Annotated in this window: 57 protein-coding genes (1 of these 57 only partly in view); 42 read left to right on the forward strand and 15 right to left on the reverse strand. The window is 40.6% G+C overall.

What is annotated here, in order from left to right; translation table 11 throughout:
• From F3G76_RS05460 to F3G76_RS05470, 3 genes are all read left to right on the forward strand, one after another.
• A partial coding sequence (locus F3G76_RS05460) for a glycosyltransferase (RefSeq protein WP_188116568.1) occupies positions 1–777 on the forward strand: 777 nt, incomplete at its 5' end.
• A 1-nt stretch (position 778) separates the two neighbouring features.
• Positions 779–1,843, forward strand: a complete 1,065-nt coding sequence (gene wecB, locus F3G76_RS05465; RefSeq protein WP_103602986.1) for a non-hydrolyzing UDP-N-acetylglucosamine 2-epimerase — start codon at positions 779–781, stop codon at positions 1,841–1,843.
• The gene (locus F3G76_RS05470; protein ID WP_149706137.1) at positions 1,836–3,041 is read left to right on the forward strand and encodes a glycosyltransferase family 4 protein; all 1,206 of its coding nucleotides are present in this window, start codon (positions 1,836–1,838) and stop codon (positions 3,039–3,041) included. Before wecB ends, F3G76_RS05470 begins: the two co-directional genes overlap by 8 nt.
• On the opposite strand, the gene F3G76_RS05475 is transcribed toward F3G76_RS05470, so the two are convergent.
• Complete coding sequence (locus F3G76_RS05475; RefSeq protein ID WP_149706138.1) at positions 3,042–3,977, reverse strand: sugar transferase; 936 nt, start codon at positions 3,975–3,977, stop codon at positions 3,042–3,044. It lies immediately after the preceding gene.
• Positions 3,978–4,080: 103 nt separating this feature from the next.
• Here F3G76_RS05475 and F3G76_RS05480 point away from each other — a divergent pair, with 103 nt between their 5' ends.
• Complete coding sequence (locus F3G76_RS05480; RefSeq protein WP_149706139.1) at positions 4,081–5,064, forward strand: YeiH family protein; 984 nt, start codon at positions 4,081–4,083, stop codon at positions 5,062–5,064.
• Here the strand turns inward: F3G76_RS05480 and nadD are convergent.
• Entirely contained in the window at positions 5,048–5,929 is an 882-nt protein-coding gene (gene nadD / locus F3G76_RS05485) for a nicotinate (nicotinamide) nucleotide adenylyltransferase (protein WP_149706140.1), read from the reverse strand. The two genes, F3G76_RS05480 and nadD, sit on opposite strands and share 17 nt — an antisense overlap.
• Before the next feature lie 79 nt (positions 5,930–6,008).
• Here nadD and gap point away from each other — a divergent pair, with 79 nt between their 5' ends.
• From gap to F3G76_RS05510, 5 genes are all read left to right on the forward strand, one after another.
• On the forward strand, positions 6,009–7,007 hold the full coding sequence (gene gap, locus F3G76_RS05490; protein ID WP_149706141.1) for a type I glyceraldehyde-3-phosphate dehydrogenase: 999 nt from the start codon (positions 6,009–6,011) through the stop codon (positions 7,005–7,007).
• A gap of 16 nt (positions 7,008–7,023) precedes the next feature.
• Complete coding sequence (locus tag F3G76_RS05495) at positions 7,024–8,223, forward strand: phosphoglycerate kinase (RefSeq protein ID WP_149706142.1); 1,200 nt, start codon at positions 7,024–7,026, stop codon at positions 8,221–8,223.
• A 3-nt stretch (positions 8,224–8,226) separates the two neighbouring features.
• Positions 8,227–8,910, forward strand: coding sequence for a triose-phosphate isomerase (locus F3G76_RS05500; protein WP_149706143.1), 684 nt, complete (start codon positions 8,227–8,229; stop codon positions 8,908–8,910).
• 168 nt (positions 8,911–9,078) lie between these two features.
• The gene (fabI, locus tag F3G76_RS05505) at positions 9,079–9,897 is read left to right on the forward strand and encodes an enoyl-ACP reductase FabI (protein WP_009294739.1); all 819 of its coding nucleotides are present in this window, start codon (positions 9,079–9,081) and stop codon (positions 9,895–9,897) included.
• A gap of 78 nt (positions 9,898–9,975) precedes the next feature.
• Positions 9,976–10,644, forward strand: a complete 669-nt coding sequence (locus F3G76_RS05510; protein ID WP_149706144.1) for a DUF2625 family protein — start codon at positions 9,976–9,978, stop codon at positions 10,642–10,644.
• A 259-nt stretch (positions 10,645–10,903) separates the two neighbouring features.
• Here F3G76_RS05510 and F3G76_RS05515 read toward each other — a convergent pair whose 3' ends face one another.
• Positions 10,904–12,010 carry an FtsW/RodA/SpoVE family cell cycle protein gene (locus tag F3G76_RS05515; RefSeq protein WP_149706145.1) on the reverse strand — a complete coding sequence of 369 codons (1,107 nt, stop codon included), beginning with the start codon at positions 12,008–12,010 and terminating at the stop codon, positions 10,904–10,906.
• 52 nt (positions 12,011–12,062) lie between these two features.
• Here F3G76_RS05515 and F3G76_RS05520 point away from each other — a divergent pair, with 52 nt between their 5' ends.
• The 24 genes from F3G76_RS05520 to F3G76_RS05630 all read left to right on the forward strand — a co-directional run bounded on the left by F3G76_RS05520 (position 12,063) and on the right by F3G76_RS05630 (position 37,311).
• Positions 12,063–13,034: an RluA family pseudouridine synthase gene (locus F3G76_RS05520; protein ID WP_004317239.1), complete on the forward strand. Its 972-nt coding sequence runs from the start codon at positions 12,063–12,065 to the stop codon at positions 13,032–13,034.
• Entirely contained in the window at positions 12,967–13,641 is a 675-nt protein-coding gene (locus tag F3G76_RS05525; protein WP_180995389.1) for a fibronectin type III domain-containing protein, read from the forward strand. Before F3G76_RS05520 ends, F3G76_RS05525 begins: the two co-directional genes overlap by 68 nt.
• 202 nt (positions 13,642–13,843) lie before the next feature.
• Positions 13,844–14,173, forward strand: coding sequence for a hypothetical protein (locus F3G76_RS05530; RefSeq protein ID WP_223227429.1), 330 nt, complete (start codon positions 13,844–13,846; stop codon positions 14,171–14,173).
• Positions 14,173–15,360 (forward strand): tRNA (guanosine(46)-N7)-methyltransferase TrmB, encoded by a 1,188-nt coding sequence (gene trmB / locus F3G76_RS05535; protein ID WP_149706146.1) that lies wholly within the window; start codon positions 14,173–14,175, stop codon positions 15,358–15,360. Before F3G76_RS05530 ends, trmB begins: the two co-directional genes overlap by 1 nt.
• Positions 15,344–16,015: a cell division ATP-binding protein FtsE gene (locus F3G76_RS05540; protein ID WP_004317228.1), complete on the forward strand. Its 672-nt coding sequence runs from the start codon at positions 15,344–15,346 to the stop codon at positions 16,013–16,015. The genes trmB and F3G76_RS05540 overlap by 17 nt, the downstream gene beginning before the upstream one ends.
• Complete coding sequence (locus F3G76_RS05545) at positions 16,002–16,817, forward strand: cell division protein FtsX (protein ID WP_149706147.1); 816 nt, start codon at positions 16,002–16,004, stop codon at positions 16,815–16,817. The genes F3G76_RS05540 and F3G76_RS05545 overlap by 14 nt, the downstream gene beginning before the upstream one ends.
• Positions 16,814–18,031, forward strand: coding sequence for a murein hydrolase activator EnvC family protein (locus F3G76_RS05550; protein ID WP_149706148.1), 1,218 nt, complete (start codon positions 16,814–16,816; stop codon positions 18,029–18,031). The genes F3G76_RS05545 and F3G76_RS05550 overlap by 4 nt, the downstream gene beginning before the upstream one ends.
• Before the next feature lie 73 nt (positions 18,032–18,104).
• Positions 18,105–18,821, forward strand: a complete 717-nt coding sequence (pyrH, locus tag F3G76_RS05555; RefSeq protein WP_004317255.1) for a UMP kinase — start codon at positions 18,105–18,107, stop codon at positions 18,819–18,821.
• Between the two features lie 18 nt (positions 18,822–18,839).
• A complete protein-coding gene (locus F3G76_RS05560) occupies positions 18,840–19,055 on the forward strand; it encodes a DNA-directed RNA polymerase subunit omega (RefSeq protein ID WP_004317259.1) in 216 nt (71 codons plus the stop codon).
• The gene (locus tag F3G76_RS05565) at positions 19,042–21,231 is read left to right on the forward strand and encodes a RelA/SpoT family protein (protein WP_148818781.1); all 2,190 of its coding nucleotides are present in this window, start codon (positions 19,042–19,044) and stop codon (positions 21,229–21,231) included. Before F3G76_RS05560 ends, F3G76_RS05565 begins: the two co-directional genes overlap by 14 nt.
• Before the next feature lie 9 nt (positions 21,232–21,240).
• Positions 21,241–22,449 carry a tyrosine--tRNA ligase gene (gene tyrS / locus F3G76_RS05570; RefSeq protein ID WP_103637173.1) on the forward strand — a complete coding sequence of 403 codons (1,209 nt, stop codon included), beginning with the start codon at positions 21,241–21,243 and terminating at the stop codon, positions 22,447–22,449.
• A complete protein-coding gene (locus F3G76_RS05575) occupies positions 22,450–23,541 on the forward strand; it encodes a nitronate monooxygenase (protein ID WP_021092139.1) in 1,092 nt (363 codons plus the stop codon).
• Positions 23,538–24,983 (forward strand): N-acetylmuramoyl-L-alanine amidase family protein, encoded by a 1,446-nt coding sequence (locus F3G76_RS05580; protein ID WP_149706149.1) that lies wholly within the window; start codon positions 23,538–23,540, stop codon positions 24,981–24,983. The genes F3G76_RS05575 and F3G76_RS05580 overlap by 4 nt, the downstream gene beginning before the upstream one ends.
• Positions 24,980–26,845, forward strand: coding sequence for a bifunctional tRNA (5-methylaminomethyl-2-thiouridine)(34)-methyltransferase MnmC2/FAD-dependent 5-carboxymethylaminomethyl-2-thiouridine(34) oxidoreductase MnmC1 (mnmC, locus tag F3G76_RS05585; protein ID WP_149706150.1), 1,866 nt, complete (start codon positions 24,980–24,982; stop codon positions 26,843–26,845). The genes F3G76_RS05580 and mnmC overlap by 4 nt, the downstream gene beginning before the upstream one ends.
• 73 nt (positions 26,846–26,918) lie before the next feature.
• On the forward strand, positions 26,919–27,563 hold the full coding sequence (locus F3G76_RS05590; RefSeq protein ID WP_012140225.1) for a cupin domain-containing protein: 645 nt from the start codon (positions 26,919–26,921) through the stop codon (positions 27,561–27,563).
• Positions 27,564–27,672: 109 nt separating this feature from the next.
• Positions 27,673–28,650 carry a Bcr/CflA family efflux MFS transporter gene (locus tag F3G76_RS05595; RefSeq protein ID WP_223227430.1) on the forward strand — a complete coding sequence of 326 codons (978 nt, stop codon included), beginning with the start codon at positions 27,673–27,675 and terminating at the stop codon, positions 28,648–28,650.
• The gene (locus F3G76_RS10765) at positions 28,623–28,832 is read left to right on the forward strand and encodes a hypothetical protein (RefSeq protein ID WP_223227431.1); all 210 of its coding nucleotides are present in this window, start codon (positions 28,623–28,625) and stop codon (positions 28,830–28,832) included. Before F3G76_RS05595 ends, F3G76_RS10765 begins: the two co-directional genes overlap by 28 nt.
• A complete protein-coding gene (locus F3G76_RS05600; RefSeq protein ID WP_149706151.1) occupies positions 28,825–29,463 on the forward strand; it encodes a uroporphyrinogen-III synthase in 639 nt (212 codons plus the stop codon). Before F3G76_RS10765 ends, F3G76_RS05600 begins: the two co-directional genes overlap by 8 nt.
• Positions 29,464–29,695: 232 nt before the next feature.
• Positions 29,696–30,940, forward strand: coding sequence for a phosphoribosylamine--glycine ligase (purD, locus tag F3G76_RS05605; RefSeq protein ID WP_103599109.1), 1,245 nt, complete (start codon positions 29,696–29,698; stop codon positions 30,938–30,940).
• Positions 30,937–31,386: an RDD family protein gene (locus F3G76_RS05610; RefSeq protein WP_002941696.1), complete on the forward strand. Its 450-nt coding sequence runs from the start codon at positions 30,937–30,939 to the stop codon at positions 31,384–31,386. Before purD ends, F3G76_RS05610 begins: the two co-directional genes overlap by 4 nt.
• Positions 31,379–33,541: an LPS-assembly protein LptD gene (locus F3G76_RS05615; RefSeq protein ID WP_149706152.1), complete on the forward strand. Its 2,163-nt coding sequence runs from the start codon at positions 31,379–31,381 to the stop codon at positions 33,539–33,541. Before F3G76_RS05610 ends, F3G76_RS05615 begins: the two co-directional genes overlap by 8 nt.
• Positions 33,542–33,554: 13 nt before the next feature.
• Positions 33,555–34,253 carry a sodium:proton antiporter gene (locus F3G76_RS05620; RefSeq protein ID WP_002941705.1) on the forward strand — a complete coding sequence of 233 codons (699 nt, stop codon included), beginning with the start codon at positions 33,555–33,557 and terminating at the stop codon, positions 34,251–34,253.
• Entirely contained in the window at positions 34,243–36,441 is a 2,199-nt protein-coding gene (locus tag F3G76_RS05625; protein ID WP_021086102.1) for a polyribonucleotide nucleotidyltransferase, read from the forward strand. Before F3G76_RS05620 ends, F3G76_RS05625 begins: the two co-directional genes overlap by 11 nt.
• 18 nt (positions 36,442–36,459) lie before the next feature.
• Positions 36,460–37,311, forward strand: coding sequence for a universal stress protein (locus F3G76_RS05630; RefSeq protein WP_087582804.1), 852 nt, complete (start codon positions 36,460–36,462; stop codon positions 37,309–37,311).
• Positions 37,312–37,856: 545 nt separating this feature from the next.
• On the opposite strand, the gene F3G76_RS10920 is transcribed toward F3G76_RS05630, so the two are convergent.
• On the reverse strand, positions 37,857–37,979 hold the full coding sequence (locus F3G76_RS10920) for a hypothetical protein (protein ID WP_002939925.1): 123 nt from the start codon (positions 37,977–37,979) through the stop codon (positions 37,857–37,859).
• A gap of 82 nt (positions 37,980–38,061) precedes the next feature.
• On the opposite strand from F3G76_RS10920, the gene dnaE reads away from it, so the two are divergent.
• Together dnaE and F3G76_RS05645 are read left to right on the forward strand one after the other, a co-directional pair.
• On the forward strand, positions 38,062–41,673 hold the full coding sequence (dnaE, locus tag F3G76_RS05640) for a DNA polymerase III subunit alpha (RefSeq protein ID WP_149706153.1): 3,612 nt from the start codon (positions 38,062–38,064) through the stop codon (positions 41,671–41,673).
• 15 nt (positions 41,674–41,688) lie between these two features.
• Positions 41,689–42,396 (forward strand): DUF6882 domain-containing protein, encoded by a 708-nt coding sequence (locus tag F3G76_RS05645; RefSeq protein WP_149706154.1) that lies wholly within the window; start codon positions 41,689–41,691, stop codon positions 42,394–42,396.
• Here the strand turns inward: F3G76_RS05645 and F3G76_RS05650 are convergent.
• The 3 genes from F3G76_RS05650 to F3G76_RS05660 form a co-directional block, all read right to left on the reverse strand.
• Positions 42,382–43,275: a glutamate--tRNA ligase family protein gene (locus F3G76_RS05650; protein WP_149705084.1), complete on the reverse strand. Its 894-nt coding sequence runs from the start codon at positions 43,273–43,275 to the stop codon at positions 42,382–42,384. The two genes, F3G76_RS05645 and F3G76_RS05650, sit on opposite strands and share 15 nt — an antisense overlap.
• On the reverse strand, positions 43,253–43,498 hold the full coding sequence (gene rbp / locus F3G76_RS05655) for an RNA-binding regulator (RefSeq protein ID WP_009294719.1): 246 nt from the start codon (positions 43,496–43,498) through the stop codon (positions 43,253–43,255). The genes F3G76_RS05650 and rbp overlap by 23 nt, the downstream gene beginning before the upstream one ends.
• A 224-nt stretch (positions 43,499–43,722) precedes the next feature.
• The gene (locus F3G76_RS05660) at positions 43,723–44,274 is read right to left on the reverse strand and encodes a DJ-1 family glyoxalase III (RefSeq protein ID WP_149706155.1); all 552 of its coding nucleotides are present in this window, start codon (positions 44,272–44,274) and stop codon (positions 43,723–43,725) included.
• Between the two features lie 81 nt (positions 44,275–44,355).
• On the opposite strand from F3G76_RS05660, the gene F3G76_RS05665 reads away from it, so the two are divergent.
• Positions 44,356–44,613 carry a SelT/SelW/SelH family (seleno)protein gene (locus F3G76_RS05665; protein ID WP_257639680.1) on the forward strand — a complete coding sequence of 86 codons (258 nt, stop codon included), beginning with the start codon at positions 44,356–44,358 and terminating at the stop codon, positions 44,611–44,613.
• A 43-nt stretch (positions 44,614–44,656) separates the two neighbouring features.
• Here the strand turns inward: F3G76_RS05665 and waaF are convergent, their stop codons facing one another.
• Entirely contained in the window at positions 44,657–45,610 is a 954-nt protein-coding gene (gene waaF / locus F3G76_RS05670) for a lipopolysaccharide heptosyltransferase II (protein ID WP_149706156.1), read from the reverse strand.
• The gene (locus tag F3G76_RS05675) at positions 45,607–46,638 is read right to left on the reverse strand and encodes a glycosyltransferase family 4 protein (RefSeq protein WP_149706157.1); all 1,032 of its coding nucleotides are present in this window, start codon (positions 46,636–46,638) and stop codon (positions 45,607–45,609) included. Before F3G76_RS05675 ends, waaF begins: the two co-directional genes overlap by 4 nt.
• A gap of 189 nt (positions 46,639–46,827) precedes the next feature.
• On the opposite strand from F3G76_RS05675, the gene F3G76_RS05680 reads away from it, so the two are divergent.
• Both F3G76_RS05680 and F3G76_RS05685 read left to right on the forward strand, forming a co-directional pair.
• The gene (locus F3G76_RS05680) at positions 46,828–47,877 is read left to right on the forward strand and encodes a glycosyltransferase (protein WP_149706158.1); all 1,050 of its coding nucleotides are present in this window, start codon (positions 46,828–46,830) and stop codon (positions 47,875–47,877) included.
• Positions 47,874–48,644, forward strand: coding sequence for a polysaccharide deacetylase family protein (locus F3G76_RS05685; protein WP_149706159.1), 771 nt, complete (start codon positions 47,874–47,876; stop codon positions 48,642–48,644). The genes F3G76_RS05680 and F3G76_RS05685 overlap by 4 nt, the downstream gene beginning before the upstream one ends.
• 9 nt (positions 48,645–48,653) lie before the next feature.
• Here the strand turns inward: F3G76_RS05685 and F3G76_RS05690 are convergent, their stop codons facing one another.
• From F3G76_RS05690 to waaC, 6 genes are read right to left on the reverse strand one after another with little or no spacing between them, the layout of a single operon-like run.
• Positions 48,654–49,451 carry a polysaccharide deacetylase family protein gene (locus F3G76_RS05690; RefSeq protein WP_149706160.1) on the reverse strand — a complete coding sequence of 266 codons (798 nt, stop codon included), beginning with the start codon at positions 49,449–49,451 and terminating at the stop codon, positions 48,654–48,656.
• Positions 49,448–50,521, reverse strand: a complete 1,074-nt coding sequence (locus tag F3G76_RS05695; RefSeq protein WP_149706161.1) for a glycosyltransferase family 4 protein — start codon at positions 50,519–50,521, stop codon at positions 49,448–49,450. The genes F3G76_RS05690 and F3G76_RS05695 overlap by 4 nt, the downstream gene beginning before the upstream one ends.
• Positions 50,518–51,588, reverse strand: a complete 1,071-nt coding sequence (rfaQ, locus tag F3G76_RS05700) for a putative lipopolysaccharide heptosyltransferase III (protein ID WP_149706162.1) — start codon at positions 51,586–51,588, stop codon at positions 50,518–50,520. Before rfaQ ends, F3G76_RS05695 begins: the two co-directional genes overlap by 4 nt.
• The gene (locus F3G76_RS05705) at positions 51,585–52,289 is read right to left on the reverse strand and encodes a glycosyltransferase family 2 protein (RefSeq protein WP_149706163.1); all 705 of its coding nucleotides are present in this window, start codon (positions 52,287–52,289) and stop codon (positions 51,585–51,587) included. The genes rfaQ and F3G76_RS05705 overlap by 4 nt, the downstream gene beginning before the upstream one ends.
• On the reverse strand, positions 52,283–53,176 hold the full coding sequence (locus tag F3G76_RS05710) for a lipid A biosynthesis lauroyl acyltransferase (RefSeq protein ID WP_149706164.1): 894 nt from the start codon (positions 53,174–53,176) through the stop codon (positions 52,283–52,285). The genes F3G76_RS05705 and F3G76_RS05710 overlap by 7 nt, the downstream gene beginning before the upstream one ends.
• The gene (gene waaC, locus F3G76_RS05715) at positions 53,169–54,143 is read right to left on the reverse strand and encodes a lipopolysaccharide heptosyltransferase I (protein WP_149706165.1); all 975 of its coding nucleotides are present in this window, start codon (positions 54,141–54,143) and stop codon (positions 53,169–53,171) included. Before waaC ends, F3G76_RS05710 begins: the two co-directional genes overlap by 8 nt.
• 63 nt (positions 54,144–54,206) lie before the next feature.
• On the opposite strand from waaC, the gene F3G76_RS05720 reads away from it, so the two are divergent.
• The 4 genes in view from F3G76_RS05720 to F3G76_RS05735 are tightly spaced (at most 20 nt apart) and all read left to right on the forward strand, a layout consistent with a single transcriptional unit that may run on beyond the window.
• Complete coding sequence (locus tag F3G76_RS05720; RefSeq protein WP_149706166.1) at positions 54,207–55,217, forward strand: 3'-5' exonuclease; 1,011 nt, start codon at positions 54,207–54,209, stop codon at positions 55,215–55,217.
• A 20-nt stretch (positions 55,218–55,237) separates the two neighbouring features.
• Positions 55,238–56,296, forward strand: coding sequence for an NAD-dependent epimerase (locus tag F3G76_RS05725; protein WP_149706167.1), 1,059 nt, complete (start codon positions 55,238–55,240; stop codon positions 56,294–56,296).
• Positions 56,297–56,875: a DNA-3-methyladenine glycosylase I gene (locus F3G76_RS05730; RefSeq protein WP_149706168.1), complete on the forward strand. Its 579-nt coding sequence runs from the start codon at positions 56,297–56,299 to the stop codon at positions 56,873–56,875.
• A protein-coding gene (locus F3G76_RS05735; protein WP_149706248.1) for a DNA ligase crosses the window boundary here: on the forward strand, positions 56,875–57,671 show its 5' portion. It continues 52 nt past the right edge of the window; 797 of the gene's 849 nt are visible here — the first part of the coding sequence; it begins with the start codon at positions 56,875–56,877; its stop codon lies off the right edge, out of view. The genes F3G76_RS05730 and F3G76_RS05735 overlap by 1 nt, the downstream gene beginning before the upstream one ends.

Below are 57,671 nucleotides of genomic sequence, written 5' to 3' on the forward strand. Positions count from 1 at the left end.
AGTATGGGTCTTGTTTCTTTTTTGGCTAAAAAAATTTCAAGGATAAAAGCATTATTTAGTATTGTTTGCCATGGTGATGATATTTTAAATGAAAACATTTTTTTAAAAAATATTAATAAAACTATTTTGAAGAGAACGGACGCTATTTTTGCTGTATCAGACCAAATAAGGGATAAAATTTTATCTTTTGGCATAGATGCTAGTAGAGTATTTGTTGGTCAATATGGTATCGAAAAAGTATCTTTAAAATATAGCGAAAAAAGTATAGATATACTGTCAAATAGGGCATTTGTTCCAAATTCTAGAATAGAGGAAATGCTTGAATATTTAAAATATTTCAAAAATAGAAATTTAAAAATAGTTTTTGTCTTGCCCTATATAAGCGAAAATGATCTATTAAAATTAAAGCAAAATTATAGCTTTATTGATTTTTACAAGAATATGGATCATGGCGATTTATTAAAAAAGATGGATAAGACAAAAATATATATAAGCAATACAAAATCAGATGGTACTTCTTTATCTCTAATGGAAGCCATGGCGTGTGGTGCTATTCCAGTTGTATCCAATATTTTGTCGAATAGAAGTTGGATACTTGACGGAGTTAATGGTTTTTTGTTTAATGACGGTAATCAATTTATAGACTCTATAGAAAAAATTCTAGGCAACAACACTAATGACATGGTGCTTATAAACCAAAATATTATCAAACAGAGAGGACTATATATGGAGCAGATGAAAAAGATAGAAAAATTTATTAATAAATGGTTGATATAAAATGAAGCTTCTAACAATTTTAGGCGCAAGACCACAGTTTATAAAAGCAGGATCGGTGAGCCGTGAGATATCCAAATTTGATAGCATCAAAGAGATTATAGTTCATACTGGCCAGCACTATGATGCAAATATGAGCGATATATTTTTTGATGAGATGCAAATACCAAAGCCAAACTATTTTTTGGGCATCGGAGGTAAAACTCATGGTGCTATGACCGGACAGATGATGGAGAAAATAGAAGAGATAGCTTTCAGTGTAAAGCCAGATATGATAATGGTATATGGCGATACAAATTCTACATTAGCTGGTGCATTAGTTGCTTCAAAGCTGCACATAAAGCTCGCACATGTTGAAGCTGGGCTAAGAAGTTTTAATACAAAAATGCCCGAGGAGATCAATAGAATTTTGACAGATCGTGTGAGTCAAATTTTATTTTGTCCTACTGATACCGCAGTGCAGAATTTGAAAAACGAAGGTTTTGAAAAATTTGACTGCAAAGTAATAAAAAGTGGCGATGTAATGCAAGATGGGTCAATATTTTATAAAAAGTTTGCAAAAAAGCCAAATCTGAATGTTGATAAAAAATTTATACTTTGTACTATACATAGGGCCGAAAATACAGATAATGAGGTTAGACTTAAGGCTATTTTTGAAGCTTTAAATGATATAGCTAAAAATATCCAAGTTATCTTACCGCTTCATCCAAGAACCAAAAAGATATTGCAAAATTTAAACATAAACACTATAAATCTTACCATTATAGAGCCGGTTGGTTATTTGGAAATGACATGGCTTATTGATAATTGCTTTTTTGTAATGACCGATAGCGGAGGACTTCAGAAAGAGGCATTTTTCTTTAAAAAACAGTGTATTACATTACGTGATGAAACGGAGTGGGTGGAGCTTGTAAAATGCAAGGCAAATATTTTAGTGGGTGCAAATAAAGATAAAATTTTAGCTGCCTTTTCAACTATAAAAACTTTTGATGAAAATAATTTGGAATTAAATTTATATGGCAATGGTAAGGCAAGCGAGATAATAGTTAAAGAGATATTAAATGCCTAAAAGTGTTGTATTTATTGGACATTATAATGGCGGTAAGGATGATTTCGATACTAGACATTTTTTCTTTGCTAAAGAATTGGTGGGGCTTGGCTATAAAACAACAATAATTAATGCTGCATTTTCTCATCGCATCCATGATGCAAAACTTATAAATGGGCAGTATATTTCGCACATTGATAGCGGAGTTAGATTTTTTAGCATAAAAACACCATTCTATAAAGGTAATGGACTTAGACGCATAGTAAATATGTTTGCATTTGTGTTAAATTTAATAAAATGCACAAAAAAACTATTAGTTGAAATAGGAAATATTGATGTTATTATAATGTCCTCTCCGCATCCGTTTGCTATTTTTGCCGCAAAATTTATGGCAAATAAAGCAAAAGCCAAACTAATAATTGATATTAAAGATATATGGCCATTATCTATTACAGAATTGACGAGTGCAAAAAAATATCATCCATTTGTAATGCTCACAAAGCTGACGGAACTTTTTGCTTATAGGGTTCAAGATAAGATTATATCTCCTCTTAATAATATAAATGAATATTTTTATGATTCTGGTCTTAATATTCAAGCTAAGCATATTCCTACTGGACTTGACTTGGATTTTTATGAAAATATAAATCATGAAAATTTACAAATAAATATACCAAGTGATAAATTTATAGTTGGTTATATAGGAGGTATTACAAAATCGAATGCTATAGAATTTTTACTAGAGAGTGCCAACTATTTTTTACAAAATTATAAAGATATTTTGTTTTTAGTTGTGGGAGATGGGTCTAATAAAAATAATCTAGTAAAAAAATATAATTCAAGTAATATTTTATATATAGATGCAGTTAAAAAAGAGGAAGCTTTTATGATAATGTCTAAATGTGATGTCTTGTACCGTGCAATGTTGCCATTAAAAATTTATAGTTACGGGATATCTCCACTTAAAATGAATGAGTACATGTTTGCTGGTGTGCCAATAGTTCATTCTTTTGACTATAAGGAGCATGATATTATAATGAAAGCAGGATGTGGTATTAGCGTTAAATCTGGTAGTATGCTTGAAATACAAAACGCTATCTTGAAAATTTACAATATGCCAAAAGAGGAAAGAGAAAAAATGGGGCAAAATGGTAAAGAATATGTTAAAAATAATTTATCATATAAAGCATTAGTTAAAAAAATGATAGAAGTTTTATGACTAAACGCCTTTTTTAGTAAAAATAATCGCAATAGTTTTTGCTATGATCTTTATCTCCAGCCAAAGTGACCAGTGCTTTATGTAGTAAAGATCATACATTAGCTTTTGTTTGGCATCGTGCGTGTTTGCGCCATAAGGGTAGTTTACCTGTGCCCAGCCAGTGATTCCTGGGCGGACGATGTGGCGTTCATTGTAGTAAGGTATCTCTTTTTCAAAGAAATTTATCCAATATCTTCGCTCTGGTCTTGGGCCTATTAGATGCATCTGCCCTCGAAGCACATTTATGCACTGTGGCACCTCGTCGATGCGAGTTTTACGCATAAATTCGCCAAATTCAAAGACTCTATCATCGTTTTTGCTAGCAAATTTAGCCCCGTCTTTTTCAGCATCAACCACCATCGAGCGAAATTTGATACATTCAAATTCTCTGTTGCCAAGCCCAACCCTATTTTGCAAAAAGTAAAGGCTGCCAGGCGACTGCTCATCTATCTTTTTCTTTACATAAAATTTAAGCACAAAAAGCATCACAAGAAGCATCGAGCAGCTTACATAGTCGATCACGCGTTTTAAGGCGTATTCAAGGGCATTGTAAGGCTTGATATCGTTTAGAAAGTTTAAATTTTCGCCATTTTCTGGGATGTAGCATTTTTGCAGATAAATTTCTAAAAAGCTCTCCACGTTTAGAAATTTGATCTTTTTATACTTAGTCTTAAACTGCAAAAGTGTGAGAAATCTCACCAGTTTGCTATCAACAGGCTTTTGGGTATTTAGCACTATGAGCCTTTGATCGCCTGATTTTATGAGATTTTCCAGTGCGCTTCGCAAAGCTTTTGCGTCGCTATTTTCAGGGGATAAAAAATTCACCTGGCCAAATTTCTTCCTAAGCTTCTCTAGCTCGAGTTTGGTGAAAGCATATTTTTCGCCAAGGATGATCATAGGCCTATCCCTTTATCTTTATTTTAAATTTGCATTATAAAATTCGTCTAATTATACCCAAACGTGCTAATTGCATTTTTAAAAAAAGAGTTAAGGTTAAAATATGTCTCATAAATTTCTTGCTGTGCTTGTTTTAGCGCTGATTTGCGCTATTTCTTTTGCGCTCTCAAACACACTTTTGGCTAAATTTCACACTAGCCCGCTCATCATCTCTATTATTTTAGGCGCCATTTTTGCAAATCTTTTTACAAAACAAACTCAAATTTTTAAAAGTAGTGGCGTCGTGGCGATCGCTGGGAAGCAAATTTTAAGGCTAGGCATCATACTTTTTGGCTTTAACATAAGCCTTAGCGAGATCGCAAGTGTCGGCACTCTAGGCGTGATATATGCAGCATTTATGGTCTTTGCGACCTTTTGCTTTGCGCTTTTTGTAGCCAAAGCCTTGGGACTTAACAGGGATAGTGCCGTGCTCATTGGCTCAGGGGCAAGTATATGCGGTGCAGCTGCTGTTATGGCTACACAAAATGAGATAAAAGCAGACGCAAACAAGCTTGCTATCGCCATTTGCACGGTGGTGCTCTTTGGGACGATTGGTATGTTTATCTATCCATTTATCGCTAAATTTCTAGCTCTCACACCGCACCAAACTGGCTTTTTTATCGGTGGCTCACTTCACGAGGTAGCCCACGTGGTGGCAGCCTCAGCAGCATTTGATAGCGCAGCAAGTAGCACCGCCGTCATCATAAAAATGCTTCGCGTCATCATGCTAGTACCTTTTTTGTTTTTGCTAAATTTCTTAAATTTAAGCCAAAATAGCGGTGGTTCAAAGCTAAAGAGCATACCTTGGTTTGCGCTATTTTTCTTAGTGGCGATCTGCGTTAGATCTTTGCCGTTTTTCCCTGAAAATTTAGTGCAAATTTTAAAGTTAGCCGCCAGTATCTGCCTTTGCGTCGCGATGTGTGCTTTGGGATTTGGGATAGATAGGAGTATATTTAAAGCGACGGGCAAAAAGCCATTTTTGCTAGCATTTTTTATATTTTTATGGCTTATTTGCTCTTCGCTTGTTTTTGTTAAGGCTCTTTGCTAGTTTTTAGCTTTTGCAAAAACTCTTCGATGTTGTATTTTGCTCTGTAAGCTGGGCTTAAAAGGTGTATCAAGATGTCGCCAAGGTCCATCACGATCCAATCAGGCGAGCTCTCAGTGCCTATAAATTTCTCCCCAAGAGGCTTAAGCTCCTCTTTTAGATCCTCAGCCAGCGAGTAAGCGTGCCTCTCACCAAGCGTAGTAGCGATAACTACGGCCTTTACGAAATAATCATCCCCGCTCATATCAAACACTTGTATCTCTTCAGCCTTTTTTGCGTCTAAAACCTTAACTATACTTTCGGTGCGCTCTTGCATCGATCTCTCTTGCATTTTTAATCCTTGGTAAAAATTTATAATCTCATCTTTTATCTCGCTAGGCAGCTCATCAAGCCCCTTTTGGTGCCTGATCTGCGACGAGCTAACATCCACGTGCACGTCCATTTTTTGTAAATTTCGCGGAATTTCTATGTGATTGCGCTTGGCGATCACAAACTGCACTAATTTTTTTAGCTCCTCATATCCATGCCACTTATCAAGCGTGGCTAGGTGGTCCGCGCCTATTATGAGATAAAATTTCTCTATCTTGAATTTCTCATACAAATACTTAACCGTCTCTATGGTAGGCACTGGGCGAGCTAAATTTATCTCATAGTCTGATATCTCGACCTTCTCTAGGCCGCCCCAAATTTCTCTTATCCACTTTAGGCGAAGCTCTGGCGGAGCTGAAAATTCGCTCTTAAAGGGACTTATAAAAGTTGGCATGATGATGAGCTTATCGATATCAAGGCCACTTACTGCCATTTTCACAATGCTATCGTGTCCTAAATGAACCGGATCAAAGCTCCCGCCAAAAAGTGCTAACTTCATCTATTAAAGTGCCTTGTTTATATTTGTTTTAAAATTCTTTTTTGTAGAATTAGGCGTAATTATATCAAAAGGAGCTAAGATGTCAGTTAAAGTAGCAATAAACGGCTTTGGGCGTATCGGTAGGTGTGCCGCTCGTATTATTTTAGAGCGAGACGATGTTGAGCTTGTCGCTATTAACGACACCGCAACAAGGGATATGACGAGGTATTTGCTCAAATACGACAGCGTGCATGGCGAATTTAAGCAAGACGTTAAGGTGATAAGCGACGAATTTATAGAAGTAAATGGCAAAAAGATAAGAGTTTTTTCTACAAGAGATCTAAACGAGCTTAGCTACGCAGACTACGGTACAGACGTGGTTTTAGAGTGCACTGGCAAGTTTTTAACCACTGAAAAATGTGAGCCATATCTTGCTCGCGGCGTCAAAAAAGTCGTCATGAGCGCTCCAGCAAAAGACGACACTGTAACATTTGTAGTTGGCGTAAATGACGATAAATACGCAGGCGAGGCGATCGTCTCAAACGCAAGCTGCACCACAAACGGCCTAGCTCCAGTGGCAAAGGTGCTAAACGATAAATTTGGCATCGTAAAGGGGCTAATGACTACGATCCACGCATATACAAATGGTCAGAGCCTAGTTGATGTAAAGGCTAAAGATTTCCGCCGCTCACGCGCTGCAGCGCTAAATATCGGACCTACGACCACCGGAGCTGCAAAAGCGATCGCTAAAGTGCTCCCCGAGCTAAGCGGTAAGTTGCACGGTCAAGCGGTCCGCGTGCCAGTGGCAAACGTCTCAATGGTCGATCTAACGGCGGTTTTAAAAAGACCAGCTAGCAAAGAGGAGATAAACGAAGCATTTAGAGCGGCTGCAGAGTCAAATTTAAAGGGAATTTTATTCGTCGATGACGACTACAGAGTTAGCAGCGACTTTTGCACAAGCACCTTTAGCAGCATCGTAGCGAGTGACACCACGCAGGTTATCGCTGATGATATGGTGAAGGTCTTTGCGTGGTACGACAACGAGTGGGGCTACTCAACAAGGCTTGTAGATCTTGCTAAGATCGTGGCTACAAAGTAAATTTAAAGGGTGAAAAATGAGTGAAATTTTATCGATCAACGACCTTGAGCTAAACGGCGCAAAAGTCTTTATAAGGTGCGATTTTAACGTGCCTATGGACGAGTTTTTAAACATCACTGATGATCGCAGGATCCGCTCAGCGATACCAACTATCCGCTACTGCTTGGATAATGGCTGCAGCGTAGTTTTGGCCAGTCACTTGGGACGCCCAAAAAATGGCTATGAAGAAAAATTTTCACTTCAAGGCGTGGCTAAGAGGCTATCAAGACTGCTTGATAGAGAGGTGATATTTGCTGAAGATGTGATCGGAAATGACGCTAAAACAAAGGCTGCAGCTTTAAAAGCTGGTGAAATTTTGATGATAGAAAATTTACGCTTCGAAAAGGGCGAGACCAAAAATGACGAGGCTTTGGCAAAAGAGCTTTCAGGATTTGGCGAATTTTACATAAATGACGCATTTGGCGTTTGCCACAGGGCTCACGCATCTGTCGAAGCGATCACTAAATTTTATGATGAGAAGCACAAGGCGGCGGGATTTTTACTACAAAAAGAGATAAATTTCGCTCAAAATTTGATAAAACATCCATCTCGTCCATTTGTCGCAGTCGTGGGCGGTTCAAAGGTGAGTGGCAAGCTTCAAGCATTGCATAACCTTCTGCCGCGCGTCGATAAGCTCATAATTGGCGGCGGTATGGCATTTACATTTTTAAAATCACTTGGCGAAAACATCGGAAATTCGCTCCTTGAAGAAGAACTCATCGAAGATGCAAGGCAAATTTTACAAAAAGGCAAAGAGCTGGGAGTGAAAATTTACCTACCAGTAGATGTCGTCGCTGCTCAGACATTTTCAGCTGAAAGTGCCGTAAAATATGTCCCTGCGCAAGAGATCCCAAACGGCTGGATGGGGCTTGATATTGGACCTGCCTCTATTAGGCTATTTAAAGAGGTCATCGCAGATGCGCAAACCATCTGGTGGAACGGACCTATGGGCGTTTTTGAGATGGATAAATTTAGCAAAGGTAGCATCAAAATGAGCCACGCCATCATCGACACTCACGCAACAACCGTCGTTGGCGGTGGCGATACGGCTGACGTGGTCGAGCGCGCAGGAGACGCTGATGAGATGACATTTATCTCAACTGGCGGTGGTGCGAGCTTGGAGCTAATAGAAGGCAAAGAGCTGCCTGGCATAAAGCCGCTTAGAAAAGAGGAGTAGGTCTTGAAATTTCTAGCGAATTTAAAGTGCAACCACACAAGAGCAAGCTTTAGAGAGTACGCGAAAATTTTAGACGAAAATTTAAGCGCAAACGACGACGTGAGCGTATTTGCTCCTGCTAGTACCTTTAATGAAAAAAGGCATATTTTTAGGCTTGGGGCGCAGAATTTCTACCCATGCGAGAGTGGGGCATTTACTGGCGAGATCGGCAAGGCGATGCTTGATGAATTTGACATCAAAGACGTGCTGATCGGCCACTCTGAGAGGCGTGAAATTTTAAATGAAAGCGAGGAGTTTTTGCGAGCAAAATTCGACTTTGCTGCAAAAAATGGATGGAATGTGATCTACTGCATCGGTGAAAATTTAAGCACAAATGAAAACGGAGCGACCAAAGAATTTCTAAGCCGCCAGCTTGAAAATATAGACCTTGGCTATAAAAATTTAGTCATCGCCTATGAGCCGATCTGGGCGATAGGAACCGGCAGGAGCGCTAGCATAGAGCAGATAGATGAGGTGCTAAGCTTTTTAAAGACAAAGGCAAATGTGCCGCTACTTTACGGTGGAAGCGTCAATGCAGCAAATATCGCTGATATCGCAGGTATCAAAAGCTGCGATGGGGTTTTGGTAGGCACAGCCAGCTGGGATGCGAATAATTTTCTAGGGCTTATTAGCGCGGTATCTCGCTGATAAATTTAAACGATCTTGCAAATTTCACCCTGCGACAGGCTATTTGCCTAGTCTTGGGATGAAATTTACTGCGAAACATTTAAATTTACCTAGCGATATATCCGCTTGTTGGTTTGTGTTTAAAATTTAAATATCGCTTAAAAGTCAAACAAAATAAAAGGAGAAATGATGATACTAAAAGGTAAAAAAGGTCTGATCGTAGGCGTTGCCAACGCTAAATCAATAGCTTACGGTATCGCAAAAGCTTGTCACGATCAAGGTGCGCAGATGGCATTTACATACCTAAATGACGCTCTTAAAAAGCGTGTAGAGCCGATCGCTGAGGAGTTTGGTAGCAAATTTGTCTACGAGCTTGACGTAAATAACCAAGCTCACCTAGACGGGCTTGCAAATCAAATCAAAAAAGACCTTGGCGAGATCGATTTTGTCGTGCACGCTGTGGCTTATGCGCCAAAAGAAGCGCTTGAGGGCGAGTTTGTAAACACCACAAAAGAGGCATTTGATATAGCGATGGGCACTAGCGTCTACTCGCTGCTAAGTCTTACTCGCGCGGTTTTGCCAGTGCTAAAAGAGGGCGGCTCGGTGCTAACTCTTACATACCTTGGCGGACCAAAATTTGTGCCACACTACAACGTCATGGGCGTTGCCAAAGCGGCACTTGAGAGCTCGGTTCGTTACCTAGCACACGACCTTGGCGCTAAAAACATCCGTGTAAATGCGATCAGCGCAGGCCCTATCAAAACGCTTGCCGCAAGCGGAATAGGTGATTTTAGAATGATCTTGCGCTACAACGAAGTAAATAGCCCGCTAAAACGCAACGTCACCACAGAAGATGTCGGCAACAGCGCTATGTACCTGCTTAGCGACCTAGCTAGCGGCGTAACAGGCGAAGTTCACTACGTAGACTGCGGCTACAACATCATGGGTATGGGCGACGTGGCTACCGACGCCGAGGGCAACACGATCCTAGCTTGGGACGCAAAATAACCTACCAATATAAATTTGGCGGGGCAACTCGCCAAATTCTTCTTTTAAATTTCACCAAATTTATCGCAAGGACAGAAAATGAGAGCTTTAGACGAGCTTATAGATACAAATGAGCCAGGCTGGGCGCTAATCGAAGAGTGGCTAAAAGAGGCCAAAAACGACTATGAAATTTTGCCTCGAGATGAGAGCAGGGCGCAAAGTGAGCTTTTGGGGCTTCAGATCACCACTCGTTCGCCGATGGGAGCGCTTGTTTATGGGTGCGGCGGCATAGTGATAGATGGCGGTTGGTTGCGCCTGCTTGGCTCAGGATGCGAGCAGATGAAGCGCGGAATTTATAGCTTCAACCTTGGCAAAAGCTTTAGCGAAGCAGGGCAGATGCCTAGCTATTTGCTAGTAGCGGATGATGTTTTGGGCGGATTTTTCGCGGTAAATGGCGGCGCCTTTGGTGGCAAAGCTGGCAACGTCTTTTACTACGCACCAGATAGCGGCAAATGGAAAGATACGCAGCTTGGCTACTCGCAGTTTTTATACTGGGCGCTAAGTGGGGATATATCTAAATTTTACGAGCTTTACCGCTGGGATGGCTGGCGCGAAGATGTGAGAAATTTTAGCCTTGATAAGGTTATGTTTGCGCTACCACCACTTCTTTGGCAAGACGCCGACGTAAGGGCAAGGCTAAAAGATATGAAAAAGGATGGCATTAATATTGATGAGTATTTTGCCTCTTTGTTTAAGGGGGAGAAATAGGATTGATTTTGTAAATTTCGGCTTTTGCAAATTTTAAAATCTTACTCACTCACCTTAGCAACTTAACAAAGAAACAAAACTTTAAATTTCTAAAAAACTATTTTACAAATTTTAAAATTCCATTCACTCGCAAGAGTTGGCTACTAAAATTTGGCTTCGCTTGCAGCTTAGCTCAAATTTTAGAGCCGAAATTGCTCGTTTATGAAATTTTAGAATTTACCTGATACCCACCTGATTTGACAAAATAAATTTACAAATTTTAAAATTTAAATTTCACCGAGCGGTAGGTCTGATCAAATCTAAAAGTTAGCAGATTTTGCAGTATCCCAAAAAGTACCATGAAGGTGACAAAGCTGCTTCCGCCGTAGCTAAAAAACGGCAGCGGCACGCCCACAACCGGCGCAAAGCCGATCGTCATCGAGACATTTACCCCCACGTAGACAAAGATGAGCGCGGCTATGCCAGTGGCGGTCACCTGCGTGAAATAATCATTCTTAAGCCCGTAGTTTAGGCTAAGAAGGTGCGTTATAAGCGCTCCATAAAGCCCCAGCAAAAGCAGCGCTCCGTAAAAGCCAAAACGCTCGATATTATAAGCAAAGATGAAGTCACTTGTGGCGATTGGCAAAAATTTAAAGTGCGTCTGCGTAGCCTCATCTTTTGGCTTGCCTTTTAGCCCGCCGCTACCTATGGCGATGATGCTTTGTTTGACGTGGTAGCTTGGCTCTTCGGCGATGAAGTCATGGATCCTCTTTTTTTGATAATCATGCAAATTTTCATACAAAACCGGCGCCGAAAAGCCTATGGTAAGGATGATACATATCCAAATTTTCTTATTTACGCCGATTACAAAAAGGATGGTGTAGCCAACTATCAAAAGTATGAGCGCGGTGCCAAGATCTGGCTCTTTCATGATGAGCGTAAATGGCAAAAGTATGTAAAAACTAAGCCTTAAAAAGTCTTTTACCCCGTATCCATCGGCCTCTGGCGGGCGCTGTTTGACGAGATAGGCTAGCATCAGCAAAAAGGCTGGCTTCATCAGCTCTGAGGGCTGAAGCGTGAAGTGAACGAAGGGAATTTCCAGCCAGCGCCTAGCTCCAAGCTTACTAACGCCAAAGATATCAACGCTTAAAAGCAGCACAATGCAAACCCAGTAAAACATCGGGATAATCCAGTCTATGCGCCTAATAGGCAGCAAAAATGCTATGAAAAATGAGACAAATCCTATGCCAAAATATACAAGCTGTTTGTTTGCCAAAATGTCGTTTGCTTCGGAAACTAGGATGTATGAGATGGCTATGATTGGGATTATTAAAAACGGCTGAATAAAATCAAAATGTGTTAAAATACGCCGATCTAGTTTTATCAAGAAGCAAACCTTGTTTTTTGGGCTAGATTATATCACAAACAAGGCTTTGATTTTGGTTAAATTTAATGTTTTAAATAGCTCTAGACTTGACGTTGCAGTAGCCAAAGAGCTTCAAATTTCACGCAATCAAGCTTTAAATTTAATAAAAGACTCCCTTGTAAGCGTAAATTTAAAACCAGTCTCAAAACCAAGCTTTTTGTTAAATGAAAACGATGAAATTTGCGTAAATTTTGCCCCAAAAAAAGAGGTGCAAAACGAGTATGAAGTAAATTTTGACATCCCGATCATCTACGAGGACGACGATCTCATAGTGTTAAATAAGCCCCCGCAAATCGTCGTCCACCAAGCCCCAAGCGTCAAAGAGGCGACGTTAGTTGAGTGGCTAAATAAAAAGGGCTTTATGCTTTCAAATTTAAACGGCGACGTAAGAGCTGGCATCGTCCACCGCCTAGACAAGGGTACGAGCGGTGCTATCGTCGTTGCTAAAAACAACTTCGCCCATGCAAAACTAAGCGAGCAGCTAAGCGATAAGAGCATGGGGCGAATTTATCTAGCGCTCACCGACTTGCCCCTAAAAGAGGACGTTATCATCGACAAGCCAATCGGCAGAAATCCAAACAACCGCCTAAAAAAAGCGATCGTCGCGGACGCTAAATTTGCAAAAAGTGCCTTTGTAAATTTATTAAGCGAAGGCGGAGTAAATTTGATAGCAGCGAAGCTTTTTACAGGCAGGACGCACCAGATAAGAGTGCATCTTGCAAGCATAAATCGCCACATTTTAGGCGATGATTTATACGGATTTAAGAGCCAAGGCGATAAAATAAGCAGGGTTATGCTTCACGCTTATATGCTCTATTTTATCCATCCGCGAACTGGCAAAAGGGTAGAATTTACCGCAAAAACGTATGATGACTTTAACCAAATAATTTACAAAAAAATTCCCAAGGAGATTTTTGATGAAAAAATTTGCCCTACGCATATTGACACCATTTTTAGTAGCTTTCTTAGCGGGATGCGGCTCTAGCGTACCGACTCAGCAAAGCACGTCACTACCAACTATTACAAGCTTAAAAACTATTTCAGACATGACAGAAGTTGGCTTCGAGTGGAACCCAGTGAGCGACGAGAGCGTCGTTGGCTACTACCTTTACCGTTCAAATCCAAACGATGCAAACTCAAAAATGCAATTAGTTGCAAACATAAAAGACCGCTTTGCTACGCACTATGTGGATCGCGACCTAGCTCCAGAGACAACTTACTCATATCAGATGAGAACCTACTCAAGCAACGCCATCTCTCAACCAGGTGCGATCGCAACTGCGACTACTAAGCCACTACTTGACTCTGTGCCATTTGCGCAAGCTATCACAGGGCTTCCAGGCCGTGTAAAAGTGATCTGGAGACCACATCCTGATAGTACAGTAGCTAGCTACATCATCCAAAGAAGCGATGCAGGAGCTAATAAATTTAGCCAAGTAGCAGAGGTAAATGGCAGACTAAACGCCGAGTATATCGATACTGAGGTAAAACCTGGCAGGTCTTATGAGTATAGGATATTAGTTAAAACTTCTTCTGGCGTCATCTCAAAACCAAGCCAAAACATAAGCGCCACAACAAAGGAGTTACCCTAAATCAGTAACAAACGTCCAGGCGACCAAAAATGCGCCAAAAAAGATCATCTTAACGTGGGATTACGCGCCAGCTGAGGATTTTGCTTATTTTAAGGTTTATAGAACGACAAGTAAAATTTTACCTTACACATATCTAGCAAAAACGACTAGCAACACCTACGAAGACCTCATAAATACAAACGCTGCGACAAGGTATTATAGAGTGACAGCTGTCGATAAAGACGGTCTTGAGAGCTTGAAGCAAGAAGAGCCGATCGTTGGTAGCACACTTGGCGCGCCAAAAACTCCAAGCATAAGCGCTAGCTACGATGGTAGCGGTGTAAATGTAAGCTGGAACGCAGTTGATAGAGCTAGTTCATACACAGTTTATCGAAGTGGTGCTAGCGAGAAAGTCTTTAGCGGTATAAGTGATACTGGGCTTAGAGATGACAGCGTTCAAAAAGGAGCTAGCTACTCTTACAGCGTCGTAGCAGTTGATGAGTACGGCATCGCCTCTGATAAGTCATCAAAAGCAGAAGTTAGCATAAAATAATGCCAAATTTCATCGCTTCGTCCTTAAAAGAGCTCTCGTTTCCATTTGGTAACGACAAGATCAAATTTCTTTGGCAAGCAAGTGGCCGAAACGAGAGGCTCATCTACACAAAAAATGAAGATGAAGGCTTTTTTCTAGTAGTAAAAGGCGGCAAAAACGGCGTCGTCGTAAAGGGAGAAAAGCTTACAAAGCCAGCTAAAGTGGGCCTTTTACAAGAAGCACTTGAGCTTTTTAAAGAGCAAAGTTGTAACGGTATCATTAGCCAAGCATTTGCCGTCAAAAAGACAAATTTGACCAAAAAAGTGAGTGAAATTTTAAGCCTTGAGGAGTTTGTGCCAGCATTTAGCGAGCTAAAGGATAAATTTAAAGAGATATTTATCGAGATAGGCTTTGGCTCTGGCAGACACCTGCTCTATCAGGCCAAAAACAACCCAAATGCCCTAGTTATCGGCATAGAGGTCTATAAGCCAAGCATCGAGCAAGTAGCAAAGCTTGCTAAGGTAAATGCCCTAGAAAACGTGAGGCTTATAAATACCGACGCAAGGCTCTTGCTCTCGCTTGTTGGATCAAATTTAGTTAATAGGGTATTTTTACACTTTCCAGTGCCGTGGGACAAGGCTGAGCATAGACGCGTAGTCTCATCGGCGTTTGCGCTTGAGTGTGAGAGGATACTAAAGCTTGGCGGTAAATTTGAGCTACGGACTGATAGCAAGGAGTATTGCGACTTTAGTTTGAGTAAATTTTTAGAGCCCGCAAACTCAAAGATAGAGGCTTTTAAAAATAGAAATTTAGAAGTAACTAGCAAGTATGAAGACCGCTGGAGACGCCAAGATAAGGACATTTACGATGTTATTTATACTTGTGAGGTTGAAAGTAGTGAGAGCGTTTTAGCTGGGGATTTTAGCTTTAAAGAAAAGACAAGCGTAAAAAATATCATTAAAAATTTCAAAAATTTCATCATAAAAAAAGAGGATCACTTTTTACATTTTGAAGAAATTTACACCATAAATGAGGGTGAAATTTTGCTAAAAGTCGCCTTTGGAGCGTTTAACAAACCTGAGCAGTGTTTCATCAAAATAAGCGATGAGAAAAGCGAATATTTTATAAAAAAACCGATCTTAATACGTGAAAATTTAGCAGCACACGAGCTTTTGAAGGAGTATTTGGCTGATGCAAGAGATAATTAGCGCAAGAAATTTAAGCCTAGCTTATGAGCGCAACGAGGTTGTGATCAATAGCGTAAATTTAGACATCTACGCAAATGACTTTGTCTTTATCACAGGCAAGAGCGGAAGCGGAAAAAGCACGCTTTTAAAGTCATTTTATGGAGAAATTTCGCCCCTTGCAGGTGAGCTAAATGTCTGCATGACGCAAATGGACGACATCGATGATAAAAGACTTTGTGAGCTTAGGCAGCGAGTTGGCATTATATTTCAAAACTACCGCTTGATAAATGAGTGGAATGTCGAAAAAAACGTCATGCTACCACTCATCATCAAAGGCGTCAATCAAAATGTGAGCAAAAAACAGGTGGCTAAACTTTTAAAACATGTAAATATGCTTCACAAAGCTGATAAATACCCTCGCGAGCTAAGCGGCGGCGAACAGCAAAGAGTTGCCATGGCAAGAGCACTCGCGCACAATCCAAATTTGCTTTTATGCGACGAGCCAACGGGAAATTTAGACGAATACTCAAGCGATGTAATCTGGTCGCTTCTAAAATCAGCCAGAGAATTTCTAGGCACAAGCGTGGTCGTGGTGACGCATCACATCCCATCAACGCTTCGCATCCCATACCGCCACTTCGTCATAGAAAATGGAGGCGTGCATGAGATCGCTTAAAAACCACCTTGGATTTATCCTGCCGTTAATCGCACTTTTATTTTCAGTGCAGTTTAGCCTCACAGCGGACAAGATCGTAAGAGAGTATGAGAGGCTTATGGGAAATGACTACAACATCGTGGTGGTCTCAAACAAAGAGCTAAGCGAGCCAGTGCTAAAGCCAGTGGTTAGCACACTAGCAAGTGTAGAGCCACTAAGCCCGCAAAAGATAATCGACCGCCTATCAAACGACATCTCGGCTAAAAATTTATCCATCCTTCAAAATGCCTTGCCTAAATTTTACTCGCTAAGACTAAGCGAATTTCCATCGCCAGAGTATATGGAGGAGATAAAGCAAAAGCTTTTGAAATTTGATGGTATAAGCAAGGTCGAGACATTTTCAAAGACCCATGATAAGGTCTTTAAGATGCTAAATTTAGCCAAAAGCATATCTTATGCATTTATGGCGATACTTTGTGTCATTGGGCTTATGCTTATGCTGAAACAGACTAAAATTTGGCTATTTGAGCATAGAGAGCGCATCGAGATCATGACGCTTTTTGGCGCGCCATTTTGGCTAAAATCAGCCATGCTCTATAAATCAGCCATGGTTGATAGCATAGTTGCGACCATTGTTGTTGGTGCGTTTTTCTTTTTCTTGCCTAGCATTGAAATTTTTAGAGAAAATGCCGCAAGCATCGATGTAGTCTTGCCTAGCCTTGATCTTTCAAGAGATATTTTTATCCTATTTGGCGTGGCTGTGGTTTTAAGCATTTTTGCTGTTAGTTTAGTGATGAGCAAGGCTAGAAAAAGCACGATATGAAAAAAGGAATTTTTACACTTTTGCTAGCTTTTAGTCTAGCTTTTGCATCAAATACTAAAGAGAAGATAAAAGACTCCAAAAACTCGCTAAGATCGACGCAGGCGATGAGTGAGCAGCTTAGTAAAAAGCTTGATGACTTGGCTGGCGATATCGTAAATGGCGAGAAAAAACTTCGTGGCATAAGCGGCGATATCACAAATTTAAAAGGTCAAATTTCAGTTCTTGAGACAAATGCTTCAAAAGCGCTTCTTGAGCTTGATGATCTAACAAAGCAAAACAAAGAGCTAGAGCGCACCCAAAAAGAGCTAGAGCAAAATATGATAAGGATCATCGCAGAAGACCTTTCGTTTGACCTCATGATGTCTGCAAGCGAGGGCAAACAAAGCGAAGAGAGCATCATCTCATCTCAAATTTTAACCAAGCTAAATGCCATAGCAAAAGAGGACTTTAAAAGGCTTAGTGAGAACTACGAAGACACGATAGAAAAGATAAAAAATAAATCAAGTAAGATAAATGAGATAAACTCAAGCATAAAAAACTATAGGCGCAAGCAAAATGATCTACAAAGCCTAGAGAGCACGCAGAAAAATACAATAAACGGGCTAAAACGTGATAAAGAAATTTACAGCAAAAAGCTAGCCAAGCTTCAAGCCCAACAAGACGAGCTAAGAAAGACGCTTGAGCAGCTTGCTATCATGCAAAAGCAAGAGGATGAAGCTGCCAGAGCTGCCAGAGAAAAGCAAGAAAGAGCAGCTAGCAAAGGTGGCAAAAAGGGCGAAAAGAGCCAGCCAATGGGTGAGGGCTATCAGACAAGTTCGGTTAAAAGATACTCAGGCGCAAGGACGATCGCTCCGCTTGATAGCTACTCTGTAAAGCAAAAATTCGGCAATTACGTAGATCCGATATATAACATCAAAATTTTTAACGAGTCAGTCATACTTCGCTCAACCACGTCAGATGCGAAGGTCAAAAGCGTGCTAAATGGCAAGGTCGTCTTTGCAAAAGCAACTCCGATGCTTGAAAATGTCGTCATCATCGAAAACGAAAACGGCATCCACACGATATACGCTCACCTAAGCCAGATCGCGCCAACTGTAAAGGTCGGTTCAGTCGTGCAAAAAGGCTACGTCATAGGCCGAGTTAGAAACGATCTAACTTTTGAAGTAACGCAAAGAAACTACCATATCGACCCGCTTGAAATGATCTCAAAATAGTCACTTTGTAAGCGTTATTAGCTAAATTTAAAGGCTTTTTGGCTAAAATGCGTGAATTTCAAGGAGCATGACAATGAGTAAGAGAAAACGCGTATTGGTCAAATTTTCAGGCGAGGCCTTGGCTGGAGAAAATGGTTTTGGTATAGACACAGCTGTACTTAAATTTATAGCAAGCGAGATAAAAGAACTCATCGACAATGAGATCGAAGTTGGCATCGTAATAGGCGGTGGTAACATAGTGCGCGGTGTGAGCGCTGCAAAAGATGGTATCATCAAACGAACAAGTGGCGATCACATGGGCATGCTAGCAACTGTTATCAACTCAATCGCGATGCGTGAAGCTTTGGAGAGAAGCGGACTTGAAGTAAGAGTGCAAAGCGCGATCAAGATGGAGGCGATCTGCGAGACTTTCATCGTGGGACGTGCGCAGCGCCATTTGGAAAAGGGCAGAGTTGTTATCTTTGCTGCAGGCACGGGCAATCCATTCTTCACAACAGATACAGCAGCCACGCTAAGAGCTATCGAGATCGGCTCAGATATGATCATAAAAGCGACAAAAGTTGATGGCGTTTATGACAAAGATCCTAAAAAATTCAAAGATGCAAAACTTCTAAAATCACTAAACTACGAAAAGGCGATGAGCGATGACATCAAGGTTATGGACGACACTGCCATAGCTTTAGCAAAGGATAACGCACTGCCGATCTTGGTTTGTAATATGTTTAAGGCTGGAAATTTATTAAAAATAATAAATGAAGAAGAAGCAGCCCTATACTCAGTTGTAAAATAAATTTCAAAAAGGATAAAAATGAGAACAGAACAAATCACAGCAAGAGCGCTAAAACAAGTAGGAGACGACAGATATAAGCTTTCACTTATCGTTGCAAAGCGTGCAGAAGCGCTAGCAAATGGCGCCATAGCTTTAGTTGATGCTGATACTTCAAAGATGAAATTTGCCGACATAGCACTACTTGAAGTGGCTGAGGGCAAAATAGGCTTAGAGGCAATAGTTGAAGGAAAATAGTCTTTTTTTAGAGCAGTTGATAGAGCAAATTTTAGCTTGTAAAAACGTTTCAGAAGCGATAAAACTGCTCTTTTCTCTTTGTGAGAGAAGTGAAATTTTAGACAAAGCCGTAGATAGCTGCGTCACATCTCACGCTGGACAATACCGCAAAAGTGGCGAACCATACGCCATCCACCCCATCTTAGTAGCCTCTATCGTAGCAAATATGGGCGGCGATGAGAGCATGGTCATAGCTGCTCTTCTTCATGACGTTGTAGAAGATACCGATGTAACGCTAGGTGAGCTTCAGGCTGAATTTGGCGATGAGGTGGCAAAGCTGGTTGAGGGGCTTACAAAGATAGTTGCCATTAGAGAAAATAAGCTCGCAAGCTCAGATAGCAATGAAAAACTTGCAAGCTCGGCGCTAACTTTTAGAAAGATGCTCTTAATCTCCATAGAAGATGTCAGAGTCCTTGTCGTAAAGCTTTGTGACAGACTTCACAACATGCTAACCCTTGAAGCGCTAAGGCCTGAAAAGCAAAAACGCATAGCCGAAGAGACACTTATGGTCTATGCTCCGATCGCTCATAGACTGGGAATTTCATCGATCAAAAACATACTTGAAGATCTAAGCTTTAAGTATGCGATGCCAGAAGAATACGCAAAGATCGATAGCTACCTAAACAAAAACAAGCAGCAACTTAGCTTAAAGCTAAATGCTTTTCACGAAAAGGTAAGTCAAATTTTGCTTGAAAATGGCTTTATCGAGGGCACTTTTGAGATACAAAAACGCATAAAACACTACTACTCGATCTATCTAAAGATGCAAAGAAAGGGCATTTCTATCGAAGAGGTGCTTGACTTGCTTGCCATTAGGATCATCGTACAAAAACCGCTTGATTGCTATTTGGCACTTGGAAATTTGCATATAAATTTTAACCCTCTCATCTCAAGATTTAAAGACTATATCGCGCTTCCAAAGCAAAATGGCTATCAAACGATACACACAACCATTTTTGATAACAAAAGCATATTTGAGGCACAAGTTCGCACTTATGATATGCATAAAACCGCTGAATACGGCGTTGCCGCTCACTGGAAATATAAAAACGGCGAGGGCAGCCTCTTAAATCCAAAGCTTGACTGGCTAAATGACATCAGCATGCAAAATAGCGAGAATGAGAGCAATGTCGAAGAGCTATATGAATACGCAAAAGATAGCTTATATATCGAAGATATCGCAGTTTATTCTCCAAAGGGCGAGGTCTTTACATTGCCACGTGGTGCTACGGCGCTTGATTACGCTTATGAGATTCACTCAGAGATCGGACTTTACGCAAAAGAAGCTTATATAAACCGAGTTAGGATGCCGCTTTTAACAGAGCTAAAAAATGGCGACATCGTTAGGATAGTAACTGGCGAAGAGGCTAAATTTCGCTGTTCGTGGATAAATAGCGTGCGAACAGGCAAGGCAAAGGCGACGATAAGGTCATTTTGTAAGCAAAAGATAAGAGATATAAACTACAAAATGGCGATAGATATCTTAAAATCAGTATTTAACGTCTCAAAAAATAGAATTTTAGAGTGGGTAGAGAGTGAAAATTTAGGCAAAAAGGTCTTTCGCGCAGCAACTGATAGCGAGTATCTGCAAGAAGTGGCAAATATGCTTAAAAAATACATCAGAAAAGAGCGCCCATTTATGATCTCTTTGGGCGACAAATACCAGATCAAAAAGCAAAAATTTGAAAACATAGTGATCTACTCAAACCATAAAATTTCAAATGTCGAGTTTGATTATTGCTGCAATCCAAAAAGGGGCGATAGTATAGTTGGCTTTAAAAATGGTCACACCGTGACGGTGCATCACAAGCTTTGCGAGCGCGCTGGCAAGCTAATGGATAAAGGCGATGAGATCATCTTTGTCAAATGGACGAGAAATGCCCCGCATAGGTATAAAATTTTATTAAATTTAGAAAATAGAAAAGGTGCGTTGGCTGAATTTTTAACATATCTTGCTAGACTTGATATAAATTTAGCTACAATCTCGCTAAACGAAGCAAATGATCTTAGCGGAGATACGTTTGAAATAAGCGTCGAAATAGCAGAAAACATCGATGCAAACGAGATCAAAGAGAAGATCAAAGATAGATATAAGATTATTGATTTTGTTTCGCAAAGCGACCCATATCATAATTAGGAGAGAAAAATGGTTCAAGATATAGATGATATTTTACAAGAGATAAACCGCGGCGTTGCCGAGATGATCGATGCTGAGAGAGTTGAAAATTTAGTTAAAAATTATTATGAAAAAGGCGAAAATTTCTACGTAAAAGCAGGCTTTGACCCAACAGCTCCAGACCTTCACCTAGGTCATACAGTCGTTTTAAACAAGATGGCTTTGCTTCAAAAACACGGCGCGATAGTGCAGTTTTTGATAGGCGATTTTACCGCTCAAATAGGCGACCCAACAGGCAAGTCAGCCACTAGAAAAAAGCTAGATCAAGAGACCGTTTTAAAAAATGCCAAAACCTATGAAGAACAAGTTTTTAAAATTTTAGATCCTAAAAAAACTGTGATAATGTTTAACTCAAAATGGTCAAATGAGCTTGGCGCTGCTGGGATAATTGAGCTAACTAGCACATTTTCAGTGGCTAGAATGCTAGAGCGAGATGACTTTGAAAAGAGGATAAAAGCAGGCAATCCTATATCAATCTCTGAGTTTATGTATCCGCTTCTTCAAGGATATGATAGCGTTGCTATGAAGTGTGACATCGAAATGGGCGGTACGGATCAGAAATTTAACCTTCTAATGGGCAGAACCTTGCAGCGAACATATAATATCGGCAAAGAGCAAGCCGTCATCATGATGCCACTTCTTGAGGGGCTTGATGGCGTAAATAAGATGAGCAAGAGCCTTGGCAACTACATCGGCGTAACTGAAAATGCAAATGATATGTTTGCAAAAACGCTTAGCATAAGTGACGAGCTTATGTGGCGCTGGTATGAGCTACTAAGCACAAAAAATCTTGGCGAGATAGAAGAGCTGATGAATGATGTAAATAGTGGCAAATATCATCCAAAAAAGGCAAAAGAGGATCTTGCTTATGAGATAACAGCGAGGTATCACGGCGAGGAGGCGGCAAAGGCTGCTATGGCTGAATTTAACAGCGTGCACTCTCAAAATCAGCTCCCAACTGATATGAAAGAATTTAGCTTAAAGGCACCGATTTGGATAGTTGAAGCCTTATCTCAGTGTGGGCTAAGTGAGTCAAATTCTCAAGCAAGGCGAGATATAAAAGCAAACGCAGTTAGCATCAATCAAGAAAAAATTAGTGATGAGCAGTTAAAATTAGGAGCAGGCGAGTATATCTTGCAGGTTGGAAAGCGTAAATTTGCGAAGATAAAGGTTGAATAAATGGAGTTAAAGCCGTTAAAAATAGGTAAATACGAGATAAAATACCCGATATTTCAAGGCGGTATGGGGCTTGGCATAAGCTGGGACAAACTAGCTGGCAATGTGAGCTTAGAAGGCGGTCTTGGCATAATTAGCTCAGTTGGCACAGGCTACTATGAAAACCGCAAATTTATAGATAAAGAGCTAAATGCAAAGCCTTTTGGAAGTGAAAATTTCTACTCTACAAGAGGCCTTCGAGCTGTCATAGAAAATGCACGTAAAATTTGTGGCGACTTGCCACTTGGCGTAAATATAATGTATGCTGCAAACGACTACGCAAGGGTGGTTAAAGACGCTTGCGAGGCTGGTATAAACATCATCGTCTCAGGTGCAGGTCTGCCTACAAATTTACCCGAATTTACACAAAATTTTAAAGAGATAGCACTTGTGCCGATCGTCTCGAGCGCAAAAGCACTAAAGATCATCTGTAAGCGCTGGCTACAAAGATATGAGCGCTTGCCGGATGCTGTCGTGCTTGAAGGACCGCTAAGTGGCGGACATCAAGGCTTTACATACGAGCAGTGCCTTGATCCTGAGTTTTCACTATTTAACCTCATTCCGCAGGTAAAAGCCGAGATCAAAGAGTGGGGTGACTTTCCGCTCATCGCAGCTGGTGGAATTTGGGATAAAAACGACATCGAAAAGGCGATATCGCTAGGCGCAGACGGCGTTCAGATGGGCACACGCTTCATCGGTACTCACGAGTGCGATGCAGACATCGGCTTTAAAGAGGTTTTGCTAGCGGCTGAAGAGAAAGACATCGAGCTTATAAAGAGCCCAGTTGGCTATCCAGCTCGCGGAATAAGAACAAATTTGATAAATTTAGTCGATAAAAGAATGGGGCCAAAGATCCAGTGCATAAGCAACTGCGTGAGCCCTTGCCAAAGAGGCAAAGAGGCAAAGCAAGTTGGGTATTGCATCGCAGATAGGCTATTTGACGCGTATAGCGGCAAAAAAGAGAGTGGGCTATTTTTCACAGGGGCAAATGGCTACAAACTAAAAGAGCTAATAAGCGTAAAAGAGCTAATGCATAAGCTGGTACATGGTGAATGAAACGGGTTTTAATATCTCTTTTTCTAGCATTTAGTTTTCTTTTTGCGACGACAAATTCGGAGACTTTTGCCAAATTTGATAGAAATTTTATGGCTCTAAACAGAAGCGCGAAGATCAAGCTTCACAACGATATAAAAAATATCTATGTCGATGCGATCATTAAAAACGATAAAAACACGAAAAAACAAGCGCTATCAAGGCTAATAACAAGCTCAAAGGCGCTTGGTTTTGACTCAAGCGCATATATAAGAGATCTAAATTCGATAAATGGCGTAAAAGGTGCTAGCATGCCAGCAGCTTCGCCAGCTTTAACGCTACTAAGCGCTACAAAGGTAAATGACACTCTGGTGCTAAAATTTAACACAAAGCTAGATACCGCAAAGCTAAAAACATCATTTGCCAAACAGCAAAACGCCTACAAAAATATCATGGACATTGATGGCAGGCTAAATGGCAACCCACTAACTTATAAAAATTTCATCTCAGACTACATCCACATCTCGCAGTATGATAAAAACACCGTCAGGATCATCTTTTCTGACAAGGTGCAAAAGACGATAAAGGCAAATGCAACTGGGGACTTGCTAATAATCAGCGCTCAAAATTTCATCTCAAATGAAAACGTAAGAGCGCCACTTCATAAGCTTAAAAATAAAAATGAAAAGCCAGCACAAAGCGCAGTAGAGCCAAATTTAAAGTCTGAGCCAGCACAAAGTGAGCCAGTAGAAGAGCCTTTGCCTCCAGTTGCTGCGGGTAAATTTTCACGCAACAAAACGATCGTCATCGACCCAGGGCATGGCGGCACGGATCCTGGTGCGGTAAATGGCAGTTTAAAAGAAAAAACAGCCGTTTTGGGCGTAGCCAAAAAGCTTGGTGAGATACTAAAATCTCGTGGTTACAAGGTCTATTTCACTAGATCAACTGACGTTTTTATAAATTTAAGGTCAAGAACAAAATTTGCAAACGACAAGATGGCTGACCTCTTTGTCTCCATCCACGCAAACGCCGCTCCAAACGCTGCTAAAGCAAAGAGCATGCACGGCATCGAGACCTTTTTCTTATCGCCTGCAAGGAGTGAGCGTAGCAAAAACGCAGCCGCACTTGAAAATAAATCAGACATCGAAGAGATGAACTACTTTTCTCAGCAGACGTTTCTAAACGTGCTAAACCGCGAGAAGATCATCGCTTCAAACAAGCTTGGTATCGACATCCAAAAGGACATTTTAGCAAGCGCTAGAAAGGTCTATGCAGCCAGCGACGGCAGCGTGAGAGAGGCGCCATTTTGGGTACTCGTGGGTGCTCTTATGCCAGCGGTTCTTGTAGAAATCGGCTACATCACACATCCAGTCGAGGGCGAAAAACTATTTAATGAGGCCTATCAAAAAGCCCTTGCAAACGGCATCGCAAACGGCATAGATGGATATTTTGCAAAAAATAGATGAAAAATGCAAATTTAAGCTTTAAAGGGCAAATTCCATTTAACGAAGAGTTTGGCGACATCTACTTTAATACCGAAAAACCCTGGCTTGAGAGCGAATTTGTCTTTGCGAGCGCACTTGATGAAATTTGGCAGAGCAAAGATAGCTTTATAGTCGCCGAGACTGGCTTTGGCGCTGGGCTAAATTTCTTCACACTTTGTAAGAAATTTAAAAATAGCCCCAAAAAACTTCACTTTGTTAGTATCGAAAAAAGTCCTATCAAAAAAGAAGATCTTTTAAAAATTTATGAAAATTTAGGCATTTTTAAAGCTTATGCCAAAAAGCTAGTTTCGCTCTATCCGCCGCTAATTTTTGGCATACACCGCATAAATTTCGCCCCAAATATCATCCTTGATCTTTGCTACGGCGAGGCAGATCAAATTTTGCCTGAGCTTGAATTTAGCGCTGATATCTGGTTTTTAGACGGCTTTGCCCCAAGTAAAAATGGCTCGATCTGGAGCGAGGATGTCTTCAAAGAGATCGCAAGGCTAAGCAGGGTTGGTACTATAGTTAGAACTTACTCGTGCGCAAAAATGGTAAAAGACGGGCTAAAAAATGCTGGCTTTTTGCTGAGCCTAAAAGAGGGCTACGCTAGAAAACGCCAGATGAGTAGCGCCGTGCTAGAGAAAAAGGATGAAAATTTAAAGGACGCTTGGTTTGCTAGATGCGAGCCTGTTGGCAGCGTAAATGGCAAAACTGCGCTTGTCATAGGAGCAGGAGTGGCTGGGCTTGCAACAGCCAGCGAGCTAGCCAAAAGTGGCTTTAAAGTGGTGATCGCCGAGGCAAAGAGCGAGGTCGCGACAAATGGCTCAGGCAACCACTGCGGCGCCTTGATGCCATTAGTTACGAAGCCTGGGGTAAATTTAGGCCGCATGCATATAAATGCGTTTTTGCAAGCAGTGAGATTTTACAAGGCAAATTTGCCAAAAAGCCTCATCAAATTTAATGGCTGCATCGACTATGCGTTTGATGATGAGCTTGTCAAGCGATATGGCTCGTGGCAAGGTCAAAACGCAGAGGAAATCTTTAAATTTGACGAGAATTTAAAGCCATATCCTGGGATATTTATAAAAGAGGCGGCTTATGCTAGGCCAAAAGAAATTTGTAAATTTCTATCAAGCAACTTTGAAATTTTATTTAACCACGAGTATGAGAGCAGGACGCATCTGCAAAATGGCAAGATAAGCGTTAAATTTAAAAATAAAAAAAGCTTGGAGGCTGATATCTTAGTCTTTTGCACAGGCAGCAAGAGCAGTGAAATTTTTAAAGGCTACGACATGCAAATAAGCAGTGTCAGAGGTCAAGTCACGCACCTAAAACCAGCGCTAAAAAATGAGCTGCCACTAAGCGCAAAAGGCTACATCTGCCCAGCAGTAAAAGGCGTGCAAGTCATCGGCGCAACCTACGCTAGAAATGAAATTTGCGACACGCCTAAAGCTGAGGATAACGCTAAAAATTTAAGCGACGTGAGCGAGTTTTTTGACACTAGAGAAGCAACCATCATCGGCTCACGTGTGGGTTATAGAAGTTATAGCGGAGATAGGTTTCCGATAATCGGCGCCTTGCATGACGAGGAGTTTTACAAGCAAAACTATAAGGGGCTATTTTGGAGTAAAAATAAAGATAATAATCCAAAAGCAAGCTACGAAAAAAATCTCTTTGTAAATTTTGCTCACGGCTCGCGTGGTCTTGGCACGGCGATACTTGGAGCAAATTTGATAATGGATCTTGTGTTTGCTCGCCCACTTTGCATAGAAAGATCGCTATTTTTTGAGCTTCATCCTGCTAGATTTTTGATAAGAAAGCTAAAAAAAGGACTAAAATAGTCAAATTTCTTAACATATGTTAAGAACTATTATCAAAACTTGCATTATAATCCTTCACAAAAAAGGATAAAAAATGAGTCAAATTTATAATCTTGACAAAGACACAAAGATAGTTGAAAAAAGCGTCGTTAGCAAAAGGCTCTTTCAAAACAAAAACGCAAGCGTTGATATATACGCATTTGACGAGGGTGAAGAGCTTGATCATGAGATGCTTTTTATAGACAGCCTTGCCTTCGTCATTGACGGCGAAGCACAGCTTGAATACGGCGAAAAGCAGATGAAGCTTGGGCGCGACGAAGCCTGCCTTATCGAGGCAAAAACTTGGCGAAAACTCAAATTTACAAAGAAAACAAAATATTTACTAATAGATTTTAAGGAGAATGTTATGATAGATCATTTAGACAAAGCGAGTGTTTTTAGCCTCGCAGATGCCGTTAGCTACGAGAGTGGTAAGATAGTTAGCAAGACGCTTGTCAAAAACGAAAATGGCTCGATGTCGCTGCTTAGTTTTGACAAAGATCAAGAGCTCTCGACCCATGCAGCACCAGGCGATGCGCTACTTATCGCGCTTGATGGCGAGCTTGATTTAAAGATAGCTGATGAGAGCTTTCATCTAGTAAAGGGCGATAGCATCGTGCTTCCAGGCAAGATCCCACACGGCCTAAAAGTGAAAGACAAATTCAAAATGCTTCTAATCGTCACAAAAGATAAAATGTAAAATAAGCCCTATTTTAGGGCTTTTCTCTTTTATAAATCACATTAAATTTACCCTTAATAACCCAAAAAGCAAAGTCATAATATAATCGTTTTTAAAAAAAAGAAGAGCGATGAGAAAAGAAAATTCCAAACTATTTTTACTGATATTTTTAGGCGTGCTTTCAGCCTTTGGACCATTTGTCACAGACCTTTACTTGCCAGCACTTCCAGCCATAACTGAGTGGTTTAGCACAAGTATCTCTGCCACACAGTTAACTATAACTACTTCGATGGCAGGCCTTGCGATCGGTCAGCTAATAATTGGCCCAATCAGCGATAAATTTGGCCGAAAAACGCCACTTACCATCTCGCTCATCGTCTATACGGTAAGCACGATTTTTATATTTTTTGCGCAAAATATCCAGTTTTTTATCTTTATGCGCATTATTCAAGGGCTTGCAAGTGCGGGCAGTCTTGTCATCTCAAGAGCCGTTGTGAGCGACCTTTATAAGGGCCATGAGATGACTAAATTCTTTAGCCTTATGATGGTTATAAATGGCCTTGCTCCGATACTTTCGCCAATAGGTGGCAGCTTGCTACTTAAATTTACCGACTGGCGCGGCATCTTTATGGCACTAACTATCATTGGCATTGTACTATTTATCGCAAATTTTTACTTCAAAGAGAGCCTAAACCAGAGAGATCGCCTAAAAGTACCACTGCTTCAGACTTACGGTGTCTTTGGCAAAATTTTAAGAAAAAAGAAATTTATGCTATTTATTGCGATCCAGACATTTACGATGGCTGCGATGTTTGCCTATATCGCGGCATCTTCTTTTATCTTACAAGAGTTTTACCTGCTAAGCCCAGTAAGCTACAGCTTTTGCTTTGCGGCAAATGGCCTAGCCATCGTCATAGGTGCTAGGCTTGCAAGCTTGCTAAATGAACGAAAAGCGCTAAAAACTGGGCTTTTTGGCACCTTGTTTGCTAGTATTTTTATAGCGTTTATGCTTTGCTTTAAATTTGAGGTGATCGGCGTTATCATCGCATTTTTTTGCTTTTGCTCTTTACTGGCTTTATCTTGCCAACAGCCTCATCACTTGCGATGAATGAGGGCAGAGAGTACGCTGGCTCGGCCTCAGCGGTGCTTGGATTTTGCCCATTTTTCTTAGGCGGCATCATCTCGCCGCTAGTTGGCCTTGGTGACATTTTTTACTCTACTTCAATAGCTATTTTAGCTTGCAGCGTGCTTGCCTTTATCTCATTTTTAGGGCTAAAAAGAGTTGCGTAAAATTTATCTTGTCTCAAACACAAAGACGGCTGATAAGAGCGTTGTAAATTTAAGCGTTAGTAGGATTGAGTTTTTGAAATTTGAGATAAATTTAAGCGAATTTGATGCGCTTGTAGCAACTTCAAAAAATGCCTTTAAGGCTTTAAAATTTAATGACATTTCGCCTATAAATTTACCAGTTTTTGCCATAGCAAGTGGCTGTGCGGCGGCTGCAAGAGAGTTTGGTTTTAGTGAAATTTACACTGGGCAAAATGCTCATGGAGATGACTTTGCGAGAGAAATTTTGCCACTTTTAAAGGGTAAAAAGGTTCTTTATCTAAAGGGCAAAGATAGCGCTTCAAATTTCTTAGAAATTTTGCAAGATGGCGGCGTAAATATAAAGGCGGTCATTGCCTATGAAAATGTCTTAAATCCTTGCAAAATGGAGCTAAAACCACCAAAAAATAGCATTTTGATCTTCGCATCTCCGATAAATGTGAGAAATTTTCTTGCTAATTTTGGCTGGGACGAGAGCTATCAAACGATAAGCATCGGAAAGGTCACTGCAAAAGAGCTAAAATTTAGCACACCACTTGTTAGTCAAAGTCAAGATATAAACGCTTGTATCGCACTTGCCAAAACGTTACTTTAAGCAAAGAATTTATATAATTTTATTGCCTGAGTGAAGCGAGTCAGCATTTTACGGGGTCCAACACTTTTTTGTTAGCGAAAAGGTATGGGTGCCTTGCGATGTGGCTTCGTTTGAGCCTTAAACAGCGAGAAGTTGCAACCTTTTGGTATCCATCTATTTGCAAGATTGGCTTTGTTTATGGGCCACTCTTCTATGCGACGCCCACTTGGGTTTTTAAATTTACGGAGATAATATGAACATTCTCATAATAGGAAGTGGCGGTCGCGAATACGCCATTGCTCTAAAACTAAAAAGTGAAAAAAATATAAATTTATACTTTGCTCCTGGAAATGGTGCGACCTCACGCCTTGGTGAGAATTTAAACATAAAAGACTTTCATGAGCTAGCAAATTTTGCCAAAAAAAATAGTATCGAGCTAACTATCGTGGGACCCGAAGCGCCTCTTAGCGAAGGCGTAGTAGATATCTTTAAAAAAGAGGGTTTGCTCATCTTTGGACCAAGCAAAGCAGCTGCTAGACTTGAGGCTAGCAAGGCCTATATGAAGGACTTTTTAGCTAGAAATAATATAAAAACTGCAAAATATTTAAACACAGACGATAAAGAAAAAGCATTTAAATTTATTGATACCCTAAGCGCTCCGATGGTCGTAAAGGCTGACGGACTTTGCGCTGGAAAAGGCGTGATCATCGCAAATTCCAAAGAGGAAGCCAAAGAAGCAGTTAGCGACATGCTAAGTGGGGCTAGCTTTGGTGATGCTGGTAAATTTGTGGTGGTTGAAGAGTTTTTAGACGGCTTTGAGTTAAGCTTTTTTGCCATTTGTGACGGCGAAAATTTTGTAAGCTTGCCAGTGGCGCAAGACCACAAACGCCTACTTGATAACGACGAGGGTCCAAATACTGGCGGCATGGGCGCTTATGCTCCAAGCCCACTTGCTTCAAAAGAGCTTATAAAAAGGGTCGAAGAAGAGGTTGTAAAACCTACGTTAAAAGGGATGAAAAACGAGGGCAGTCCGTTTTGTGGAGTGCTTTTTGTGGGGTTGATGATCGTGAAAAATGAGCCTTATGTGCTTGAGTTTAACGTGAGATTTGGCGATCCTGAGTGCGAGGTCTTGATGCCATTAATTGACGGAAATTTGAGTGAAATTTTACTAAACGCTGCAAAGGGTGAGTTAAAGCCTATTAGTTTAAAAGATGAATTTGCTGTTGGCGTCGTGATGTCTAGCAAAAATTATCCTTATAAAAGTAGCCCAAAGGCTAAAATTTCTGTTTTAAATGATGTAAAAGATGCCCATATAGCTTACGCAGGCGTGAGCAAAGAGGGCGATGAAATTTATGCAGATGGGGGCAGAGTGCTAGTCTGCGTGGCGACTGCAAAGAGCATAAAAGAGGCACGTGATAAGGCCTATGAGCTTTGCGAAAATGTCAAATTTGACGGAGCACACTTTAGAAAAGATATCGCGTGGCAGGCTCTAAAATGAGTATGCAGATAGAAGAGAAACTTCAAAACGAAGAAATTTCACTTGCTCCTTTTGCTAAGAGGATCATGGCGTTTTCTATCGATGAGATCATAGTTTCGTTTCTTTTTATGATTATCTATTGGGAGCCTCTTTCTACTAGCACTAACTATGATGACGCTAGAAATTTAGTATTAAATTTATTTTGGCAAGTGGTCGCTTTAAAAGTCATCTATCACACATTTTTTGTTTGGTATTATGGCGCAAGCCTCGGGCAGATGATAACAAAGACGATGTGTATAAATGTAGAAATTTTAGATAAGCCAAATTTAACTCAAAGTCTTGTTAGGGCGATATTTAGGATAGTTAGTGAAGCTTGTTTTTATCTTGGCTTTGCGTGGGCACTTTCAAACCCTGCAAGGCAGACGTGGCAAGACAAAATAGCAAAAACAGTGGTGATAAATGCGTAAAATTTTATTTTTGATTCCAATTTGTGTTTTTAGTTTAAGTGCAGCAGTGCAAGATGTGCAGCTATTAGCTGATGATGTGAAGCAAGATAAAGGCATCGTAACGGCAAACAAAAACGTCGTAGTATATTCGCAAGAGTATCTTGTGACGGCTGATTGTGCTGTTTATGATCAAAACAACTCAGTCATTGAGCTATTTGGCAATGTCAATATGATGAAGGGCAAAGATGAGGTCTCTCGCTCAAACTACGCTAAGCTAAATTTAAAAAACAACAACGCTGCTTTTGAGTCGCTCTTTATGATGAACAAAGACATGGAAGTGTGGATGAGAAGCGATGAGAGCAGCTCTGATAGCGAGTACTACAGAGTAAGAAAGGCGATGGTTTCAAGCTGCAACGTCCAAGATCCTGACTGGAGCATCACCTCAAGCTCAGCCATGCTAAACAAACAGAGTAAATTTCTGCACCTTTTTAACCCAGTCTTTCGCATAGCAAATGTGCCAGTCTTTTACCTGCCATACTTTGGCTTCTCAACTGATACTACAAGAAGGACAGGACTTTTGCCACCAGAGCTTGGATACGGAAAATCTGAAGGTTTTTATTACAAACAGCCGATTTATTTTGCACCTTATAATGAGTGGGATCTGGAGTTTGATCCGCAGATAAGAACAAACAGGGGTGCTGGAATTTACGGTGCTTTTAGATTTACTGATTCGCCTGATTCAAGAGGTGAGATCAGCTTTGGTTCATTTACTGATAAAAACAGCTACCGAGCCAAACAAAAAAGCGAGACTTCAAACAGAGCTGAGCTAAAAAACAAAACTCACAAAGGTGTCGGGCTAAAATATGAAAGAGATAAACTCATAAAATACCTTAGCGAGGCCGATCTGCAAGAGGGCATGTGGATAGATGCAACCAAGCTAAATGATATAGACTATCTAAATTTAAAGGGCAGGGATGATGACTATGACTCACTTGTCACCTCTAAATTTAACTACTTCATAGCAAATGACGATCACTACTTTGGCGCCTATGCGAAATACTACATAGATACCGAAAAGATCGGCTCAAAGAACGAAAACAAAGATACGCTTCAAGAGCTTCCATCGCTTCAGTATCATAAATTTACAGACGACATAGTCTTGCCAAATATCTTATATTCACTCGATCTTCAATCGCATAGATATGATAGAAAGATAGGCGTTAGAGCAACTCAGTATGAATTTACTCTACCAGCTTCAGTGCATGTGCCACTATTTGATGATAGCTTAACATTTTCATTTTATGAGTACCTTTACGCTTCAAGGATAAACTACGAAAACAAGATAAATTCATTTGATGACAAAAGAGAAGATAAACACGCAAATTTTGTAAATAACTACCATAAATTTGCTCTTCACACAGACCTTGCAAAGGCGTATGAGAGCTTTTATCACACTTTAAATTTTGGTGCTGAATATTTGCTACCAGGCTACAGAAAAGGAAATTTAGACGACGAGTTTATCTATGACAAAGATCTAAATGAGTATGAAAATTTCTTAGCTCAAGATCAGAGCAAAGAGGAAGTTTCTGGCTATTTGACGCAGTATTTCTTTAACGGCAGCGGCAGAAAGGTTGTCAAACACAGCATCTCACAAGGTTACTACACAAAAGATGATGAGTATTCAAATTTAAAAAATGCCATCTATCTATATCCGTTTGAGAATTTTAGCCTTTATAACAAGCTTGAGTACTCACACAAAGATAGAGAGCTTAAAAAGGTGCAAAACGGACTTTACTATACGCACGATCTATTTTGGATAAATATGCTCCATACGATGAAAAAGAGTGATAGCAAGGCTAAAAATAGTGCAACAAAAGATAGCTACTTTACAAGTAGTGCAGGTGTAAAACTCCCGCATCAATATAGCTTAATTGGCGGCTGGCAATACGACCTTGAAAGAAGCTACACAAAGAGCTGGAGAGTTGGCGTGCTTCATCAAAGGAAGTGCTGGAACTACGGGCTAATTTATCAACACGATGTCGAGCCTACAACAACGACAAATGGCTCAGCCTCAACTAAGAAAAGCGGCATCTACTTTACTATAAATTTCTATCCGATGGGCGGCTTGCACTATGACTTTTCACAAAGCAGCACCACTTCATCAAGTAGCAAATAAGATGGCTAGATAAATGGCAAGCGTTAAATTTAAAGATCAACTAGATGCAGCTAACAAGCTCATCGAGATCTTGCCAAAAAAAGAGCTAAATGATGCTAAGACGATAGTTCTTTGCATGTCGCTTGAGTCAGTTATCCTGACTGATGTGGTTTGCAGGGGGCTAAATTTAAGCTATGAGATGCTCTTTAGCGAGCCAATCCCTGCGCCAAACAACAGCGAATGCGACGTAGCGATAGTTAGCGAAACTGAGGATATAGTGCTAAACGATCCTCTCATAAAAGCTTTTAACATAAGCTATGACTACATCTACGGCGAAGCGCATAGAAAATATGAAGAGAAAATTTTAAAAAATGTCTATAAATACAGAAAAGGAAATTTGATAGGAGAGCTAAAGGGCAAGAATATTTTACTAATCGATGAGGGGTGTGAGACTGGCATGACGGCACTCATCTGCATAAAGACGCTGCTTGATGTGAAGGTAAAATCCATCTCATACGCAACGCCGATGATAGCCACTGATGTCTTTGCAAATTTAAATGATATGGTCGATGAAATTTACACGATAAACAAGATCGTTGATTTTATCGATGTGGATTCGTATTATGAGAAAAAGATCGAGGCTACGAGCGAGCGCATCATGTCGATATTAGAAGAGAGCCCTCACTATTTACCGTTACAAAAACAACAAGGAGATAAAAATAATGCAATATAGTATAGAAGTCAATAATCAGGTCGAAATTTTTGACCTTAATAAAGTAGCTAAACAAGCTAGTGGGGCAGTGCTTTTAAGGGTGAAAAACACCGTAGTTTTAGCAACTGTGGCAAGAGAAGATGTGCAAGTTGAAGAGGACTTTTTACCTCTAACGGTACAATACATCGAAAAAGCTTACGCTGCTGGCAAAATACCAGGAGGTTACGTCAAGCGTGAGACTAAGCCAGGCGACTTTGAGACGCTAACAGCTCGCATCATAGATAGATCACTTCGCCCACTTTTTCCAAAAGGCTACGCATACCCAACACAGATCGTTGTCATGGTACTTTCAGCTGATCCTGAGGTTGATTTGCAAGTTGTGAGCCTAAATGCGGCTTCAGTTGCACTTTACCTTAGCGACATCCCTGTAAATCGCCCAGTTTGTGGTGTAAGAGTTGGCTATATAGATGATAAATTTGTTATCAATCCAAGCAACTCTGAGCTAAAACAAAGCGCGATCGATCTTTATGTTGCTGGCACAAAAGATGAGCTTTTGATGATCGAGATGAGAAGCTTGCCTCAGCAAACTACGCAGCTCATACCAATGGTAGCGATAGAGCCGATGATAGATCCTAGCCTAAGCGATAGCATGGCGCAAAAGCAAGTGATGAATGAATTTAGCGAAGATAAGATGGTTGAGGCGATCGACTTTGCTGGTAAAGCGATACTAAGAGCTAGCAGCGCTTATGAAGAGGCGTTTAAAGAGCATAAAAAAGAGGATGCCGCACTTGAGCTAAAACCAGAGATAGAAAACGAAAATATCGCTATTTATATCGATAAATTTTACAAAGCAGAGGTTAAAAACGCGATCAATCAAATGGCAAAGAGCGAGCGTGCAAGCGAGCTTGGCAAGATCGCTAAACAAATTTCAAGCGATGAGGTAGCTCAAAAAGAGGGCTGGGACGAGGCTGTCATCTCAAATGTCCTTGGCAAATATAAAAAGAAAATAGTAAGAGAGCAGATCATAAACGAGGGCGTTAGAGCCGACGGACGCGGGCTTGAAGAGGTTAGGCCTATTAGCATCGAGACAAATGTCCTTCCAAACGCTCACGGCTCATGTCTCTTTACAAGAGGTCAAACTCAGGCGCTAGTTGTCGCCACTCTTGGCACAGATAGCGATGCTCAGATGTATGACATCCTAACTGAAAAAGCTCCTTTGGTTGAGAAATTTATGTTTAACTACAACTTCCCAGGCTTTAGTGTCGGCGAAGCAAGCCCACTTAAAGCTCCTGGCAGACGTGAGCTTGGACATGGAAATTTAGCCAAACGTGCCCTTGCACCAAGCATCGATCTAGCTTCTCCATATACGATAAGGGTCGTTTCAGAAATTTTAGAGAGCAACGGCTCAAGCTCTATGGCTAGCGTTTGCGGTGGCTCGCTCGCACTTAGAGCAGCTGGGGTTAATACCCAAAAACTAGTCGCTGGTGTTGCGATGGGTCTTATATTTGAAGGTGATAAACACGCTGTTTTAACCGACATCATGGGGCTTGAAGACCACGACGGCGATATGGACTTTAAAGTTGCTGGCACAAGTGATGGCATCACAGCGCTTCAGATGGACATCAAGCTTGGAGGCATCAGCCTAGAAGTGCTAAAAGAGGCGCTTTATCAAGCAAAACGCGGCAGAGAGCATATCCTTGCTCTAATGACACAGGCTGATAAAAATATAGAGATAAACGAGGATGTATTGCCAAAACTTGAGCTATTTAACGTTGATCCAAGCAAGATCGTAGATATCATCGGTCAAGCTGGTAAGACTATAAAAGAGATCATCGAGAAATTTGAGGTTTCGATCGACCTTGATAGAGAAAAAGGCGAGGTTAAAATCGCAGGCGGCGCTAAGAAAAACGTCGATGCAGCAAAAGACTACATCATCTCTATCACTTCAAAAGAGAACTCTCGCTCATTTGGCAAAAAGCCGTTTAAACACGACAAAGACCGTGTAAAACCGACATTTAATATCGGAGATGAGTTTGTTGGAAGCGTAAAAAGCGTGGTTGATTTTGGAGTATTTATCGAGCTAAAAGACGGTGTTGATGGTCTGCTTCACATCTCAAAGATAAAGAGCCCATTAAACGTAGGTGATCAGGTAAAAGTGTGTGTGAGCGAGCAAAAAGGAAACAAAATTTCGCTCTCTTTGGTTGAATAAATTTTTAAAGGATAGATGATGAAATACAAAAAGTTGCTTTTTCCAATAGGAGCAGGGGACGATATCGAGCCAAGAATTTACGGTGCTTTAAAGGTTGCACAATGGTTTAAAGCTCACATGGAGATCCTCACTTGCCAACTAGATCCAAGCGTGGTTTATAATATGAAAATGACGCTTCGTGGTGGAGTGCTTTTTGAGGAATTTTTAAAATCAGCCAAGTCTGAGCTTGCGGTTGAGCACGAAGAGAACGAAAAGCTTTTTAATAAAATTTGCGCCGAGCTTGGCATAAAGGTGAGCGACGAGGTCATCGAAGATGTCTGCACTGCAAATTTCACGATTCACAATGGAAAAAGAAGCGCCATAGTCGAGCAAGAGAGTAAATTTTGCGATCTAGTCGTAGCTGCAGTGCCACTTGATGGCAAGATCACTGGCACATTTGAGTCAGCTGTTTTAAAAAGTGGCAAAAATGCGATCGTTATCCCAAGAAAGATGCGTGATTTTAAAGCTGATAACATCCTTGTAAGCTGGACAGGAACAACTCAAAGCTCAAGAGCCCTAACTGGAGCGATCGATCTTTTAAAGAGCGCTAAAAAGGTTCAGTGCATCACTTCAAAAGCAAGCCTTGGCGATAACGCCGAGCTAAATCTTAAAAAACTTGAAGAGTATTTTAAGGTTCATAATATCAGTGCTAGTTTTGAAGTTATAGCAACTACAACGATACCTGGCGAGGCACTTTTAAAAGCTGCAAATGATAGAAACGCAGACCTTATCGTAGCTAGCAGATACGGTGAAAACGGACTAATGGAGATGGTCCTTGGTGGAACATCAAGATTTTTCTTAGAACATACAAATATCCCAGTTTATCTATAATGGATTGCGGCTTAGTCCGCGATCTAATTTAATAAATTCATCTTTTCGTTTTGCAAATTTTAAAATCTTACTCACTCGCCTTAGCAGACTACTAAATTTAGGTCTCGTAGCCACTCGCCACTAAATTTAGAGCCGTGATATGCTCGCTCATAAATTTTAAAATTTGTCAAACACTTGTCCTATAATAGATCGCATGCAGTGCGAAGCACATTTGCATGCCCTTTGAACGTGCGAGGGGATTGGGGGATTTAAAAAGGGGGATAAGGGGACGGCCTCGTAACTCGAGTCCCCTTGTCTCCCTTTTGGATAAAAGAGTTTTTAAATTTAAGGTCTGTATTTTTAAAAGAGAAATTTGCTATTTTGTAAATTTTAAAATTCCATTCACTCCTAAGAATTGACTACTGATTTTAGATCTCGCAAAGCTTGCCACTAAAATCAGAGCCGAAATTGCTCGCTTATGAAATTTTAAAATTTGCATGACACGTACCTGACTTAACAAAGCAAATTTTAAAATCTTACTCACTCGCCTTAGCAACTTACTAAATTTAGGGCTCATAGTCATTCGCCACTAAATTTAGAAGCGTGATATGCTCGTTCATAAATTTTAAAATTTGAGAAAACTTTTTTAGACAAATAAATTTGAAAATTTGATCAAGCTGTTTTTGCAAATTTTAAAGCTCCCATTAAGCTTTCATCAAGCGCCTTATTAGCCAAAATTTTGTAAAATCCGCTCATTAAAAAGGATAAAAAATGAGTGAAAATTCTGGCTTTACACACCTACATTTACACACCGAATACTCCCTACTAGACGGAGCCAACAAGATAGAAGAGCTAGCTCATACGCTCCATGACAGAGGCGACACGGCAGCAGCGATCACGGATCACGGCAACATGTTTGGCGCGATTGATTTTTACAAAAAGATGAAAAAAAATGGGATAAAACCGCTAATTGGCATCGAAGCATACGTGCATAACGGCGAGCAGCTCGATGATAAGAGCACCAAGCAGCGCTTTCACCTCATCCTAATCGCCAAAAGCGAGACTGGCTATAAAAATCTGATGTATCTTAGCTCCATGAGCTATATCGAGGGCTTTTACTACTATCCTCGTATCAATAAAAAAATCTTAAAAGAGCACAGCGAAGGCCTAGTTTGTAGCTCTGCTTGTTTGCAGGGCGAGGTGAGCTGGCATCTAAATTTAAGCGAGCGTAACGTTAAATTTGGCGCTAAAGGCTACGAGCGGGCAAAAGAGGTCGCGCTTGAGTATAAAGAAATTTTTGGAGATGACTTTTACCTTGAGATCATGCGCCACGGCATTGGCGATCAAAGGCGCATAGACGATGACATTTTGCGTATCGCAAAAGAGACTGGCATCAAGGTCATCGCCACAAACGACACCCACTACACTTTTAAAGAAAGAGCCGCTGCGCACGAGGTTTTCATGTGCATCGCGATGAACAAAACTCTAGATGATCCAAACCGCCTTCGCCACAGCGTCCATGAGTTTTTTGTCAAAAGCAAAGAGCAGATGAACGAGCTATTTTTAGACATCCCTGAAGTGATAGAAAATACCCAAGAGATCGTGGATAAGTGCAATCTTGAGATCAAGCTTGGCAACCCAACTCCGCCAAATTTTAAATTTACTCTTGAGTGTGCCAAGGAGAGAAATTTGACCCTTCCAGAGCCAGAAAACAGATATAGCTTCAAAAATGACGCTGTATTTTTTGAGCATGAGTGCAGAAAGGGTCTTGAAGAGAGGCTGAAATTTGTCCCTGAAAATTTACACGAAGAGTATAGAAAGCGCCTTGAGATAGAGATCGGCATTATCAACAAGATGAATTTCCCAGGATATATGATGATCGTTTGGGACTTTATAAATGAAGCCAAGCGCAGAGGCGTGCCAGTTGGCCCAGGACGTGGCTCCGCGGCTGGTAGCTTGGTCGCTTACTCGCTAAAGATCACCGACCTTGATCCTATCCCATACAACCTGCTTTTTGAGAGATTTCTAAACCCAGAGCGCGTTAGCATGCCAGATATCGACGTGGATTTTTGCCAAAGCAGACGTGGCGAGATCATCGACTATGTCACGCAAAAATACGGCAAATTTAACGTTGCTGGCGTTATTACATTTGGTAAATTGCTCGCAAAAGGTGTCATTAGAGATGTCGCTAGAGTCTGCGACATGCCTTATGCGGAGGCTGATGCGATGGCAAAGCTTATCCCTGATGAGCTAAACATCACGCTAAAAGACGCCTATGATAAAGAACCAAAGATAGCTGAGCTAATAAGTCAAAATCCAAAGGCGGCTAAAATTTGGAAATTTGCCCTTGATCTTGAGGGGCTAAACAGAAACGCCGGTCAGCACGCAGCAGGTGTCGTCATTTCAAACGAAGAGCTTTGGAACAAAACCCCGCTATTTCGCCAGCCAAACAGCCCAGAAGATCGCTTTGTGACGCAGTATAGTCTAAAATACCTTGAAGACGTTGATTTAATAAAGTTTGACTTTCTTGGTCTTAAGACGCTAACGGTTATAGATAATGCGATAAAGCTCGTTAAACAGCGCACCGGCAGAGACATCATCTGGGAGCAGGTCGATAAAAACGACTCTGGCGTTTATAAAATGATACAAAGTGGCCAAGCCATCGGCATCTTTCAGATAGAGGGCGAGGGCATGAGAAAGCTAGGAACTAGCCTGCGCCCAGACTGCTTTGAGGATATCGTCGCGATGCTAGCACTCTACCGCCCAGGACCGATGGAGAGTGGCATGCTTGATGACTTCGTCAAAAGAAAACATGGCGAAGCGGAGATAACATACGCATTTAAGGAGCTTGAGCCGATCCTTGCGCCAACATACGGCGTCATCGTCTATCAAGAGCAAGTCATGCAGATCGTGCAAGCCATAGGCGGTTTTAGCTTAGGCGGTGCGGACCTTGTGCGCCGTGCGATGGGTAAAAAGATCAAAGAGGAGATGGATAGGCTAAAGGGCGAGTTTGTAAAAGGCGCTGAGGCAAAAGGGCTAAATGGTCAAAAAGCGGATGATCTTTTCGAGCTGATCGTTAAATTTGCAGGATATGGCTTTAACAAGTCTCACTCCGCAGCATACGCTTATGTCACGTTTCAGACGGCTTATCTGAAGGCTTACTATCCGGCTGAATTTATGGCGGCACTTCTAACAAGCGAGGAGAGCAACGTCGATAAGATCGTTCGCTACATCGATGAGATAAAACGCATAAACATCGATACTTTGCCACCATCTATCAACAAATCAACCAAAGAATTTAGCGTCGTTAAAAATGAGGGTCACGATGGCATTATATTTGGACTTGGAGCGATTAAGGGTGTTGGCGGAGCGGCAATTGAGAACATCATCGCTGAGCGTGACGCAAAGGGCGAGTTTAAGAGCATGGACGACTTTGCCTCAAGGATCGATCCATTTAAGGTCAATAAAAAGGTCTTTGAAAGCCTTATAAAAGCTGGCTGCTTTGATGAATTTGGCTTTAGCCGCAAGATGCTTTTGCAAAATGTAGAAAATATCGTAGAAGCTTGCAAAAATGCAGCTCAGATACGTAAAAATGCGGCCGAGAGCCTCTTTGGCGAAGATGATAGTATGAATGATGTGAAGATAAATTTCGTCACTATAGATGATGAATTTGACATTAAACAGATCTTGAAATTTGAGCAAGAGAGTGTTGGCATCTACCTCTCAGGTCACCCGCTTGATGACTATAAGGACGAGATAAATAAGATTAAATACACGCTAAGCTCGGAGTTTGAGACCTTGCCACAAAGTGCTGAAATTTTGGTGGTTGGCAAGATCGAGGACTTTAGCACAAGGATCACAAAAAGTGGCAAAAAAATGGGCACTATAAATGTGCTTGACTTTCACGGTAACATCGAGATCGCCGTCTTTGAAAGGGAGCTTGGTAACATCGAAGATATCGTAAAAGACGAGGCAAAGCGCGATCTGCCTTATGCTTTTAGGATAAATATCTCGCGCGACGATCAGTTTGTAAGGACAAATTTAAACGAGGTTTATAGCCTAGAAGATGCGCAAAATTTAGACTTTAAGACTAGAAAGCTAAAGCAAAACTCTAAATTTAGCAAAAACGAAGAGGCGAGCGCCCCTCAAAAAGCAAGAGAGTATGCCGAACTAGAGGTGCTTTTAAGCCTTAGCGAGCTTAGCAGGCAAAAGCTGGAGCAAATTTACTCACTAGTTTTTAGCAAAAATGCTCCAAATAATCAAAAACGGCTAATTTTGAAGATAAAAAATGAAACGACAGGTGAAATTTTCATCTATAAGACTGAATTTATCGTAAGTGATGATGTGGGCGAAGAGATAGAAAAGCTCGCAGCTTCAGCGTAAATTTAAGGACGAGAAATGTTTGATATTTTTAGAAAAAAGAGCCATTTTTTAGATGAGCTTGGCATAGATAAAAGTAACTGGAGTGAGCTTTTTAGCGCTTGCCTTGGCAGAGCGATGCTGCTTCAAAAACGGCTTTTTAAGCAAGTGGTTGAGGCTAGCAAATGGCAGGCTGACTTTGAAAGCGGCAAAATTTGCTTTGACAATCAGGAGTTTGATATGCAGTTTATCGGCTCTGAGAGCTTTTCATCAAATACTTGGCTTTGGGGCTATGAAAATGTAAATGGCTTTGATGAGTGCTTGCTTAGCCTTGCAAATAGGGCGCGTGAGTTTGGCGAGAAATTTGGGCTTGAAGTGTTTAGCACGGCGCAGTTTGAGCTGGACGAAAATGTAAATGGACATACGCTCAGCTTGGTCGCTTGCGTGGCACTTGGCGACGAGCTAAGCTATTATAGGATTGATTACGACGGAGGTGCTGCATACGTGGCATTTAGGGCGGAGACTATCTTTAAAGAGCCAGTTTTAGCAAACGAAGTAGTTAGCGTAGTAAATGAGTGTATAAGTACCTATGAGCTTGATCACAGGCTTTTTATAAAAGGGCTTTTGCTGGGTTGTGGCATTAAATTTGATGAAAAACCTAATGAGATCGTAGCTAAGTTTAAAGATGAACTTAGCTTCAAATTTGATGATCTAAATAGACTTATAAATGTTTCAGGTGCGATTTAGCAATAATTCAGCTATATTTTTAAGCCGAAATTCATACAAAAGGTTTGAAATTTTATCTGCTGAGTTTAAATTTAGTCCAAGATCGTTTGCTAACATTTTGTAATAAATTTGAGGATTTTGGCTTAGATCAATAGCTGGCGATTTCGAGCTTTTAGAAAGCTTTTTGGCTCCGTCTAAAAGTAGCTTGTGGTGGATAAATTTAGCATTTAAAAAGCTAAAATTTAGCCTTTTTGCAATGTATCTTTGAGCTAGCGTGCAAGGCAGCAGGTCTTCGCCTCTAACGACCAAATTTACCCCCATATATTCATCGTCAATGACGCTTGCGAAGTTGTAAGCTGGAGTAAAATCCTTTTTATAAATGACAAAATCGCCCATCTGTGCCGCCACTTGCCTGCCAAGCTCGAAATTTTCATCAACGCTTAGTCTGATAGCGGTTTTATCTTTTATAAATTTTAGCTTTTTGTATTTGCAAATTTTAGTGTAAATGCCGTTTTCATAGGCATCTTTGGTAGCTCTTGTGCACTCACAAATGTAAATTTCATCTAGCTTTTTAAGTGCGTTTTCATATCTTTTTGCTCTTGTTTTAAAGCTAAAATTACGCTCAAAGTCGCTAACACTTGTAGCGCCTTTGTCGCAATCTAGCCCCAGAAATTCTAAAACGTCAAAGATATTTTGAACAAATTCGCGCCGGTATCTGCCAAGGTCATAATCATCAATCCTTAAGTGCAAAACTCCACCCAGTGAGCGCGTCAAAAGGTAAGTCAAGATGAAGTTGTAGGCGTTGCCAGCGTGCAAGTAGCCGCTTGGCGTCGGAGCTATGCGAGAGACTATGCCACCAGATGGTGGCAAATAGTCATTAATCCCTTGGTCTAGCCTCATTTACTCTTAAAGTGCGTCCGCCAAGTTCTTTTTCATTTAGTGCGTCGATCGCCTTTTGGCCCTCGTTCGCGTCGTCCATTTCAACAAAACCAAAGCCCTTTGAGCGGTCTGTTTCTCTATCTTTTACGATCTTTGCGCGCCTTACTTCACCAAATTGTGCAAAAGCTTCCTTCAACTCTGCCTCTGTCGTTCTATACGACAAATTTCCTACATAAATGTTCACAGGATTATTCCTTAAAAAAATTATCGATCTGATCGATTAGAGAAATAATAGCTTATTTCCGTCAAAAAGATGTAAAAATCAAAAAAAATATTACAAATTTTTAAAAAATATCCTTAAATGCAACAAATCGCAACAGCAAGGCATTATAATATCTATCACTAAACAAAATTTATCCTTAAGTTTAAGTAGAATAATTAAATAAAAAATTACAATTTTTTTATAAACTATTTATAAAGTAAATCATTTTTTACTTTATGATAAGCCTCTTCGCCAAGCAAATTTTTCACTATAAAAAGCGCAAATTCCATAGAAAAAGCAGGTCCCTTGCCAGTGATTATGTTTTGATCTTTTAGCACGTTTTTATCGCTCACGTAGCCTCTTTTGTCGCTTCTTACATTTTCTTCAAAGCCAGGATAGCAAACAAAGCTATCTTTAAGCACACGAGCTCGCTCAAGCACCATAGGAGCGGCACAAATGGCACAAATTAGCTTACCTTTTTTGTCAAATTCTTGCAAAATCTCTCTTAGCTTGGCGTCATTTGCAAGATTTTCTGCACCAGGCAGACCTCCTGGAAGCACGATCGCATCATAGCCTAGCTCCTCCACCTCGCGAAGTGTGACATCAGCTTTTACACTTATGTTGTGAGCACCTCTGATCTGCGCGTCCTTCAAGCTAGCGATAGATGCTATCGCACCTGCTCTACGTAAAACATCGACGGAGGTTAGCGCCTCGATCTCCTCAAAACCATCAGCTAGGATTACGGCTACCTTTTTCATAAAATCGTCCTTTCTCGTGTTATCTGTTTGTTAGGATAAATTTTATATAATCAAAGCTTATTTCACAAGAAAGGACAGAGCATGCAAGTAAAAATTATTTACTGCAACTCTTGAAACTATCGTCCGGTAGCTTCTCGTGTAGAAGATGAAATAAAAGCGAACTTTAGTGATGCAAGAGTCGAGTTGGTTGTGGGAGATGGTGGAAATTTCATCGTCGAGGTTGATGGAAACGTTATCTTTTCTAAAAAAGATCGCATCGGAAACGATGAGTCAAGGTTCCCACACGGCGAAGAGATCACAACTCTTATAAACAAATATCTCAAAGAAAAGTCGGCTTAATGCTAACTAGCGGGGCAGGCAACTGCCTCGTTTTATTTTTTACCTAAATCCCACTCTCTTTTCTTAGTAAATTTATCTCATCTATTACCATTTGTGGCTTGAGATATTTCATGCAAGCATGCGTTTTTAGCGGGCAAACTCGCTTCATACAGGGCATGCAAGCTAAATTTAGATGCACTATCTTTGCAAATTCATTGCCCCAGGGCGAGGTTTCGCTAAATTTTGTCGGTCCAAAAAGAGCGATCGTTGGCACAAGAAAGGCGGCAGCTACGTGCATAGGGCCGCTATCGTTTGTTACGAAAATGCCATTTTTACTAAGCCCAGCTATGCGCTCACAAAGCTCTTTGACACTGGTTTTGCCAGCTAAATTTTGGCAAGCTACGCCATTTTCTTTTAAAATTTGCTCTATTTTTTCACAAATTTCTTGCTCGCCTTTGCCACCAAAGATGACTATCTCAAACTCATCTTTGTAATTTAGCGCCACCTGCGCAAAGTACTCTGGGTACCATCTTTTCGCACTTCCGTAGCTCGCACCTGGATTTAGAGCTAGTGTTTTTTTAGCTGAAATTTGAGGTGTAAAATGTAGCTTTAGCTGAGTAGAAATTTCGCTTAGGCCTAGGGCATTTTTTACAAAATTTGCATATTTTAGCACCTGATGAAGGACGGTTTTACTCTTTTTAAATATGGCTTTTTTCTTAGCATTTATAAAAAATAGCAAGAATTTACTAGCAAACGAGCTTCTAAAGCTAAGAGCTAGATCAAATTTGCCAAGACTTTTTGCACTTTTAGCAAGAGATAAAAGTCTAAATTTAGCCTTTTTGCTCTCATCAATGACCACTTTTTCGCAGTTTGGGTGGCTTTTGTAAAGCTCGCAAGCTACAAATGAGCCAAAAAAAACGATTTGTAAATTCTTCTCATTTTGCACTAAATTTTCGATCGCAGCGCTTGCCATCACGCTATCGCCTAGCCAGGTTGGAAGCTCGATAAAAACTCTCATTTTAAGGCGTCTTTTATCACTTCAAGCGTAAGAGTGGCGTTTTTTTCGATGCTAAAATTTAAAGAAAGCTCGTAAGCCTTTTCTTGTAGGCTCGCTAAAAGCTCATGGTTTGTGAGAATTTCATCTATAAACTCCAGCACGCTCTCGTCACTTGGGCTTTGAAGCACAAATTTATCTTCTAAAATCTCGCTAGCACCATTTTGAACCGTCGTAAAGACCACGTTTTTAAAGCTAAGCGCTTCTAGTACGACATTTGAAAACGGCTCATAGTGCGTTGGAAAGATAAAAATATCACTCGCCTCATAAAATTTCGCCGTGCTCTTTTGCTCGCCGACAAAGTAGGCGTTTAGCCCAAGTTTTTTAGCTAGGCATTTGTAGCTTGAGATGTTTTTGTCTTTGCCGACAATGAGCGTATTTACTGGCGTTTTTAGCTTTGAAGCAAGGAGTAAAAACTCTTTTAGCCCCTTTCTTTTAAAGCCATTTCCCACAAAAAGCAGGGTCGCAAGCTCAAATTTAAGTCCGAATTCCTCACAAAGTGCGAGCTTTGCCTCAGCTTTTTGTACCCTTTGGGGTAAATTTACGCCGTTATAAATGGTCGTGATCTTTTCAGGCTCTATGCCGTAAGTCGCGATGATCTGCTCTTTGATGAAATTTGAGTTTGTGATGATCTTTTGGGAGTTTTTAAAGCACTTTTTCTCTAAGTATGGATAGACGAAATTTAGTGGGTTTAGCCACCAAAAGCTCTTTGTCGCCCTATAAACCTTATGCACGCCGTCTCCTGCCCTGTAGATATCGGCGCAGCTTACTCGCTCTAGGCTAAAATAAAACTCGTCCTCTTTCTTTTGGCGTTTTACTTGGCGGTTAAAATTTAGAGCTTTTTTCCAAGAAGATATGCCAGCATCTCCAAGATATGAGCGAATTTCTGTTTGGATACCAAGCTCATTTATGGCCTTAACAAGCCTTCTTAAGTATCTTTCAGCACCTCCAACTGCGTTTGGATTAGTTCTTAAAAATACTATTTTTTTCATCGATAACTCCTAAAGCCAGTGCCCAGATAAGTAGCATTAATAATTATTAATAAGGCATTTGATTTTTATTTTAAGGGATTTATTTTATCAAAAAGAAATAGTAAAATACTTAAAAATAAAATTAAAAAAATTTTAGCTATAATGCCCTAAAAATCGCTAATTTAAGCGATATTGAAGCTAGGAAAAATAATGATAAACATACTTGAGCTTGAAAGCTCTTTGGGATTTGGCGGGCAGGAGCACCGCACGCAGCGTGTGATAAATGGGCTAGATAAGAGCAAATTTAAGGTTTTTTATGGGCTAAATCCTGGCTCAAAAAGCCTTGAAAAGCAGATAGAGTGCGAATTTGTCGAGTTTAACCTTAAAAAATCTTTTAATATCCTTGAAATTTTAAAAATTTGCAAATTTGTAAAACAAAATAATATAAAAATCATCTCAACTCACTCAGGCAAAGACGGCACTATAGGCGCAATCATAGGCAAAATTTGTGGAGTTAGCGTGGTTCGCACTAGACATTTGCAGCTGCCTATAAGCTCTCCCATACCTTACAACCTAAGCACCAAAGTAGTTGGCGTTTGTAACTCAGTCTGCGCTGATCTTATCAAAAGAGGTGTGAAAAAAGAGAAGGTGCTAAAAATCTACACAGGCATCGATACGCAAAAATATACGCCAGAATTTAAGATAGATATGAAAAAAGAATTTGGTCTAAGTGACGATGTAGTAGGCGTTTGCATCGTTGCAGTGTTAAGAGCTGCTAAAAATCATAAGCTCTTAATCGATGCATTTAGCGAGCTAAATTTAGAAAAATCAGCCCTTTTTATCGTGGGCGACGGTCCTCAAAATAAAAATTTACACGAGTATATAAAAGATAAGAAAAATATCTTCATGCTTGGCAACAGAACCGACGTGAGCGACTTTTTAGGCTCACTTGATATCTGCGTGCTACCTTCAGACATGGAGGCTATCGGCGGGGCGCTACTTGAGGCATCTTCGTGCAAGCTAGCTACCATCGGAAGCGATGTGGGCGGTCTTGGCGAGGCAGTGAGTAATGGCAAAAGCGGATTTTTATTTGAAAATGGCAACAAAGAGGAGCTAAAAAAAGTGCTTGAAAGGCTCATTTTGGATGAAAATTTAAGAAAGCAGATGGGTGAATTTGGCAGAGAGTACGTCAAAGAGACATTTAGCATCGAAAAAATGATAGAAAACACACAAAATTTATATATGGAGCTTGTAAAATGAGCGTACCAGTTTTGATGTATCATCATGTGCTTGAAAAGAGTGGATTTATCGCTAGTAGCGTGGATGAGTTTAGATCGCACATGAAATTTCTAGCCGAAAATGACTATAAAACACTAAGCATAAATGAATTTATCGCGTACAAAAAGGGCGAGCTTGAGGTGCCTAAAAAGAGCGTTTGCATAACATTTGATGATGGCTGGATGGACAACTACATCTATGCCTATCCTATCGTGAAAGAATTTGGACTAAAAGCAAATATATTTATAATAACTGGCTGGATAGAGGCAGCCCAAAAGGCCCATGAGCTGAGGTCCGCTAGCTTTTTAAACGTTGATCACAACGAGTGCAAGAGGCTTGCTCCAAGTAGGCCGCAAGATGTGATCTTAAATTTAGAGCAGATCGAGAAGATGAGCGATTGTTTTAGCTTTCACTCGCATACGCACGGGCATTTTGATGGATATTTTGGGCAGCTTAGCTTAGATGAAGAATTTGGTATTTGTCGTGAGTTTATGAAGAAAAATTTTGGCTTTGAAGATGACGCACTTTGCTGGCCAAGAGGCAAATATAATGACGAGTATCTAAATGCTGCTAAAAAGCATGGCTACAAGGCATTTTTCACGACAAAGCGTGGCATAAACAAGGCTGATGGCAACTTAGAGGAGATAAAACGCATAGTGACAAAGCGCGATGAAAAATGGCTTAAAAAGACTATGTTTATCTACCAAAATGACTTTTTGGGATCTATTTATGCTTTTCTTAGGAGTTAGGACTAAGCACTATTTAAAGCTTCGATTTCTAAAGTCTGAGTAAATTTTGCCAACAAAAGGAGTCGAATAGATAAAAAGCTTCTTTTTGATCCTAAAAATGTAGTCGCTCTCGCTCTTTGCGTTGTTTGAGATATCGATACGTCTTATCTTAAATTTATCATCTCCCATGCAAAATCCACCATCTATCACGCTAAAAGCAAAGCCGTAATACTCTTTAACTATCCTTTGCGAAAGCTCGTTAAAATGCCCTTTTGGAAAGCAAAAGCCAAATTCTTTTTTTTCTGGAAATAGCTCTTTTATCTTGGCAAGCGAGCTAGAAAACTCCTCTCTTAACTTTGCCTCATCGTCACTTCTGCAAGAAAAGTGGCTCGCTGTGTGGCTGTCAAATTCAAAGAGCCCGCTCTCTTGCATCTGCCTGATCTCATCTAAATTTAAAAAATACTCCGCGTCTTTGTCGTAGTCGATCCCTTTGTGTTTTTTAAACGAAAAATCATAATCCTGCCTTTTAAAATCTCTGATCTTATCTGTTATCAAAAAGCAAACAGCTGGGATATTTAGCTCTTTTAAGATAGGAAATGCAAATTTGTAATTGTCAAAATATCCATCATCAAAAGTTAGCAAAATGCTCTTTTTGAAGGCTTTTGACCTGCCAGCCACGATATCTTTAAACTGACCATAATTTATAAATTTATAGCCCTCGTCAAGTGCCATAAGAAGCGCTTTTTTAAATAGCTCAGGTTTAATGGCAAAGTCGTTTTCATTGTTATTGCAGTGGTGCATCGTTAGCACGCAAACTGGGTAGTTCATTTTTGCTCCAGTAAATTTCTTATAGCCTCTTTTAGCGCCTTGTGGCTAAAGTTTTCATCCACAAATTTAAAGGCGTTTTGAGAGTAAATTTTGGCTTTTTCAGGCTCATTTATCAGCTCTAAAATGCACTCTTTTAGTGAAATTTCATCTAAATTTCTAGCACAAAGCCCACGCTCTTTATCTTTAACTAGCACGTTCATCGGCGCGTTATCATAGACCACGACTGGCACCTTTGAGCTCATCGCCTCAAGTAGTACTGTACCAAGACCCTCAGAGTGCGAGGCAAATACATAGATATCAAAGCTTTTTATAACATTTGCTGCGTCATTTCTAAAGCCAGTGAAGATGATCTTATCTTTTTCATCAAACATAGAGGTGATCTGCTCTTTTGTGCCGTCACTAATGTTGCCAGAAAATACAATAGTTGCATCCTTTGTCTTTAAAATTTCTTTTGCAGCACTTGCGAAGTCAAAGACCCCTTTTTTGCGGTAAAGTGAGGTAAAAGTGCCGATGACTAGCTCATCTTTGGCGATATGAAACTCATCTCTAAAAGTGCTTTTTGTGCTATCAATTTTTTCGACATCAACCGTGCTTGGCATAAAAAAGAGCCTATCTTCGCTAACGCCGATGTTTAGGAGATACTCTTTGACGCTACCTGAGATGTATAAAATTTTGTCAAAAAGCTTTTTATGCATAAATTTAGAAACAAACCCATTTATAGGGAAAAGATTGTGTCTTTCTTTATAAAATTTAACGCCTCTTTTGCGGTAAAAAAGCCCAGCTATGGCGCCGACCCAGCTATCAGTCGAGCCATGTGTGATCGCGACATCTATATTATTTGAGCTTATCGCTTCGCAAAACGCTGGCACGCTTTTATGAAAATTTTTCTTATTCATCTCGTGCGTGATGACCTTAAATCCATCTTCTTTTGCGATGCTTTCGATCTGCGAATTTGGGTTGCAAAAGAGCATCACTTCATGACCCATTTCACGCATGAAACGCATCTCGTTTAGCGTCTTGTTTTGCTCGCCACCCCAGTTAAAAAGCGTCTGCGTGTGGAGGATGTTCATTGCGCTAGCTCCAAATTTGATCTTATTTTCGCCTTTATCTGTCCCATTTCATCGCTAAAGTCCATTAAAGTCTTCTCGATGCCGTGCTCTTTTATGCCCTCTTTGTCGCAAGGCACAAAGTCCCAATTTTTTTGATATACGATGTGCTTACCCATGCCTTGGATGCCATTTTGCGCTGTGTAGCCATTTTGCATCAAGCCATTATCCCAAGGTCCCCACTCAAAAGCTCCGCTTGGGCCAAAAAAGGCGATCACTGGCACGTCGTTTGCCGCGGCTATGTGCATGATAGCAGTATCGACGCCAATAAAGAGACTTGATCGTTTTGAGAGAGCGATCGTTTGTTTTAGGCTTAGCTTACCACCTAAATTTATAGGCTCACTTTTGCAAATTTTTAGCACGCTTGCAAGTTTTTCAAGTTCATTTTCTTTGTTGTCGCTTGTTAGCACGACCTTTACGGCAAGCTCATTTTCGCAGTAGTCGATGAGCTCTGCCATGCTCTCGTCATTTGCACATTTAAACATCCAGCGGCTTGTTAGATGCACATGCACAAAACGTTTTGGTAAATTTAGATACTCCACGCTCTCGTCTGAAAAAACGCTCACTTTTTTACTAACCGGCTCAAAGCCCAAAGCCCTTAGCGCGTTTAAATTTAGATCGACCGTGTGAGAGAAATTTTCGTAGTATTTTGCCTTTACGCTTAAAAGCTTATTTATCGCCTTGTGCTTGCCTAAAAAGCCAACTATCTTTTTTATCTTAGCGTACTTTGAGATGATGACGCCGCGGTCTCCAGTGGTCGTTTGCACCGCCATATCGTATTTCTCTTTTTTGATCGCTCTTATAAATTTTAGCTCGGTCATTAGCTTTTTAAAAAAGCCAGAATTTGCACTTTGCCTATCGTAAATGTGAATTTTGTTTATATAAGGATTGCCTTCTATCATCGCTTCTGTGCCTTTGTTTAGGGCAAAGTCGATGGTCGCATCTGGATAGCAGTGGTGTAAATTTTCAATGAGCGGCGTTGTCAAAAGCACGTCGCCGATGTTTCTAAATTTAATCACAAGTATTTTCATTTTATATATTTCCAAAATGTGTACTGGGCGTAAAGTCTAGCGATAACGTAGCCAGCAAAGCCCTCTTTGAAGCCACCTTTTAGCACATAAAGCTTAAAAAATGTCCAAGCCGGGCTTATAAGCGCCTTTAGCAAATTTCTTTTTGCGCCCATGCTTGAGTAGCGATTTTGCTTGGCGATAAACTGCTCGATGCTCTCATACGCGTAGTGCAAGAAGTGATTTTTAAGCGCTCCAAGCCTTTGTGAGCCGTCATTTAAAACGACCTTTTCATGCACAGCTCTGCCATCAAATTTGGCAAAATTTTTGTTAAAAAGTCTCACCGTGTAGTCTGGATATAGCCCCATATTTTTTATCGCTTTACCAAAGAAAAAATTTAGCCTAGCAACGTTATAAGCCATAAATTTAGGCTCTTTTAGCGTACTAATGATCTCATTTTTAAGCTCGTCTGTAATCACCTCGTCGCTATCAAGCACAAAGACCCACTCGTTTTTGGCTAGATCCACACCCTTTTGCTTTTGCGCGCCAAATCCCAGCCAAGCTTGCTCGTGAAATTTCACATTGCTAAAGCCATCACAAATTTGCCTTGTGTTATCTTTTGAACCGCTATCAACCACGATGATCTCATCAGCAAATTTAGCACTTTCTAGCACCTCTTTTAGGTACTTTTCGCTATTGCAAGTTAGGATTACAACGCTTAGCATTTGTACTCATTTTCGTAAAATCTCTTAAACCTTTGGTGAAACCAAAAGTACTCCTCTGGCCTTGCTCTAACCATCTCTTCGCACGCACTGCACTGCATTTGCGTCGCTTTTTGCACAGCATCTTCTTTGTCAAACGTGGTTATATCAATAGGCTGCTCAAAGCAAATTTCACTTAAATTTTCATCTTTTTGGTAGATAAATGCGTTTATGATTAAAGCATTTGTCTTTTGAGCTAGTACGCTTGCAGCTGGCGTGTGAAGCACATCTTTGCCAAAAAATTTCACCTTTATACCATCTTTTGGTGCGGTGTTTTGATCAACTAAAATTCCTACTATTCGCCTAGCTTTCAGCGCTTTTAAGATATCTTTTGCGCCGCCATCTTTGTCGATTAGCTCCACATCAAACTGCGATCTGTTGGCTCTTAAAATTTTATCCATGACGCTGCTATCAAGCCTTCTGCCAAGCACTGAAGATGGTCCAAAATGAGCTGCAACTGCTAGGCCAAATATCTCCCACTGCCCAAAATGCGCAGTTGTGACGATGATAGGCCGGCCAGACTTCATCGCATCAAGTAAAAAGTGCTCATTTTTAAAAACAACTTGCTCTAGGATCTTTTGCTTTGTTGTGTTTTGATTGAGGATGAAATTTATACCAAGGTATTTTGCAAAGTTGTAGTAGCATTTTTTGGCGATCTCAAGCTTTTCTTCTTTGGTTTTCGTTTCGCCAAAAGCAAGGTCTAAATTTGTCATCACGATATGAAATCTCTTTTTTTTAAGCTTCATAAACGCAAATGCTAAAAATTTAGCAAGCATGTTTTGAAGCGAGCAAGGCATTATAAATATAAGAAATTTTAAGGTATAAAAGCCAGCTAGATATAGCCTATCCATTTAGCAGCCTTTTTGCGAAATTTGCAACCGTTTCAGGGTAAATTTCTCTTATGCAAAAGTCGTTTTTATCGATGCTTCTAGCATCTATTTGCTTGCCCATATCAACAACTAAGTTTTTATCCGTGACGTAGGCGTTTCGGTGGCTTGGTCGGTTGCCAAAAAGCGTGATAGAAGGCCTATTTACAGCCCATGCAAGGTGTGTTAGACCGCTATCATTGCCAATTACCAGATCGCAGCTTGCGATGTAATCTATCATATCTTTTATGCTTAGTTTTTCAAGCAGTTTTGCTTTGGTGCCCGAAATGATCGCCTCAGCCCTTGCTTTTTCGCTCTCACTCCCGTAGCAAAGGTAAATTTCACAACCAATAAGAAGTCTGATCACATCTTTAAATTTGTCATAGATTTTGCTCTCTTCGCTTGCAAAGGCAGCGATTAGTACGCGTTTTTTACCACTTTCATTTTTAAATTTTCCTACTATTTCAAAGCAGGGCGATTTTTCTAAAATTTCATCTCTATCAAAGCCAAAATTTAGAGCGTATCCAACAAGGCTTAGGTTTCTAACTATGATATTTTCGTTGTAGTCGATCTTAAATTTATGCCTATAAAGCCTGGCTGCAATCTTTTCTTTGACGCTTTCTCTGCTAAAGCCGTAAATTTCTTTGCCAAGTAGTTTTGCAACGACGGCTGATTTAAAAAGCCCTTGCAGATCGATGATTTTGTCAAATTTGCCAAGCGTTTTTATGATCTTGTAGCTCTTTTTAAAGCTCTCTTTAAGCGGCAAAACGACTAGCTCGTCGATTAGGGGATGATCTTTTAAAAGGCTTGCAAAACGGGCATCAACGAGCCATGTGATGTGAGCATTTGGGTAGTGCTTTTTGATAAACTGAAGCACGATGGCTGCATGCACGATGTCACCAAGTGCCGAAAGCTTTACTATGGCTATTTTTAGTTGATTTTTATCTTGCATAAAACACTTTAAATATAAATTTTTGGTATGATTTTAAAAAAAAATGCTTAAAAAAGGGCTAAAATGGCAAAAAGTTACATCTGCGTCTTTGACTGCGAGACGATACCTGATGCAAATTTGATAAGAAAAGTTTATGGCATCGACGGAAGCGACGAAGATGTGAGCATCCAGGCGATGGCATTGCAAAAAGAGGCCAGCGGTAGTGACTTTTTGCCTGTGATGTTTCATAGAGTGGTCGCGATCTCTGCGGTAATGGCCGATGAGTACGGCAAATTTTTAAAAGTTAGCACGATGGAGGGCAAGGACGAGCGCGAGATCATCGCTAAATTTTTAAAATTTATAAATGATTACAACCCAAGGCTCGTTAGCTTTAATGGCCGTGGCTTTGACCTGCCAATGCTTATGGTGCGTGCGATGCGCTACAACCTAAACGCGGCGGCGTATTATGAGAGCGAAAACAAAGAGTTAAATAAAAACAAATGGGAAAATTATAGGGCAAGATATTCGCCTAAATTTCACCTTGATCTGCTTGATTTTATAAGCGATTTTGGAAGTGTTAGAGGGCTAAAGCTCGATACGCTTTGTGCTAGCTTAAATTTACCTGGCAAATACGACGTGCACGGTGATCAGGTGCTTGAGCTATACTACGCAGGCGAGCTTGATAAGATAAACGAATACTGCGAAAGCGACGTTCTTAACACCTACTGGCTATTTTTGAAATTTGAGCTTTTGCAGGCAAATATCTTGCAAGATGACTACATAAATCACCTAAACGTGATGAGCGAATTTCTAGCCAAAAACTGCGCTCACAGGGGATACACTGAGGTCTTTTGCTCTGCGATAAGCGACGAGCTAGAAAGAATTTCTGGCAAGCTAGACTACGAGATAAAGGTAGATAAAGAGGCTTTGGAATTTAGCGAATTTGATGAGGTAAGGCCGATTAGCAAAGAGGAGCTAAACCGCGATATGCTGGGCGGTCTGCTTAAAAAAGCAAGCGATCTAAAGCCAAAAGAGCCAAAGAGCAAGACACTTTTTGAAGAGAAAGTGCCTGAGATAAATTTAGACGACGAATAAGCCAAAATGAAAGGAAAAATATGAAAATTTTAGTAACTGGAACAGCTGGATTTATAGGATTTCACCTTGCAAATGCTCTTGTGGCACGTGGAGATGATGTCGTTGGATATGACGTGATAAATGACTATTACGACGTAAATTTAAAGCTTGCACGCCTAAAAACGGCTGGTTTTGACGTGAGCGAGATAGACTATGGCAAACTTATCACCTCAAAAACACATCCAAATTTAAAATTTATAAAAGCAGACCTTGCTGATGAAAAGACGATGAAAGAGCTTTTTGCTAAAGAGAAATTTGATGTAGTGGTAAATTTAGCCGCACAAGCTGGCGTTCGCTACTCGCTCATAAACCCAAAAGCCTATATAGATAGCAACATCACAGGCTTTATGAACATCCTCGAGTGCTGCCGCCACAATGAGATCAAAAACCTAGTCTATGCAAGCTCTAGCTCGGTTTATGGCTTAAATGAGAACATGCCCTTTTCTACACACGAGGGGGTCAATCACCCTATAAGCCTCTACGCAGCGACTAAAAAGAGCAACGAAATGATGGCGCACACTTATAGCCATCTATTTAATGTGCCAACGACTGGGCTTCGCTTTTTTACGGTTTATGGACCATGGGGACGCCCTGATATGGCGCTATTTTTGTTTGTTGATGCCGCGCTTAAAGATAAGACCATCGATGTTTTCAACTACGGTAAGATGAAGCGCGACTTTACCTACGTGGACGACATTGTAAAGGGCATTATTAAGTGCATCGACAACCCAGCTAAACCAAATCCAGCTTGGGACGCAAAGCACCCAGACCCTGCCACTTCAAAAGCGCCGTTTAAAGTCTATAACATCGGCAACAACAGCCCAGTCGAGCTCATGGACTACATCAAAGCAGTTGAGATAAAGATCGGCCGTGAGATCAAGAAAAATTTCCTCCCACTTCAAGCAGGCGACGTCCCAGCGACATTTGCAGACGTGAGCGACTTGGTGGCTGACTTTGACTATAAGCCAAATACAAAAGTAAATGACGGCGTGGCTAAATTTGTCGAGTGGTATAGCGAGTTTTATGGGATCAAAATTTAAATGAGACGTTGCGAGTGGGCCAAGGGCGAGCTTGATATAGCCTACCACGACAATGAGTGGGGTAAAGTCATAAAAGATGATAGAAAATTTTTTGAGATGATAGTTTTGGAGGGCTTTCAAGCGGGTCTTTCGTGGCATGGAGTGCTTCAAAAAAGAGAGGCTATGAGAGCGGCGTTTGACGGCTTTGACCCTGAAAAGATCAAGCTCTATGGCGAGGCTGAGATAGCTAAATTTATGCAAAACGAAGGGCTGATACGCAATAGACTAAAACTAAAATCGCTTGCCACAAACGCCATTGCATTTTTGTCTGTGACGCAAGAATTTGGCAGCTTTTATGACTATTTATGGGGGCATCTGCTAAAGAAATTTGACCCCAAATTTGACGGCAAACAGATCATCAATCACTATCAAAATATCAAGCAAGTGCCAGCAACCACGCCGATGTCTGACTTTGTGGCAAAGGAGCTAAAAAAGCGAGGGTTTAAGTTTCTGGGTTCTGTTAGCACCTATGCCTTTTTGCAAAGCGTGGGCGTGGTGGATGATCATATGGACTATTGTTTTTGCAAGAGTAAGGCTTGATTAGGATAGTTTTTGCACTTTTGGTGCTTTTAAATTTTGCATTTTCTCTTGATCTGCTGCGCCTTAGCGAATTTAAAGATCAAAACGTCAGTGGCTGGCTAGCTAGCGAGAAGCTTGATGGCGTGCGCGCCTACTGGGACGGAGAGAATTTACTCTCAAGGCAGGGCAAAAAGCTAAATGCACCGCTAAGTTTTACTAAAAATTTCCCTAAATTTGCACTTGATGGCGAGCTTTACGCAAAGGAGCTTAAATTTGAAGAAATTCAAGCAAGCGTGATGGATAAGCTGCCAGATGAAAAGGCGTGGAGCAGGCTTAAATTTCACATTTTTGACGTGCCAGAGGCGAGCGGTGGCTTGCTTGATAGGCTTGAAGTTTTGGCTAAATTTCTAAAAAATGAGCCAAATCAAAATTTGATCATCATAAAACAGATAAAAATGCGTGATAACGCTCAGTTTTTAAAATTTACTGAAAATATCATCGCAAAAGGCGGCGAAGGAGCTGTGGTGCGTGAGCCAAATGCGCCATACGAGCGAAAACGAAGCAAAAATGCGCTTAAATTTAAGAAATTTAAAGACGCCGAGTGTGAGGTTATCGCCGTAAATAAAGGCAGCGGCAAATACGAAAAATTTGCTGGCTCGATCACTTGTAAAGCGTTTGGCGGCAAAGATGATAAAGAAAGAGCTGGCGAGCCAAAAGAGGGCACTATCTTTAAAATAGGCTCAGGACTAAGCGACGAGCAACGCACAAATCCGCCAAAGATAGGCTCTATCATCACATATAAATTTCAAAATTTAAC

It is taken from the genome of Campylobacter concisus, assembly GCF_902460575.1.
In the GTDB taxonomy this organism is placed as follows: domain Bacteria; phylum Campylobacterota; class Campylobacteria; order Campylobacterales; family Campylobacteraceae; genus Campylobacter_A; species Campylobacter_A concisus_AW.

What these genes read in the sequence shown, in the direction of transcription:
- F3G76_RS05575 (WP_021092139.1), top strand. Translation starts at nt 22,450, where the DNA reads ATGGAGTTAAAGCCGTTAAAAATAGGTAAATACGAGATAAAATACCCG.
- F3G76_RS05550 (WP_149706148.1), top strand. Translation starts at nt 16,814, where the DNA reads ATGAAAAAAGGAATTTTTACACTTTTGCTAGCTTTTAGTCTAGCTTTT.
- wecB (WP_103602986.1), top strand. Translation starts at nt 779, where the DNA reads ATGAAGCTTCTAACAATTTTAGGCGCAAGACCACAGTTTATAAAAGCA.
- trmB (WP_149706146.1), top strand. Translation starts at nt 14,173, where the DNA reads ATGCCAAATTTCATCGCTTCGTCCTTAAAAGAGCTCTCGTTTCCATTT.
- F3G76_RS05680 (WP_149706158.1), top strand. Translation starts at nt 46,828, where the DNA reads ATGATAAACATACTTGAGCTTGAAAGCTCTTTGGGATTTGGCGGGCAG.
- F3G76_RS05475 (WP_149706138.1), bottom strand. Translation starts at nt 3,977, where the DNA reads ATGATCATCCTTGGCGAAAAATATGCTTTCACCAAACTCGAGCTAGAG.
- F3G76_RS05625 (WP_021086102.1), top strand. Translation starts at nt 34,243, where the DNA reads ATGCAATATAGTATAGAAGTCAATAATCAGGTCGAAATTTTTGACCTT.
- F3G76_RS05470 (WP_149706137.1), top strand. Translation starts at nt 1,836, where the DNA reads ATGCCTAAAAGTGTTGTATTTATTGGACATTATAATGGCGGTAAGGAT.
- rfaQ (WP_149706162.1), bottom strand. Translation starts at nt 51,588, where the DNA reads ATGAAAATACTTGTGATTAAATTTAGAAACATCGGCGACGTGCTTTTG.
- tyrS (WP_103637173.1), top strand. Translation starts at nt 21,241, where the DNA reads ATGGTTCAAGATATAGATGATATTTTACAAGAGATAAACCGCGGCGTT.
- F3G76_RS05705 (WP_149706163.1), bottom strand. Translation starts at nt 52,289, where the DNA reads ATGCTAAGCGTTGTAATCCTAACTTGCAATAGCGAAAAGTACCTAAAA.
- F3G76_RS05645 (WP_149706154.1), top strand. Translation starts at nt 41,689, where the DNA reads ATGTTTGATATTTTTAGAAAAAAGAGCCATTTTTTAGATGAGCTTGGC.
- nadD (WP_149706140.1), bottom strand. Translation starts at nt 5,929, where the DNA reads ATGAAGTTAGCACTTTTTGGCGGGAGCTTTGATCCGGTTCATTTAGGA.
- F3G76_RS05695 (WP_149706161.1), bottom strand. Translation starts at nt 50,521, where the DNA reads ATGAACATCCTCCACACGCAGACGCTTTTTAACTGGGGTGGCGAGCAA.
- dnaE (WP_149706153.1), top strand. Translation starts at nt 38,062, where the DNA reads ATGAGTGAAAATTCTGGCTTTACACACCTACATTTACACACCGAATAC.
- F3G76_RS05685 (WP_149706159.1), top strand. Translation starts at nt 47,874, where the DNA reads ATGAGCGTACCAGTTTTGATGTATCATCATGTGCTTGAAAAGAGTGGA.
- F3G76_RS05620 (WP_002941705.1), top strand. Translation starts at nt 33,555, where the DNA reads ATGGCAAGCGTTAAATTTAAAGATCAACTAGATGCAGCTAACAAGCTC.
- F3G76_RS05540 (WP_004317228.1), top strand. Translation starts at nt 15,344, where the DNA reads ATGCAAGAGATAATTAGCGCAAGAAATTTAAGCCTAGCTTATGAGCGC.
- F3G76_RS05720 (WP_149706166.1), top strand. Translation starts at nt 54,207, where the DNA reads ATGGCAAAAAGTTACATCTGCGTCTTTGACTGCGAGACGATACCTGAT.
- F3G76_RS05710 (WP_149706164.1), bottom strand. Translation starts at nt 53,176, where the DNA reads ATGGATAGGCTATATCTAGCTGGCTTTTATACCTTAAAATTTCTTATA.
- mnmC (WP_149706150.1), top strand. Translation starts at nt 24,980, where the DNA reads ATGAAAAATGCAAATTTAAGCTTTAAAGGGCAAATTCCATTTAACGAA.
- F3G76_RS05690 (WP_149706160.1), bottom strand. Translation starts at nt 49,451, where the DNA reads ATGAACTACCCAGTTTGCGTGCTAACGATGCACCACTGCAATAACAAT.
- F3G76_RS05545 (WP_149706147.1), top strand. Translation starts at nt 16,002, where the DNA reads ATGAGATCGCTTAAAAACCACCTTGGATTTATCCTGCCGTTAATCGCA.
- F3G76_RS05590 (WP_012140225.1), top strand. Translation starts at nt 26,919, where the DNA reads ATGAGTCAAATTTATAATCTTGACAAAGACACAAAGATAGTTGAAAAA.
- F3G76_RS05525 (WP_180995389.1), top strand. Translation starts at nt 12,967, where the DNA reads ATGAAAAAATTTGCCCTACGCATATTGACACCATTTTTAGTAGCTTTC.
- F3G76_RS05610 (WP_002941696.1), top strand. Translation starts at nt 30,937, where the DNA reads ATGAGTATGCAGATAGAAGAGAAACTTCAAAACGAAGAAATTTCACTT.
- F3G76_RS05615 (WP_149706152.1), top strand. Translation starts at nt 31,379, where the DNA reads ATGCGTAAAATTTTATTTTTGATTCCAATTTGTGTTTTTAGTTTAAGT.
- F3G76_RS05580 (WP_149706149.1), top strand. Translation starts at nt 23,538, where the DNA reads ATGAAACGGGTTTTAATATCTCTTTTTCTAGCATTTAGTTTTCTTTTT.
- gap (WP_149706141.1), top strand. Translation starts at nt 6,009, where the DNA reads ATGTCAGTTAAAGTAGCAATAAACGGCTTTGGGCGTATCGGTAGGTGT.
- F3G76_RS05495 (WP_149706142.1), top strand. Translation starts at nt 7,024, where the DNA reads ATGAGTGAAATTTTATCGATCAACGACCTTGAGCTAAACGGCGCAAAA.
- F3G76_RS05725 (WP_149706167.1), top strand. Translation starts at nt 55,238, where the DNA reads ATGAAAATTTTAGTAACTGGAACAGCTGGATTTATAGGATTTCACCTT.
- fabI (WP_009294739.1), top strand. Translation starts at nt 9,079, where the DNA reads ATGATACTAAAAGGTAAAAAAGGTCTGATCGTAGGCGTTGCCAACGCT.
- waaF (WP_149706156.1), bottom strand. Translation starts at nt 45,610, where the DNA reads ATGAGAGTTTTTATCGAGCTTCCAACCTGGCTAGGCGATAGCGTGATG.
- F3G76_RS05660 (WP_149706155.1), bottom strand. Translation starts at nt 44,274, where the DNA reads ATGAAAAAGGTAGCCGTAATCCTAGCTGATGGTTTTGAGGAGATCGAG.
- F3G76_RS05510 (WP_149706144.1), top strand. Translation starts at nt 9,976, where the DNA reads ATGAGAGCTTTAGACGAGCTTATAGATACAAATGAGCCAGGCTGGGCG.
- F3G76_RS05650 (WP_149705084.1), bottom strand. Translation starts at nt 43,275, where the DNA reads ATGAGGCTAGACCAAGGGATTAATGACTATTTGCCACCATCTGGTGGC.
- F3G76_RS05560 (WP_004317259.1), top strand. Translation starts at nt 18,840, where the DNA reads ATGAGAACAGAACAAATCACAGCAAGAGCGCTAAAACAAGTAGGAGAC.
- F3G76_RS05595 (WP_223227430.1), top strand. Translation starts at nt 27,673, where the DNA reads ATGAGAAAAGAAAATTCCAAACTATTTTTACTGATATTTTTAGGCGTG.
- F3G76_RS05630 (WP_087582804.1), top strand. Translation starts at nt 36,460, where the DNA reads ATGAAATACAAAAAGTTGCTTTTTCCAATAGGAGCAGGGGACGATATC.
- F3G76_RS05730 (WP_149706168.1), top strand. Translation starts at nt 56,297, where the DNA reads ATGAGACGTTGCGAGTGGGCCAAGGGCGAGCTTGATATAGCCTACCAC.
- F3G76_RS05480 (WP_149706139.1), top strand. Translation starts at nt 4,081, where the DNA reads ATGTCTCATAAATTTCTTGCTGTGCTTGTTTTAGCGCTGATTTGCGCT.
- waaC (WP_149706165.1), bottom strand. Translation starts at nt 54,143, where the DNA reads ATGCAAGATAAAAATCAACTAAAAATAGCCATAGTAAAGCTTTCGGCA.
- F3G76_RS05675 (WP_149706157.1), bottom strand. Translation starts at nt 46,638, where the DNA reads ATGAAAAAAATAGTATTTTTAAGAACTAATCCAAACGCAGTTGGAGGT.
- purD (WP_103599109.1), top strand. Translation starts at nt 29,696, where the DNA reads ATGAACATTCTCATAATAGGAAGTGGCGGTCGCGAATACGCCATTGCT.
- pyrH (WP_004317255.1), top strand. Translation starts at nt 18,105, where the DNA reads ATGAGTAAGAGAAAACGCGTATTGGTCAAATTTTCAGGCGAGGCCTTG.